This is a genomic window from Geomonas edaphica (assembly GCF_004917075.1).
GTDB lineage: Bacteria > Desulfobacterota > Desulfuromonadia > Geobacterales > Geobacteraceae > Geomonas > Geomonas edaphica.
Genome location: NZ_SSYB01000006.1, coordinates 115,344 through 173,014, shown reverse-complemented (window position 1 = coordinate 173,014; position 57,671 = coordinate 115,344). Strand labels below are relative to the sequence as shown.

Annotated in this window: 46 protein-coding genes and 1 tRNA gene; 22 read left to right on the top strand and 25 right to left on the bottom strand. The window is 60.2% G+C overall.

What is annotated here, in order from left to right:
* Positions 1-222: 222 nt before the first annotated feature.
* Together E8K79_RS19210 and E8K79_RS19205 are read right to left on the bottom strand one after the other, a co-directional pair.
* Positions 223-1,308 carry a hypothetical protein gene (locus E8K79_RS19210; RefSeq protein ID WP_136516166.1) on the bottom strand — a complete coding sequence of 362 codons (1,086 nt, stop codon included), beginning with the start codon at positions 1,306-1,308 and terminating at the stop codon, positions 223-225.
* A 77-nt stretch (positions 1,309-1,385) separates the two neighbouring features.
* Positions 1,386-1,727, bottom strand: coding sequence for a PilZ domain-containing protein (locus tag E8K79_RS19205; RefSeq protein WP_136516165.1), 342 nt, complete (start codon positions 1,725-1,727; stop codon positions 1,386-1,388).
* A gap of 378 nt (positions 1,728-2,105) precedes the next feature.
* Between E8K79_RS19205 and gltB the strand changes: the two genes are divergently transcribed.
* On the top strand, positions 2,106-6,689 hold the full coding sequence (gene gltB, locus E8K79_RS19200; RefSeq protein ID WP_136516164.1) for a glutamate synthase large subunit: 4,584 nt from the start codon (positions 2,106-2,108) through the stop codon (positions 6,687-6,689).
* 39 nt (positions 6,690-6,728) lie between these two features.
* Positions 6,729-8,210: a glutamate synthase subunit beta gene (locus E8K79_RS19195; protein ID WP_136516163.1), complete on the top strand. Its 1,482-nt coding sequence runs from the start codon at positions 6,729-6,731 to the stop codon at positions 8,208-8,210.
* Between the two features lie 209 nt (positions 8,211-8,419).
* Here E8K79_RS19195 and katG read toward each other — a convergent pair whose 3' ends face one another.
* The 4 genes from katG to E8K79_RS19175 form a co-directional block, all read right to left on the bottom strand.
* Positions 8,420-10,621: a catalase/peroxidase HPI gene (gene katG / locus E8K79_RS19190; protein WP_136516162.1), complete on the bottom strand. Its 2,202-nt coding sequence runs from the start codon at positions 10,619-10,621 to the stop codon at positions 8,420-8,422.
* A 245-nt stretch (positions 10,622-10,866) separates the two neighbouring features.
* Positions 10,867-11,187, bottom strand: a complete 321-nt coding sequence (locus tag E8K79_RS19185) for an MGMT family protein (protein WP_136516161.1) — start codon at positions 11,185-11,187, stop codon at positions 10,867-10,869.
* Between the two features lie 32 nt (positions 11,188-11,219).
* Entirely contained in the window at positions 11,220-11,882 is a 663-nt protein-coding gene (locus E8K79_RS19180; RefSeq protein WP_136516160.1) for a response regulator, read from the bottom strand.
* 1 nt (position 11,883) lies between these two features.
* Positions 11,884-13,617, bottom strand: coding sequence for a sensor histidine kinase (locus E8K79_RS19175; RefSeq protein WP_136516159.1), 1,734 nt, complete (start codon positions 13,615-13,617; stop codon positions 11,884-11,886).
* A gap of 582 nt (positions 13,618-14,199) precedes the next feature.
* Between E8K79_RS19175 and E8K79_RS19170 the strand changes: the two genes are divergently transcribed.
* From E8K79_RS19170 to E8K79_RS19135, 8 genes are all read left to right on the top strand, one after another.
* Entirely contained in the window at positions 14,200-14,862 is a 663-nt protein-coding gene (locus E8K79_RS19170; RefSeq protein ID WP_246043887.1) for a thiol:disulfide interchange protein DsbA/DsbL, read from the top strand.
* A gap of 11 nt (positions 14,863-14,873) precedes the next feature.
* Positions 14,874-15,581, top strand: coding sequence for a protein-disulfide oxidoreductase DsbI (gene dsbI / locus E8K79_RS19165; RefSeq protein WP_136516157.1), 708 nt, complete (start codon positions 14,874-14,876; stop codon positions 15,579-15,581).
* Between the two features lie 59 nt (positions 15,582-15,640).
* Complete coding sequence (locus tag E8K79_RS19160; protein ID WP_136516156.1) at positions 15,641-17,521, top strand: aryl-sulfate sulfotransferase; 1,881 nt, start codon at positions 15,641-15,643, stop codon at positions 17,519-17,521.
* A 96-nt stretch (positions 17,522-17,617) separates the two neighbouring features.
* Positions 17,618-18,121: a TlpA family protein disulfide reductase gene (locus E8K79_RS19155; protein WP_136516155.1), complete on the top strand. Its 504-nt coding sequence runs from the start codon at positions 17,618-17,620 to the stop codon at positions 18,119-18,121.
* 13 nt (positions 18,122-18,134) lie between these two features.
* A complete protein-coding gene (locus E8K79_RS19150; RefSeq protein ID WP_136516154.1) occupies positions 18,135-18,887 on the top strand; it encodes a cytochrome c biogenesis CcdA family protein in 753 nt (250 codons plus the stop codon).
* A gap of 26 nt (positions 18,888-18,913) precedes the next feature.
* Positions 18,914-19,351: a rhodanese-like domain-containing protein gene (locus E8K79_RS19145; protein ID WP_136516153.1), complete on the top strand. Its 438-nt coding sequence runs from the start codon at positions 18,914-18,916 to the stop codon at positions 19,349-19,351.
* 34 nt (positions 19,352-19,385) lie between these two features.
* The gene (locus E8K79_RS19140; protein ID WP_136516152.1) at positions 19,386-20,300 is read left to right on the top strand and encodes a transporter; all 915 of its coding nucleotides are present in this window, start codon (positions 19,386-19,388) and stop codon (positions 20,298-20,300) included.
* A 62-nt stretch (positions 20,301-20,362) separates the two neighbouring features.
* Positions 20,363-20,869, top strand: coding sequence for a hypothetical protein (locus E8K79_RS19135; protein WP_136516151.1), 507 nt, complete (start codon positions 20,363-20,365; stop codon positions 20,867-20,869).
* A gap of 107 nt (positions 20,870-20,976) precedes the next feature.
* Here E8K79_RS19135 and E8K79_RS19130 read toward each other — a convergent pair whose 3' ends face one another.
* The 3 genes from E8K79_RS19130 to E8K79_RS19120 all read right to left on the bottom strand — a co-directional run bounded on the left by E8K79_RS19130 (position 20,977) and on the right by E8K79_RS19120 (position 23,179).
* Positions 20,977-21,630 (bottom strand): DUF6448 family protein, encoded by a 654-nt coding sequence (locus E8K79_RS19130; RefSeq protein ID WP_136516150.1) that lies wholly within the window; start codon positions 21,628-21,630, stop codon positions 20,977-20,979.
* A gap of 570 nt (positions 21,631-22,200) precedes the next feature.
* A tRNA-Met gene (locus tag E8K79_RS19125) sits at positions 22,201-22,277 on the bottom strand.
* A 167-nt stretch (positions 22,278-22,444) separates the two neighbouring features.
* Positions 22,445-23,179, bottom strand: coding sequence for a hypothetical protein (locus E8K79_RS19120; RefSeq protein ID WP_136516149.1), 735 nt, complete (start codon positions 23,177-23,179; stop codon positions 22,445-22,447).
* Between the two features lie 473 nt (positions 23,180-23,652).
* Here E8K79_RS19120 and E8K79_RS19115 point away from each other — a divergent pair, with 473 nt between their 5' ends.
* Both E8K79_RS19115 and E8K79_RS21395 read left to right on the top strand, forming a co-directional pair.
* Entirely contained in the window at positions 23,653-24,489 is an 837-nt protein-coding gene (locus E8K79_RS19115; RefSeq protein ID WP_136516148.1) for a sulfite exporter TauE/SafE family protein, read from the top strand.
* Positions 24,480-24,797, top strand: coding sequence for a DUF1634 domain-containing protein (locus E8K79_RS21395; RefSeq protein ID WP_136516147.1), 318 nt, complete (start codon positions 24,480-24,482; stop codon positions 24,795-24,797). The genes E8K79_RS19115 and E8K79_RS21395 overlap by 10 nt, the downstream gene beginning before the upstream one ends.
* On the opposite strand, the gene E8K79_RS19105 is transcribed toward E8K79_RS21395, so the two are convergent.
* Positions 24,794-24,997: a hypothetical protein gene (locus tag E8K79_RS19105; protein WP_136516146.1), complete on the bottom strand. Its 204-nt coding sequence runs from the start codon at positions 24,995-24,997 to the stop codon at positions 24,794-24,796. The genes E8K79_RS21395 and E8K79_RS19105 overlap by 4 nt on opposite strands.
* Before the next feature lie 205 nt (positions 24,998-25,202).
* Here E8K79_RS19105 and E8K79_RS19100 point away from each other — a divergent pair, with 205 nt between their 5' ends.
* Positions 25,203-25,892 (top strand): carbonic anhydrase, encoded by a 690-nt coding sequence (locus E8K79_RS19100; protein WP_136516145.1) that lies wholly within the window; start codon positions 25,203-25,205, stop codon positions 25,890-25,892.
* A gap of 69 nt (positions 25,893-25,961) precedes the next feature.
* Here the strand turns inward: E8K79_RS19100 and E8K79_RS19095 are convergent, their stop codons facing one another.
* The 4 genes from E8K79_RS19095 to E8K79_RS19080 all read right to left on the bottom strand — a co-directional run bounded on the left by E8K79_RS19095 (position 25,962) and on the right by E8K79_RS19080 (position 29,628).
* The gene (locus tag E8K79_RS19095) at positions 25,962-26,363 is read right to left on the bottom strand and encodes a DUF309 domain-containing protein (RefSeq protein ID WP_136516144.1); all 402 of its coding nucleotides are present in this window, start codon (positions 26,361-26,363) and stop codon (positions 25,962-25,964) included.
* Between the two features lie 28 nt (positions 26,364-26,391).
* Positions 26,392-27,549, bottom strand: a complete 1,158-nt coding sequence (locus tag E8K79_RS19090) for a pilus assembly protein TadG-related protein (protein ID WP_136516143.1) — start codon at positions 27,547-27,549, stop codon at positions 26,392-26,394.
* Between the two features lie 146 nt (positions 27,550-27,695).
* The gene (locus E8K79_RS19085; protein ID WP_136516142.1) at positions 27,696-28,997 is read right to left on the bottom strand and encodes an L-lactate MFS transporter; all 1,302 of its coding nucleotides are present in this window, start codon (positions 28,995-28,997) and stop codon (positions 27,696-27,698) included.
* 427 nt (positions 28,998-29,424) lie between these two features.
* Positions 29,425-29,628 carry a GSU3473 family protein gene (locus tag E8K79_RS19080; RefSeq protein WP_136516141.1) on the bottom strand — a complete coding sequence of 68 codons (204 nt, stop codon included), beginning with the start codon at positions 29,626-29,628 and terminating at the stop codon, positions 29,425-29,427.
* 268 nt (positions 29,629-29,896) lie between these two features.
* Here E8K79_RS19080 and E8K79_RS19075 point away from each other — a divergent pair, with 268 nt between their 5' ends.
* From E8K79_RS19075 to E8K79_RS19065, 3 genes are all read left to right on the top strand, one after another.
* Positions 29,897-30,388, top strand: coding sequence for a Spy/CpxP family protein refolding chaperone (locus tag E8K79_RS19075; protein ID WP_136516140.1), 492 nt, complete (start codon positions 29,897-29,899; stop codon positions 30,386-30,388).
* Positions 30,389-30,557: 169 nt separating this feature from the next.
* On the top strand, positions 30,558-31,022 hold the full coding sequence (locus tag E8K79_RS19070; RefSeq protein WP_136516139.1) for a hypothetical protein: 465 nt from the start codon (positions 30,558-30,560) through the stop codon (positions 31,020-31,022).
* A gap of 49 nt (positions 31,023-31,071) precedes the next feature.
* Positions 31,072-32,634 carry a sensor histidine kinase gene (locus E8K79_RS19065; protein WP_136516138.1) on the top strand — a complete coding sequence of 521 codons (1,563 nt, stop codon included), beginning with the start codon at positions 31,072-31,074 and terminating at the stop codon, positions 32,632-32,634.
* A gap of 18 nt (positions 32,635-32,652) precedes the next feature.
* Here E8K79_RS19065 and E8K79_RS21635 read toward each other — a convergent pair whose 3' ends face one another.
* Complete coding sequence (locus E8K79_RS21635) at positions 32,653-32,787, bottom strand: hypothetical protein (protein WP_281276112.1); 135 nt, start codon at positions 32,785-32,787, stop codon at positions 32,653-32,655.
* A 232-nt stretch (positions 32,788-33,019) separates the two neighbouring features.
* Here E8K79_RS21635 and E8K79_RS19060 point away from each other — a divergent pair, with 232 nt between their 5' ends.
* The 3 genes from E8K79_RS19060 to E8K79_RS19050 all read left to right on the top strand — a co-directional run bounded on the left by E8K79_RS19060 (position 33,020) and on the right by E8K79_RS19050 (position 36,174).
* Complete coding sequence (locus E8K79_RS19060; RefSeq protein ID WP_136516137.1) at positions 33,020-34,192, top strand: glycosyltransferase family 4 protein; 1,173 nt, start codon at positions 33,020-33,022, stop codon at positions 34,190-34,192.
* Between the two features lie 204 nt (positions 34,193-34,396).
* Entirely contained in the window at positions 34,397-34,756 is a 360-nt protein-coding gene (locus E8K79_RS19055) for a hypothetical protein (RefSeq protein WP_136516136.1), read from the top strand.
* A gap of 62 nt (positions 34,757-34,818) precedes the next feature.
* Positions 34,819-36,174, top strand: a complete 1,356-nt coding sequence (locus E8K79_RS19050; RefSeq protein WP_136516135.1) for an OmpA family protein — start codon at positions 34,819-34,821, stop codon at positions 36,172-36,174.
* 55 nt (positions 36,175-36,229) lie between these two features.
* Here the strand turns inward: E8K79_RS19050 and E8K79_RS19045 are convergent, their stop codons facing one another.
* Positions 36,230-36,862, bottom strand: a complete 633-nt coding sequence (locus E8K79_RS19045; RefSeq protein WP_136516134.1) for a cytochrome c3 family protein — start codon at positions 36,860-36,862, stop codon at positions 36,230-36,232.
* Between the two features lie 642 nt (positions 36,863-37,504).
* Between E8K79_RS19045 and E8K79_RS19040 the strand changes: the two genes are divergently transcribed.
* Positions 37,505-38,275, top strand: a complete 771-nt coding sequence (locus tag E8K79_RS19040) for a hypothetical protein (protein WP_136516133.1) — start codon at positions 37,505-37,507, stop codon at positions 38,273-38,275.
* Between the two features lie 347 nt (positions 38,276-38,622).
* On the opposite strand, the gene E8K79_RS19035 is transcribed toward E8K79_RS19040, so the two are convergent.
* From E8K79_RS19035 to E8K79_RS19005, 7 genes are all read right to left on the bottom strand, one after another.
* Complete coding sequence (locus E8K79_RS19035; RefSeq protein WP_136516132.1) at positions 38,623-39,792, bottom strand: hypothetical protein; 1,170 nt, start codon at positions 39,790-39,792, stop codon at positions 38,623-38,625.
* Between the two features lie 31 nt (positions 39,793-39,823).
* Complete coding sequence (locus E8K79_RS19030; RefSeq protein WP_136516131.1) at positions 39,824-42,538, bottom strand: beta strand repeat-containing protein; 2,715 nt, start codon at positions 42,536-42,538, stop codon at positions 39,824-39,826.
* 46 nt (positions 42,539-42,584) lie between these two features.
* Positions 42,585-43,325, bottom strand: coding sequence for a cohesin domain-containing protein (locus tag E8K79_RS19025; RefSeq protein ID WP_136516130.1), 741 nt, complete (start codon positions 43,323-43,325; stop codon positions 42,585-42,587).
* Between the two features lie 25 nt (positions 43,326-43,350).
* Positions 43,351-46,233, bottom strand: a complete 2,883-nt coding sequence (locus tag E8K79_RS19020) for an MSCRAMM family protein (RefSeq protein ID WP_162604721.1) — start codon at positions 46,231-46,233, stop codon at positions 43,351-43,353.
* A gap of 528 nt (positions 46,234-46,761) precedes the next feature.
* Positions 46,762-49,389, bottom strand: a complete 2,628-nt coding sequence (locus tag E8K79_RS19015) for a cytochrome c family protein (protein WP_136516128.1) — start codon at positions 49,387-49,389, stop codon at positions 46,762-46,764.
* Positions 49,390-50,518: 1,129 nt separating this feature from the next.
* The gene (locus tag E8K79_RS19010) at positions 50,519-51,478 is read right to left on the bottom strand and encodes a hypothetical protein (RefSeq protein ID WP_136516127.1); all 960 of its coding nucleotides are present in this window, start codon (positions 51,476-51,478) and stop codon (positions 50,519-50,521) included.
* Positions 51,479-51,576: 98 nt separating this feature from the next.
* A complete protein-coding gene (locus tag E8K79_RS19005) occupies positions 51,577-53,229 on the bottom strand; it encodes a fibronectin type III domain-containing protein (protein WP_162604720.1) in 1,653 nt (550 codons plus the stop codon).
* Positions 53,230-53,594: 365 nt separating this feature from the next.
* Between E8K79_RS19005 and E8K79_RS19000 the strand changes: the two genes are divergently transcribed.
* Complete coding sequence (locus E8K79_RS19000; protein WP_136516125.1) at positions 53,595-54,284, top strand: hypothetical protein; 690 nt, start codon at positions 53,595-53,597, stop codon at positions 54,282-54,284.
* Between the two features lie 245 nt (positions 54,285-54,529).
* On the opposite strand, the gene E8K79_RS18995 is transcribed toward E8K79_RS19000, so the two are convergent.
* A complete protein-coding gene (locus E8K79_RS18995; RefSeq protein ID WP_136516124.1) occupies positions 54,530-54,907 on the bottom strand; it encodes a DUF2304 domain-containing protein in 378 nt (125 codons plus the stop codon).
* Positions 54,908-54,910: 3 nt separating this feature from the next.
* The gene (locus E8K79_RS18990) at positions 54,911-55,612 is read right to left on the bottom strand and encodes a glycosyltransferase family 2 protein (protein WP_136516123.1); all 702 of its coding nucleotides are present in this window, start codon (positions 55,610-55,612) and stop codon (positions 54,911-54,913) included.
* A gap of 530 nt (positions 55,613-56,142) precedes the next feature.
* On the opposite strand from E8K79_RS18990, the gene E8K79_RS18985 reads away from it, so the two are divergent.
* The gene (locus tag E8K79_RS18985) at positions 56,143-57,159 is read left to right on the top strand and encodes a glycosyltransferase family 2 protein (protein WP_136516122.1); all 1,017 of its coding nucleotides are present in this window, start codon (positions 56,143-56,145) and stop codon (positions 57,157-57,159) included.
* The last annotated feature ends 512 nt before the right edge of the window (positions 57,160-57,671 follow it).

Sequence of the window (57,671 nt, the reverse complement as noted above, 5' to 3'; positions counted from 1 at the left end):
CACTAACAGTGTTACATTTTATTGTATTCTCTTCGGAATCATCGCCCCCTTCTTTAGCGCGTTATCGAGGTGCCGCGTATTTTTCTTACTCATCGGTACAGAAAATGTTAGTGGGATGACCCTGAGTGGTTGATGGGAGAGCCTCTTCGCGGCGACACGAAGAGGCAAAAGGGGGCCGGAAAATTCCGGCCCCCTTTGTGATTGCGGCTGATGCGGCGGTGGTTACTTCTTGTACCCTTTCGCGCCGGAGGTGCAGGTGTGCACCTTGCCGTTGGCCTCGGTGACTGTGCCGAGGACACTCATGAGCTGATTGGCATCCCCGCAGGTGGTGGCGATGCCGGCCGGTACCGTGTTGCCCTTCCCGGCCCAGTCCATGTGGTAATTGGCCCAGAGGGTCCAACCGGCGGGAACAGTAACGTTGTCGATGGAGCCGTCGGAGCCCCCCGGAATGGCATCGTTTACCATCTGAAAGTTTTCCGGAGTAACACCAGAGAGGGACGGTGCGAAGGCATAGGCGTGGAGAGCATTGGCCCCTTTGGCGACCCCGCCGGCTGCGGACAACGAGACGTTTACCACCTGGTCTTCGCCGGTCGTGTTGGTCCAGAGGATGTTGTAGTAGAACTGCCCCGGGTCGGACGCGGTCACGCTGTTTTTCTGTCTGTTGACGTTTACGGAGAAGCGGCCGTCGTCGCTGCCGGATGTGGTGACCGCGGTACCGTCACACTTGGCAAGGAGGTTGCCGTCACCGTCGGTGGTAAAGCAGGTGGTGTCGTTCAGGACCGGTTTGATCTCGAAGAAGATGTGGATGTTGGGGAAGTTATTGTTGATGTTGATGTCGTTAGGGTCCTTGCCCTCCGGCTTGACGTTGATGTTGGTCTCCCGAACATCCGCCTTGGTGGAATCGGCCAGTACAAGCGGCTCGGTATCGATTTTTATCTCAGTCTTTTTGCAGACGTTGAGATCGGTCGGGGTGATCATCGTGTTGCCCGGAACGGAAACCCCAAAGGTGCTCCCGTTGGGGTCACTGAAGTTGACGTAGAAAACCGACCACGTGCCGGTGGAGGTATTTAGGCACATCGTTACCGGAATGGTGTCGGTGATTTTCCCGCCGTCGTTCACGGAATACTTGTAGAAATAGCTGTTGGCTGGCTCTGCCGGGTGCTCCGGAATGACGTTCAACGCGGTCACTCCCGGGGTCACGATCAGTTCCGCGGCGTTTTTGACGACCGCAGCCGCTTGCGCGCTTACCGCGGTGGCAAAACCTGCGGCCGTGATGGCCAGAGCCGACAATAAGGTTTTCATCTTCATTTCACTTCCTCCTTTGATCTCCATGCATTTAAATTAAAAGCGGACAGGACGGTAATCGTTCAAAAGATATGCACAGCTCAGGCGTGCCCGCAGGCTCCGCCATCCATGCGCGGCGGTTCGACGTCCTCGGTCACCAGCTCGAAGCGGCACCCCTCGACGGCCACCGCCACCCCCAGCAACTCGTCACACGGCTCAACTCTCACCACATCGCTCATGCAGTGCAGTCTGACCCGCTGGCCGATGTGCTGATAGTCAAGCAGCATCACCACTTCGAGGCGTTCATCCAGTGCTACCGGCTGATCAGTGACAAAGTAGATACCGCTTGTACTGAAGTTCCTGGTAAGCCCCATCCCCTGTTTGACCTCCACCGGGATCTGGCCCTGGTAACGTACCGATTTTCTGTTAATGTAATCACGCATCTATCATCACATCCCTGTAAGAGGTGCTCTGTTACACTGCACCAAACAGACAGCGCCAGAAATTTCCCTACAAACTAACTGAAGGAAGGATGACATTGAATAAGGCATTGGGTACATTTTCCTATATCTTTCGATCTATCTCCTCCGCACCATCGCACCATGCCGAACAAAATCAGAGTACACTCTTGAGTAGCTAGAGTAGTCACTTCGTATTACAACCCGCTGCCGCCACATCTGCAGCGGCCCGGAAGGGATGGCGCAAAAGCCGCCACTTACACCGTAAACATTTTTTCCGTGCGCGTTTCTGTCGAGTTGGCATAGTAACTGCTCCCTTTCGCAGACGCAGCGCACGATCACTACCTCGCAAAAGGTTGCATCATGAAAACAATCGGATTACCCAAGAAGCAAGGGATGTACGATCCCCAGTTCGAGCACGACGCCTGCGGCGTCGGCTTCGTCACCAACATCAAGGGAAAGAAATCCCACGAGATCGTCAAGCAGGCGATAACCGTCCTGGAAAACCTCGACCACCGCGGCGCGGTGGGGAGCGAGCACAACACCGGTGACGGTGCCGGGATTCTAATCCAGATCCCCGACGCCTTTTTCCGCAAGGCCTGCCCCGAGCTCGGCTTCGAGCTGCCGGCCGCCGGCGAGTACGGCGTCGCCATGCTCTTCACCTCCCCCGAGGCGACCGAAAGAAGCGCGGCGAAGCACGTCTTCCAGCGCATTATAAGAGAGGAAGGGGTCGAGGTGATCGGCTGGCGCGAAGTGCCGACGGACAACTCGTCCTTGGGCGACACCGCCAAGGCGGGCGAGCCGCTCGTGCGCCAGATCTTCTTCAAGCGCGACGCTTCGTGCGCCGACGAGGACGCCTTCAACAGGAAGCTCTACCTCGTGAACCAGCGCGCGATCCACGAGATCCGCGACGAGGAGGTCGACCCGTACTGGTACGTCGCCAGCATCTCGACCCGCACCATCGTCTACAAAGGGATGCTGATGCCGGCCCAGTTGGACCAGTACTTCCCCGAGCTGCGCGACGAGGCGGTCGAAAGTGCCATCGCGGTGGTGCACTCCCGCTTCTCCACGAACACCTTCCCTTCCTGGGACCGCGCGCACCCTTACCACTACCTCGCCCACAACGGCGAAATCAACACCCTGCGCGGCAACGTGAACTGGATGCACGCTCGCCAGTCCATGTTCAACAGCGAGCTCTTCGGCGACGACATCAAGAAGCTCCTGCCGGTGATCAACACCAACGGCTCTGACTCGGCGATGTTCGACAACTGTCTCGAGCTCCTGCTCATGACCGGACGTTCGCTCCCCCACGCCGTCATGATGATGGTGCCGGAGCCGTGGGAGAACCACGAGACCATGAGCCGTGAGAAGCGTGCCTTCTACGAGTACCACTCCTGCCTCATGGAGCCGTGGGACGGCCCCGCCGCCCTCACCTTCACCGACGGCCGCATCATTGGCGCGGTGCTGGACAGAAACGGCCTGCGCCCCTGCCGCTACTACCTGACCGACGACGACCTGGTCATCATGGCAAGCGAGGCGGGTGTTCTGCCGGTATCCCCCGCGAAGGTGATCAAGAAGGGTCGCCTCCAGCCTGGCAAGATGTTCCTCATCGACACGGTGCAGGGTCGCATCATCCCGGACGAGGAGATCAAGAACGACCTCGCCACCGCGAAGCCTTACGCCGACTGGGTCAAGGTGAACCACCACCTGCTGGCCGACCTCCCGAAAGCTGCGAAGACGCAGGCCGAGGAGGAATCCCCCCTCGTGCAGCGTCAGAAGGCCTTCGGCTATACCTTCGAGGACCAGGAGACCATCATCGGCCCCATGGCGACCTCCGGCGTGCAGCCGCTTGGCTCCATGGGCACCGACACCCCGCTCGCGGTCCTCTCCGAGAAGCCGCAGCTTCTTTACAGCTACTTCAAGCAGCTCTTCGCCCAGGTGACCAACCCGCCGATCGACCCGATCCGCGAGGAGATCATCACCGCGACCGCGGTAAGGATCGGCTCCGAGTCGAACCTCTTGAAGCCGTCGGCAACGAGCGCACGCGTCATCCGCCTCGAGCACCCGATCCTCACCAACGAGGACATGGAGAAGATCAGGAGCCTCGACCGCCCCGGCTTCAAGACCGCCACCCTGTCCCTGCTCTTCAAGGCCTCCGACGGCGCCGAGGGGATGGAGAAGTCGCTCGAGAGCCTCTTCTCCAGCGCGATCCGCCACATCGAGATGGGGACCACCGTCCTCATCCTCTCCGACCGCGGCGTGAACGAGGAGTACGCGGCGCTGCCGGCGCTGCTCGCCGTGGCCGGCCTGCACCACCACCTGATCCGTACCGCGACGAGGACCCACGCCTCCATCATCCTCGAGTCGGGCGAGCCGCGCGAGGTGCACCACTTCGCCGTGCTCCTGGGCTACGGCGTGACCGCCATCAACCCCTACCTCGCCTTCGAGTCCATCGACGACATGATCAAAGAGGGGATGCTCACCGGCATCGACTACAAGACCGGCGTCAAGAACTTCATCAAGGCCTCCATCAAGGGGATCGTGAAGACCATGGCGAAGATGGGTATCTCCACCATCCAGAGCTACCGCGGCGCCCAGATCTGCGAGGCGGTCGGCCTGCACCAGTCGCTGATCGACAAGTACTTCACCTGGACCCCGTCCAGGATCGGCGGCATCGACCTCTCCGGCATCGCCCAGGAGCTTTTGCAGCGCCACAAGAAGGCGTACCCGCACCGGGTGCCCGCCGACCCGACCCTGGACCCCGGCGGCCAGTACCAGTGGCGCAAGGAGGGTGAGGAACACCTCTTCAACCCGCTCACCATCCAGGCGCTGCAGAAGGCTACCAGGACCAACGACTACAAGGAGTTCAAGGTCTTCTCGCAGCTGATCGACGAGCAGAACGAGCGCCTCTACACCTTGAGGGGCCTTCTCGACTTCAACACCGAGATCCGTATCCCGGTCCCCATCGAGGAGGTCGAGTCGGTCGAGGAGATCATGAAGCGCTTCAAGACCGGCGCCATGTCCTACGGCTCCATCAGCCAGGAAGCGCACGAAGCGCTCGCCATCGCCATGAATAGGATCGGCGGCCGCTCCAACACCGGCGAAGGCGGCGAGGATCCGGAGCGCTTCACCTGGACCAACGCTGAGGGCGACTCGAAGAACAGCGCCATCAAACAGGTGGCCTCGGGTCGCTTCGGCGTCACCAGCAACTACCTGACCAACGCGAGCGAGCTGCAGATCAAGATGGCGCAGGGTGCTAAGCCGGGCGAAGGCGGCGAGCTTCCGGGACATAAGGTGTACCCGTGGGTTGCTAAGACCCGCCACACCACCCCGGGCGTCGGCCTCGTGTCGCCTCCGCCGCACCACGACATCTACTCCATCGAGGACCTGGCGGAGCTGATCCACGACCTGAAGAACGCGAACCGCCGCGCGAGGATCAGCGTCAAGCTGGTCTCCGAGGTCGGCGTCGGCACCATCGCGGCCGGTGTGGCCAAGGCGCACGCCGACGTGGTACTCGTCTCGGGCTACGACGGCGGCACCGGCGCATCCCCGCTCTCCTCGATCAAGCACGCGGGGCTCCCTTGGGAGCTCGGTCTTGCCGAAACGCACCAGACGCTGGTTCTCAACAACCTGAGAAGCCGCATCATCGTCGAGGTCGACGGCCAGCTTAAGACCGGCCGTGACGTTGCTATCGCGGCACTTCTGGGCGCCGAGGAATTCGGCTTCGCCACCGCACCGCTTGTCACCTTGGGTTGCGTCATGATGCGCGTCTGCCACAGCAACACCTGCCCGGCCGGCGTCGCGACGCAGGACCCGGAGCTCAGGAAGAACTTCTCGGGCAAGCCCGAGTACGTGGTCAACTACATGAGCTTCATCGCGCAGGAAGTGCGCGAGATCATGGCCGAACTCGGCTTCCGCACCTTCAACGACATGGTCGGCCGCGCAAACCGCCTGGAGCCCAAACGGGCCATCGCCCATTGGAAGGCCCAGGGACTCGACTTCAGCAACGTGCTGTACCAGCCGCAGATGGGTATCAATGGAAGCCGCTACTGCACCGAGAGCCAGGACCACGGCCTCGACAAGTCCCTCGACATGACCAAACTCCTCGATATCTGCAAACCGGCCATCGAGAAGGGCGAGAAGGTGAGCGCCGAGGTCACCATCACCAACGTCGACCGCGTGGTCGGCACCATCGTCGGCAACGAGGTCACCCGTACCTACGGCGCGGAAGGGCTCCCCGACGACACCATCAGGCTCAAGTTCCACGGCTCTGCTGGCCAGAGCTTCGGCGCCTTCGTTCCGAAAGGGATGACCCTCGAGCTTGCCGGCGACGCGAACGACTACGTCGGCAAGGGGCTTAGCGGCGGCACCATCGTCGTCTACCCGCCGGACGGCTCGCCGTTCAAGGCCGAGGAGAACATCATCGCCGGCAACGTCGCCCTCTACGGCGCCACGAGCGGCACCGCCTACATAAGCGGCATCGCCGGGGAACGCTTCTGCGTCAGGAACTCGGGCGTGAACGCGGTGGTGGAAGGGGTCGGCGACCACGGCTGCGAGTACATGACCGGCGGCACCGTCGTGGTGTTAGGCGAGACCGGAAGGAACTTCGCGGCGGGGATGAGCGGCGGAGTCGCCTACGTCCTCGACAGCGCAGGGGACTTCAAGGAGCGCTGCAACACCGAGATGGTGAAGCTTGAGCAGCCCGACGAGCAGGACCAGGAGACCCTCAAGGAGATGATCTCCCAGCATGCGAAAAGGACCGGCAGTGCACGCGCCACCCGCATCCTGCACGACTGGAAAACCCACGCTCACAAGTTCGTCAAGGTGATGCCGACGGACTACAAGCGGGTGCTCCAGGCCATCGAGCGTGCCAAGGCGGCCGGGCTTACCGGCGACGACGCACTCTCCGCGGCCTTTGAAGAGAACGCACGCCAGGCGGCGCACTAGAAAAGAAGATCGACTGATTTCTTCAGATAGGAAATAGCTATGGGAAAACCTACCGGATTCATGGAATACAAACGCGAGCTCCCGGCCGACCGCGAGCCGCTTGAGAGGCTCAAGGACTGGAACGAGTTCCATCTGCATCTGCCTGAGGATCACCTCCGCACCCAGGGGGCGCGCTGCATGGACTGCGGCATACCCTTCTGCCACACCGGGATGCTGGTGAGCGGCATGGCCTGCGGCTGTCCCATCAACAACCTGATCCCCGAGTGGAACGACCTCGTCTACCGCGGCCTGTGGAAGCAGGCTCTCACGAGGCTTTTGAGGACCAACAACTTCCCCGAGTTCACCGGCCGGGTATGCCCCGCCCCGTGCGAGGGGTCGTGCACCCTGGGCTCCATCGACCCCGCGGTCACCATCAAGAACATCGAGGTGAGCATCATCGACCGCGCCTGGGCCGAGGGGTGGATCGCCCCGAACCCGCCGCAGGTGAGAACCGGCAAGAAGGTCGCTGTGGTCGGTTCCGGCCCGGCAGGCCTCTCCGCCGCCGCCCAGCTCAACAAGGCAGGGCACCAGGTGACCGTCTTCGAGCGCGCTGACCTCCCCGGCGGCCTTCTCATGTACGGCATCCCCAACATGAAGCTCGACAAACGCGAAGTCGTGCTGCGCCGCGTGAAGCTCATGGAGCAGGAGGGGGTCAACTTCGTCTGCAACACCGCCATCGGCGGCGCCGAGTACCCGGTCGAGAAGCTGAAGCAGGAGTTCGACGCCGTCATCCTCGCCACCGGCGCCACCCTCCCCCGCGACCTCCCGATCGAGGGGCGCAAGTTGAAGGGGATCCACTTCGCCATGGACTTCCTCACCGCCAACACCAAGGCGGTCTTAAACGAGGGGGCCGAATTCATCTCGGCGAAAGGCAAAGACGTCATCATCATCGGCGGCGGCGACACCGGCACCGACTGCGTCGGGACCTCGCTGCGCCACGGCTGCAACTCGGTCACCCAGCTCGAGATCATGCCCCGCTTCCCCGACACCCGTGCCGCCGACAACCCGTGGCCGGAGTGGCCGAAGGTCCACAAGATCGATTACGGCCAGGAGGAGGCCGCCGCGAAGTTCGGCGCCGATCCCCGCGTGTTCCTCACCACCGCCACCAAGTTCGAGGGTGACGCCGACGGCAACGTGAAGGCGGTGCACACCGTCGAGGTGGAATGGAAGCAGAACGAGAAGGGACAGTACATCCCGGTCCCGGTGCCCGGCACCGAGAAGGTCCGTCCCGCGAGCCTCGTGCTTCTTGCCATGGGCTTTCTGGGCCCCGAGCAGGAGCTTCCCGAAGCGCTCGGCCTCGATCGTGACGGCCGCAGCAACATCAAGGCCGAGTTCAACCGCTACAACACCAGCGTCGAGGGCGTTTTCGCCGCCGGCGACTGCCGTCGCGGCCAGAGCCTCGTCGTCTGGGCCTTCAACGAAGGGCGCGGCGCCGCACGCGAGTGCGACCGCTTCCTCATGGGAGAGACCGAGCTGCCGTAGCGGCCCTTTCCGATAAAACGACAAAAGGCACTTGGGACTTTCCCAAGTGCCTTTTCTTTTGTCCTCCAGAGAATTCCTGGGAGCGCGGTGTGTGTTCTCACGAAGCGCCGCAAGTGAACTTGCGCTCCCCCCTTTGCGAAGGGGGGACGGGGGGGATTTGCCTTTTCTCCGGTCCGGGGGGACGGAACCAGCCCCTTCCCTGCGGCCAATCAGGACCGGGCAAGGTCGAAGCGGTCGAGGTGCATGACCTTTTGCCATGCCGCCACGAAATCGTGTACGAACTTCTCCTGCGCATCGGCGCTGCCGTACACCTCGGCGATGGCCCGCAGTTGCGCATTCGAGCCGAAGATGAGATCGACGCGGGTGCCGGTCCACTTCAACGCGCCGGTCGCCCGGTCGCGCCCCTCGAAGACCTCGTCGTCCCCCGGCACCGCACTCCATGCCGTTCCCATATCCAGCAGGTTCACGAAGAAGTCGTTGCTGAGCACCCCGGTCCGCTTCGTGAACACCCCGTGCAGCGCTTGTCCCACGTTGGCTCCGAGGACGCGCATCCCCCCTACCAGTACGGTCATCTCCGGTGCGGTCAGGGTCAGCAGTTGCGCACGGTCCACCAGGAGCTCCTCTGACGGAACCGCGTACTTCTTCCTTAAGTAGTTGCGGAAGCCGTCGGCGACCGGCTCGAGCACGGCGAAGGAAGCCGGGTCAGTCTGCTCCTGCGCGGCGTCGGTGCGCCCCGGGATGAAGGGGACAGCGACTTTGCAGCCGGCGCTCTTCGCCGCCTCCTCGACCGCCGCGCAGCCCCCCAGGACGATCAGGTCGGCCAGGGAAACCTGCTTTCCGCCCGACTGGGCGCCGTTGAACTGCGTCCGGATCCCTTCCAGGGCCTGCAGCACGACGGCGAGCTGGGCAGGTTGGTTCACCTCCCAATCCTTCTGCGGTACGAGCCGGATGCGCGCCCCGTTCGCCCCGCCACGCTTGTCGGAGCCGCGGAAGGTGGCGGCCGAGGCCCAGGCGGTCGCTACCAGTTGCGCTACGGAAAGCCCCGAGGCGAGGATCCTTCCCTTGAGGGACACGATGTCGTCGGCATCGATCAGCGGATAGGTGCGCTCGGGAACGGGGTCCTGCCAGATCAGCTCTTCGGAGGGAACGAGCGGGCCGAGATAGCGCGAACGCGGTCCCATGTCGCGGTGCGTCAGCTTGAACCAGGCCCTGGCGAAGGCATCGGCGAACTGGTCGGGATGCTCGTGGAAGCGCTTTGCGATCGGCCCGTAGATGGGATCCACCTTCAGGGCAAGGTCGGTGGTGAGCATCATGGGCGCGTGCCGCTTCGCGGGGTCGTGGGCGTCCGGGACCGTGCTTCGCGCCGCCGGGTCCTTGGGGACCCACTGGTGGGCGCCCGCAGGGCTCTTCACGAGTTCGAAGTCGTAGCCGAGGAGTACGTCGAAATAGCCGTTGTCCCACTTGATCGGGTCCGGGGTCCACGCGCCTTCCAGGCCGCTCGTGATCGCGTGCGGCCCTTTCCCGGTGCCGAAGCTGTTCTTCCACCCCAGCCCCTGCTCTTCGATACCCGCAGCCTCCGGCTCGGGCCCGACGTGCGAGGCGGGACCCGCGCCGTGGCACTTGCCGAAGGTGTGGCCGCCGGCGATCAACGCGACGGTCTCTTCGTCGTTCATGGCCATCCGCGCAAAGGTTTCGCGTATGTCCCTGGCCGCGGCGACCGGGTCAGGATTGCCGTTTGGCCCTTCTGGATTAACGTAGATGAGCCCCATCTGGACCGCGGCGAGGGGATTTTCAAGCTCCCGCTCCCCGGAGTAGCGCTTGTCCCCAAGCCAGGTCTCCTCCATCCCCCAATAGATGTCCTCCGGCGCCTCCCAGACATCCTCGCGCCCACCGGCAAACCCGAAGGTCCTGAATCCCATCGATTCGAGGGCGCAGTTCCCGGCAAGGATGATGAGGTCCGCCCAGGAGATCTTCCTGCCGTACTTCTGCTTTATGGGCCACAAGAGCCTGCGCGCCTTGTCGAGGCTCGCGTTGTCGGGCCAACTGTTGAGCGGGGCGAAGCGCTGCGCCCCCATCCCGGCACCGCCGCGGCCGTCACCGATGCGGTAGGTGCCCGCGCTGTGCCACGCCATGCGGATGAAGAGCGGGCCGTAATGACCGTAGTCCGCCGGCCACCACTGCTGCGAATCGGCCATCAGTTCGAACAGATCTTTCTTCACGGCATCGAGATCGAGAGTCTTGAACTCCTCTGCGTAGTTGAAGGTTTTGTCCATCGGATTCGACAGGCTTGAGTGCTGGTGCAGGACCTTGAGGTCGAGCTGGTTTGGCCACCAATCCCGGTTCGACGCGCCGCGGGAGGCGGCAGGCCTGCCGATCTTACCCGTTACCGGGCACTTCTCTTGCGTACTCATGACATTGGCTCCTTTCACCAGGGAATTTACTGTCATAGAAATATAGCGTCGAGGTATGTGCCTGTCTAACGGCAGAAATTGAATGTATCGCAAGCGGGCCAGCGGAAGGCATAGGGGGATGAGATATTGTAGTAAAGGTAACGCTACTGTCATTGCCGGTGAAAAGATTCCGCATCCTGCCGGCCGGCCGGACAGTTAAAGCGCGATGGTTTAGAGCACGTGCGAGAATCGAGACGGGGTGAGCATCATGGCCGCCAGCGGTAACGCTTAAGATCGATGCGCCCGCCCCGGTCGAAAACAACGCCCTCCGCCTCAAGACGCAACCGCTGCACACGGTCACCCTCGCTTCCGCCGGTGCGCAGGCTGATCTCTCCCTTGGCGTTCACCACGCGATGCCAGGGAAGCGACGGGTCGGCAAGTGCATGCAGGGCGTAGCCCACCTGGCGCGCCCGCCCCGGCAGGCCGGCCAAAAGCGCCACCTGGCCGTAGGTTGCCACCGTCCCCTTCGGGATCGCGGCAACCACGGCGTAGATGTGGTTGTAGGTCGGAGAAACGGTGTCATTCATATGAGGGTGACCGGGAAGGTGCTGGTTAAAGCTCAGTCGGCGAGTTCCTCCATGTTCATACGGTACGTGCCGTATTTGAGCCGGGTCAGCACCTTCTTTTCCAGCATGATCTGGAAGGTAGCCACTACGGTCGGCTTGCTGGCACTCAGCGCCTCCGCAACCTCGTCGTAGGTGCCGTGGAACAGGTTCTCCTCGTCGAGATGATTGATGACGTACTCCATGATCTCGGCGCGTCTTCCACCGAGGGTATCGAGAATTCTGAGTACGAACTCCTTCTTTTCTGGGCCGCTGCCGGAGTCCCTGCCAGCGGCTACCTTCTCTGTCGCTATGTCGGAAAGCAGTTCGAGCAGGTCGTGGAAATTGAAAGGTTTCAGCAGGTAGCCGTCCGCCTTATAGCGAAATGCGTCCAGCAGGTACTCTGACTCCGAATGGGCCGATACCATGACTACGGCAACCGCCGAATCTTTCTGCTTTATCGCATTCAGGAGTTCTAAGCCGGACAAGCCGGGCATGCGGATGTCGGTGAGTACGATATCCGGGTGATGCTCCTCCAGCACAGCCAAGGCCTGGTCGGCACTCCCCACGCAGATCGTGTTTTTGCAAAAACTGCTCAGGACCATCTTCATCTGCTCCCGTGCAGTCTCCTCGTCATCAACAAAGAGCACCGTCATCTGTTGCAAGGCGGTGACGTTCATACTATTTACCTCCCTCAGTTGTTCTGGCGAACTGCAGGCAGATGCAGGCGCCATAGCGCGTTTCACCATGCAGTTCAAAGGACCTGTTTTCCGCCCAGACCTTTCCCTGGTCGAGATTCTCGACGATCTGGTGGCACAGATACAGTCCCAGGCCTGTGCCGTCGGCCTTGTCCTTTGTAGTGACATAGGGCTCGAAAATGCGTTTCAGCAGATGGTCGGGGATCCCGCCACCGTTGTCCTGAAAGGTGACCGTCACCAACCCTTCTGCCTCCTCGCTTGAGGAAAGTAGGATGAAGCGGTCCCCTTGCAGCATAGAGAGCTGGTCGCGCGCATTCAACAGCACGTTAATGGTCAGCTGAACCAGGTCGTTCACGAAGCCCATGGTGTACACCGGCGCCGTGATACGGTTCTCGATGGTGACCCGGCTCTGCTCCATGACCGGTGCAACCATAGCAATGGCACGCTCGACGGAACTTTGCAGCTCGATCAAGGTCCGGCTGCTGCCTGACATAAGCAGCGAACGCCAGTCGTCGATTATGTTCGACATGTACTCGATGTTCTGATTCGCCTGGGTGATCTGCTTGTTGAGCATGGCGTCATCCAGTTTACCGAACTGGTTCTGCAGCCCGATGTTCTGAACGATGAGAGACAGGTTGTATAGAGGCTGCCGCCATTGGTGACCTATGTGTCCCAGCATTTCGCCGAGTGCACACTGCTTCGAGCGCTGGGACAGCATCTTACTCTGATCCGTGATGATACGCTCATACTTTCTGAAGCCGACCAGGTTGATACAGAGCATGACGCAGGCGGTGATGGCGAAGAACAGCAGCCATGCGTAGAAATAGCCCCAGTGCCGGTTCCGCAGTTCCGTCATGTCGTAGGCGACAAGATACTTGCCGACTTCACGCCCTGCGTTGTCTCTCAGGACCTGGGAGGTGCTCACCAGATAGTACTTGTTCCCGATCTGAATATCGTTTTTCGTCCATCGGAAATCAATCTGTTTTTTGATCTGGTTGAAGAACGCGGCGTCGTTGGCTTTTAGTCTTTTGTAATAGTCATAGACGTATTCTGCGGAATCCGTTTTGTACCCGGTGTCAACTTCAAGGAATTTTCCGTCGGAGAAGATGGCCGTCTTCACGTCGTGCAAAAACCATTTCAGGTTGTAGTGAAAAAACGACAGGTCCACACCGATCTCGATCGTACCCACCACTTCCGAGCGAGCGTCCCGCACCGGAAGAACGGTGCAGAAGTAGAGGGGAACGAGGTTGGTTTCATAGCCGTAGGTGTATTTTTTAGTGGCGAAGACATCCTTGCTCACATTGGGTCGTAAGCTTTCAGGATCATGTTCTATGGATGGCGGGGTCATGTGGTATTTGAGTTTACCGTTGCCGTCATAGATCAGAACCGAGATGACCGGAACGTAGCGTTTCCCGAAATCGTAGAAAACCGGTTCTGCCGCCTTCTCCAGGGCTTTCGCATCGCCTGCCTTCAGCAGTTCGGCGAAGTGTTTCTCTTTTGCGATGGTGCTTACGTAGTTGACCAGGCGCGAGCAGAGGTACTCGGCTTCACTGTCATGCGCATGCTGGATGAAACTATTGATCTTATTGGCGAAGTAGGCGTAGTCGGAAGTCCTCTTGTGCAGATCCATCAGGGAAAAGAAGCAGAACATGCAGAAGAGCAGCACATAGGTGACGATAACGATACGGCTTTTGCTCGATTCGAGAAATTGCTTCATAGGGCACCCTCGTCAAAACTGTTCGCTGGTTCGTGAAACGGCATGTCCGGCTTGCACAAAAGCTTCCGCATCCACAGCTGACTGCGCCGGAAAGCCGATTTAGTTTACTTCAATATAACAAATGATGTAAACCGAAAAGTCCTAATCCCCTTCAAGCCTCCCCCATCATCACGCGACTGCACTTACCAACCAGCTTTACACACAGCTCAATTTCCCCGTACCCCCTCAGTTTAGCTGACTTACCAACCTCTCGCTCGCGGACCAGCAGAGCACGGAAATGCTTCTGCAGGAAGCGGCAGCGGCGGCAGCAAAAAAAACGTAAAAAAATGCTTGACGACCAGCTTTTGGTTTTGTTAAATAAACCAAAAAGCAAAATATGACATCAAAAGAAACCAGCAAGGCCAGCTAACCGCACAAATCAGCAGTCCGGTTCACAACAACAGTATAAACACGGCAAACACTATCACCAAACCGGCACCAGGAGGAAAGGAGGGAGACACCGCAACCGCATGTCAAACGATACCGAACGAGGCCAGGAACAGCATTAACAACCATACGTCACAGTCACAAAGGAGAGAGATCATGTTCAAATTCGTCAAAAAAATCGCCGCAAGTTTTGCCATCGTAGCCCTTTTCGCCGCAACCAGCTTCGCCTTCACCGAAGGGACCGACTACGTGAAACTCGCCAAACCGATCCCGAACGCCCAGGGCACCCTGATCAAGGTGTTCAGCTACGACTGCCCCTTCTGCTACAAGTACGACAAAAAGATCACTCCGAACCTGGTGCCCAAGCTGCCGAGCGATCTCAAGTTCCGCCCCTTCCATCTGAAGACCAAGGGTAAATACGGCGTTCAGGGTAGCGAGCTCTTCGCAGTACTGCTCCTGAAAGACCAGAAGGCCGGCCTCTCCGACCGCGATCTTTACACCGAAAAATCCCTGCTGAAAAAAGCGAAGATGGCCTACTACACCGCCTACCACGACAAGAAAGAGCGCTGGGATGCGGGCCCCGACTCCTACCTTAAGACCGGTCTCGACGCAGTCGGCATGAGCAAGGCCGAGTTCGACAAGGCAAAAGCGGATCCCAAGGTCAAGGCGCTTTTGAAAGAGTGGGACCAGTCCTACGACGTCGCCAAGGTCCAGGGCGTCCCCGGCTTCGTCGTCAACGGCAAGTACCTCATCATGACCAAGAACATCACCTCCATAGACGGCATGCTGAAGCTTATCAACGAGCTGAAGACCAAATAAGGAGACGCGTCGTGAAACTCTCAGAAATGATCGGCAACTTCAGGTCGGACCCGGTAGGTACCATCAGCAATTGGCAGGACAAGCGGTTTCTCTGGATCTTCATGGCGGGGCTCAGCCTCTTCATGGTTATCCTGGCCCACTCGGTGTTCCAGATCTGGCTCTACATGAGGCCCTGCGAGCAGTGCGTCTACATAAGGCTCGCCTTCTTCGCCATGGCCTTCGGCGGCATCCTCGCCGCCATCAAGCCTTCGAACACCGGCTTGAAGATCGCCGGCTACCTGTTCGCCATCTGGGGAAGCTTCAAGGGTGTTCTCTACAGCATAAAGCTCAACAAGATCCACCACGCAGCCCACAGCGACGACCTCTTCGGCGTGCAGGGGTGCTCCCCGGAGCCCACCTTCCCGTTCCACCTGCCGCTCGACAAGTGGTCTCCGGAATGGTTCAAGCCGACGGGCGACTGCGGCTACGACAACCCGATCATCCCCGACGGCGCGCAACTGAGCCCCATGCAGAAGGCCATCACCGACTTCTACTCCGAAGGGTGGTACCTCTGGCCGCCCGCACACTTCATGAACATGGCGCAGTGCACCGTCATCACCTTCGGCGTCATCCTCCTGGCCCTTCTGGTAGCGGCAGCCTGCTGGGTCGTCACCCTGGTACGCAAGCGCCAAGCCGCAGCACACGTAGAAACTTCCAGCTACACCGGCAAGTTGGCATAACGACAATCTCGGCGCGAGGGGCGGCATGTCCGCCCCCGACAACAAAAAAGGAGATCAGTATGAACTGTCGAAAAGCAGCATTGGTGAAAACCGGAAGAGTGGCGCGGCTCGTGTTGTGCTCCGCCATGCTCGGAGCGGCGGTACCGACCATGGCGCTCGCCATCGGCGGTGCGAGCGGCCCGCATGTCGACTACCAGGTTCAGGGTAAACTCGGCGAGGTCGTCATGAACCCCTATGATCTCGCCCCCCTGACCGCGATCATCAAAAACGGCGGGTACGTCCTCAAGGACGTCACGGTACGGATCGTCCCGAAGGCGGACGGGCAGGAAATCAAATACCGCGTCGCCAACAAGCATCTTCTGACCCACGGCGGCATCCCGGTCTTCGGTCTTTATGCGGACTACGTCAATACGGTCGAGGTCGAGTACTCGAAGCTCTTCAACGGCAAGTGGGAGCAGGCGAAGGAAAGCTACACCCTCTACGCCCCCCCGGTGTATTCCGAGCCGAACGCCACCAAGACGCTGAAGGCCGCCCTCTTCTCCGGGGCTAACGTCAAAAAGGTGGACAAGAAGTTCGGCGACCGACTTTATTTCGTGAACAACTTCCTGCACAAGGCGGGCAAAGGGACCAGGGCGGTCTGGAACAACCCGACCGGCGGCGCACTTGAGTGGAACTACTACCCGCAGAACTTCATCGTCGACACCAAGGGCGAAGTCCGCTGGTACATGAAACCCGACACCATCTACGATCTGAAGTCGATCTACAACGCGGGCGTCATGATGGGCTTCAAGCAGAACAACGACGGTGCCATGAGCTGGGGCTTCGGCCAGCGCTACGTGAAGTACGACATCATGGGCAAGGAAGTCTTCAACCGCGAGCTTCCCGCCGGTTACAACGACTTCTCCCACTCCATGGACAACTCACCCAACGGCAACTACTTCCTCCGCGTGGCGAGCTCCAACCTGAAGCGGGCCGACGGCAGAAACGTGCGCACCGTACGCGACGTGATCATCGAGGTCGAGCCTGACACCGGCCTCGTCAAGGACGAGTGGCGCCTCTTCGACATTCTCGACCCGTATCGCGACGTCAACATGAAGGTGCTCGACCAGGGTGCCGTGTGCCTCAACATCGACGCCAGCAAGGCAGGCCACACCATGAGCGCCGAGGAACTCGCCAAGCAGGACGCGAGCGACAAGTTCGGCGACATCGTCGGCGTCGGACCGGGCAGGAACTGGGCGCACGTGAACAGCGTCGACCATGACGCCGAGGACGATTCCATCATCATCAGCTCCCGCCACCAGTCGGCGGTCGTCAAGATCGGCCGTGACAAGCAGGTGAAGTGGATCATGGGCAGCCCCGAGGGGTGGAAGAAGGAATACCAGGGCAAGTTCCTGACCCCTGTCGATTCCAAGGGTAACAAGATCGTATGCGAGGCAGGCGGCTCCAAGTGCCCCGGTTACGAGAACGAAGAGGGCGGTTTCGACTGGACCTGGACGCAGCACACCGCGTTCAAGATCGACAGCAAGTCCAAGGGCGACATCATCTACGTGAGCGTCTTCGACAACGGCGACAGTCGCGGCATGGAGCAGCCCGCCCTGCCGAGCATGAAGTACTCCCGCGCCGTCATCTACAAGATCGACCAGAAGAAGATGACCGTCGAGCAGATCTGGGAGTTCGGCAAAGAGCGCGGCAACGGCTGGTACAGCCCGGTGACCTCACTCACCGAATACCAGGCCGACAAGGACTCCGTGTTCGTCTACTCGGCAACCGCCGGCGCCGACTTCGACATCACCACCGGCGCGTTCAAGACCGACCCGAACCCGTACATCATGGAGTTCAACTACGGCGAGAAAGAGCCGGCGGTCGAGATCCAGCTGAAAGACACCACCGGCTACCAAGCCATGCCGTTCAGCGTGGATAAAGCCTTCACCAACAAGTAACCATCCGGCAAAACACCTCAGGTTGAAGGATCTCCTTCAGCCTGAGGCACCGCACGATTCCACCACCCCGGAAACCGCATTAGAGAGGTTGTCACCATGAAACGATTGGTCCGCTACATCTGCGCCTGCCTCATGACCCTGACGGTGCTTGCCGTGTCGGCACCGGGCAAAGCCCAGGATGACGCTTCGGTCCGGATCGGCGCGCCGGCCCCGGACTTCAGGCTCCCCGGCATCGCCGGCGAAGGCAAAAGCCTCGCCCAGTACCGCGGCAAGATCGTCCTCGTGAACTTCTGGGCTTCCTGGTGCCCCTACTGCCGCGACGAGATGCCCTCCATGGACCGGCTGGTAAAGGCCTTCCCCAAGGGGGACCTCGTGATCCTCGCGGTCAACGTCGAGAAAAAGATCCCGGAAAGGTTTCGCAAGCTCCCCTTCGCCTTCGATTTTCTCAGCGACGCGAGCGGGTTCGTGCAGCAGCGCTACGGCGCGAACCGCCTGCCCGACACCTTCATCGTCGACCGCAAGGGAGTGCTGCGGCAACGGGTGACCGGCGGGATCCCGTGGGATTCTTCCCAGGTCGTAAGCTACCTGAAGTCGCTGTAGCGGAGGGATAGCCATGACTTTTTTCGGCTCGGACATCACCTTCTGGATCGCATTCTCAGCGGGCTTTCTCTCCTTCTTTTCCCCATGCGTGCTGCCGCTGATCCCCTCCTACATCACCTACATAACGGGACTCTCTTTCGGGCAACTGCAGGAAGCCCACCCGGCCAGGAAGGTGCGCCTGACCGTCCTCCTCCACTCGGTCACCTTCGTCCTCGGCTTCTCCGCGGTCTTCATCGGCATGGGGGCTATCGCCGGGGTCGCCTCCACCACCTTCCAGTCGGTCATGAAGGACGGGCTCGTCTGGCTGCAGCGCGCCGGCGGATTGCTGATCTTCCTCTTCGGGGTCCACATGTCAGGGCTGTTCCATTTCGGAGTCCTCCTCGGGGACAAAAGGATCCAGCTGCAGAGAAAGCCGGGCGGACTCGCGGGCACCTTCCTCGTCGGGATCGCCTTCGCGGCGGGCTGGACCCCGTGCATCGGCCCGATCCTCGGCGCCATCCTCGCCATGGCCGCGGGCACTTCCGGTTCGGCGGGAAAGAGCATGTTCCTTTTGGGGAGCTACGCGGCGGGGCTCGGCATCCCGTTCATCGTCTCGGGCCTGCTCTTCCACGGCTTTCTCGATTTCTTCAAACGCTTCAGGGTTCATATCAGGAAGATGGAGTTCTTCACCGGTCTGCTGCTCATGATCGTGGGGATCCTGCTCTTCTTCGGCCTCTTCAACACCATGAGCACCGTGCTGTACCAGTTGCTCCCGGCCGGCGTCTGAATCCATCCGCAAAGAGGCATATCACCATGAGAATTTTGATCATTACCGTCTCAATCCTGATCCTCAGCAGCCTTGCCGCCCTGGCCGGGAGCCAGGTGCGCTACGCCCCCCTGACTCCCGAGCTTCTCTCGTCGGGAGTGAAAATCATCGACATCCGTACGGAAAAAGAATGGCGGGAAACCGGCGTCGTGAAGGGCGCTCTCGGCCTTACCTTCTTCCGGGAGGACAAGAGCTACGACGCCGAGGCCTTTCTGGCCAAGCTGAAGCGCTACGTCACCCCCAACGATAGGATCGCCATCATCTGCAGGACAGGGAACCGTTCCGACAAGGTCAGCCGGTACCTCGCGCATCACGGTTTCACCTCGGTAACGAACGTCGACGGCGGGGTGACCAAGGCGAAAGAGGCAGGCGTCAGGTTAGTGCCTTATCCGCAGGACAACGCTTCATTCACCGCAGTTCGGTAAGCAACCGACGCGACACAGATCAAAGGAGTAAGTCATGAAATTCAGCAAGCGCATCATCCCGCTTTCCCTCGTGGCACTTTGCACCTGCGCCGGCCTATCCTGGGGCGCCGATGCCCCCGCCGCCCCCCGCCCCTTCGGGCCGACCATCTCGGCCTTTGGTCCCGCCGGCACCGGGTTCCCGGTGGGGAAGCTCGGCGTCCTTCTCAATTACCAGTACTGTGAGACTGACGGCATCCGCAAGGGCAGCAATGAAGTGAACGAAAACGTGAAGCTGACCAAGAATGTCGGGGTGGTGAAACTGCGCTACGGCATTATCGAAGGTCTCGACGTCCGCACGGCAACCCCCCTTTACGATGTCTATAAGAAGAACAACGTGACCGGCAAAGGTGAGCACTTGGGGTGGATAGGTGACACCGCGATCGCCCTGCACAAGGTGCTTATGAACCAATCCAAAGGGTCGCTTTTCGACCTGGCGGTCGACGTAGGTCTCGTCGTTCCGACGACTGGCGTCAGCGACAAAAGCGTCGACTTTGTCGGCAACGCTGCCTGGGGCACCGGCGGCGCCGTGGGCCTCACCTACTCGACCGGGTCGCACCGCCTCGACCAGGAGATCCACGTCTACACCTTCACCGAAGGCTCCCACTCCTACCGCAAGCCTACCTACATAAGGAGCACCAGCGCCTGGGGCTATGCCGTGAACGAGTATTTCGACATGGGGGCTGAATCGCAGTTCGACTGGAACGCCAGCAGCGAGAAGGACGGCAAGAGTCAGAACGACTCCAAGAACGAGTGGTATGCCGGGCCCAAGGTGGCGTTCAAGTACAAGCCCGGCGGCTTCGCGGCGGGACTGGCGGCCATGTTCCCCTTCGCCCGCTGGTATGAAGCCAATACTCCGTCCGAGGGGTACCGCATCGAGTTGAAACTGAGCAAGACCTTCGACCTTTTGTAAAGCATCAGGGCGGGACGACGTACCTGGCGAATGTCGGGAAATACTATGGAGACGGGAAAGTCATGGAACAGCAGCTGCAGCTACGCGATAACCTCGGGTACGGATACGACAGCAGATACGCCAATATCCTCGAAGTCATGGACGACGTCATCTTCGATGCAGAGCACGGTTGTGCGGAAAGGTCGGGAAAGAGGCTCCAGCGTCTACTGAGCAACACCATGGACCACGCCCGCGCCGAAAATGCGGCCATGCTGGCTACCTACTATCCTGAGAGGACGAGACATGAACTTGATCATATGGTGATCTGCAAAACCATCGCCGCTCTTTGCTGGCGGTGGTCCCGCTCCCAGCAGAGGATGGACGATCTTTATGAGTTGCACGAAGTCGTCTTGCACCACATCGAAACCCACGACAAGGCTTTCGAGCGGTTTCTGATGGGGAGGATGTCCACTCCAGCCTTGCACGGCTCGACTGTCCACCGACAACTATCCTCTTCACTGCACCTCGAGGAATTCCGCTCGAGGGGTGCTAATCGTTGCGGGTTCACCGAGCTGGCGCAGGCTCATTGAGCACAGGCCAGGGCTGAGATGGTCATACACAAAAAAGTGCCAGTTGCGGCGATCGCAACTGGCACTTCCTTTTTCATCTCAGGCTGGCCGCCTCTTTCGTCTAAACGTCAATGTTTGTCGGCGCCGTGCTCGGCATGTCCGCCGTGCAGTTTGCCATGTTCCTTATGCTCCTTATGTTCGCCATGGGCACCTTTGCCGGTAGCGTCCATATGGAGTTTTTCTACGTAATGCGTGAACTCAACATACGTCTCGACGAACTCGCGCCCCTTGGCAACGCTTTCATCCTTGTGTTTGTACGCCTCAGCTGCACGCTCATAGCGCTTCTTGATGCCCGCCGTAACATCATCGGTAACAAGCTTCACGAGGGCGTCAGCCGAACCGCCGGCAAGAGCCTTGTCCGCCTCCGCTACCGCAGGCTCCACCTCACCGGCAGGTTTCAATCCGGTGAAAGGGGCGCCCTCCCCCGCACGATGGATCTTCACGAGAGTGGCGAAGAATTTGTGGTGGGCGGCTTCACTGTGAGCGCCTTTCGCTGCCAGCGCCTTGTTGAAGGCAGCCTTGACCGCCTTTTCATCTTTCGCTTTTACCCATTTGAGAACCGGGGTGATGTCTTTCGCCTCCAACGCCTTGTGCGCGTCCTGAATGACGGGGCCGTCAAGCGTGTCACAGTGGGCCGCCGCATCACGGGGCACTCCGAAAGAAAGAGCCACGACCGCGGCAACTCCAGTCAAAGTCATCTTCAGTATGTGCATGATTTTCATGTCGAATATCTCCTGTTGTTGTGCGTGTTAGTTAAAGCCTTTGAGATAGGAAATTAACTGCAACAACCGGATTGTCGGGGTGGCTTATATATCCTTCGGGCGTAACCGTCAAGTTGCCTGCAGTAGAAAGGGGAGGAAAGCGTGCCGGTCACGGCGGGGGTCACAAGGCCCAGGGAAGATGGCAGGAGGTAAGGGGAATCAAGTTCGCAGCAGCGGATATCGGACTGATGATCGCCGGTCGAGCCGTGATCGGCGCTGCTGTCCGCATCATGACACAGGTCGGCATGCGCCGTTTGCGCTGCAGGCATTTCCAGAGTATAGGCACGAACAGTGGCAGGCACAGTCAGAACAAGCATCAGGAGAATGATGGCAACGTTCCGTATGGTCATGCGAATGACGCTCATGATTACAGGAATAGCACGCTGACAGTCACGTTTCCTTGATCTGCATCAATAAAACAGACTCATGTGGTGCATGATGCTTACCTGTGGGCAGCAATTCCATGCTGCGACTGGTACACGCTGAACGCAAAAAAGGGGTTAGCCTATTCGGCTAACCCCTTGTAGCATTTGGTTGCGGGGACAGGATTTGAACCTGTGACCTTCGGGTTATGAGCCCGACGAGCTACCAGACTGCTCCACCCCGCGTCATTGAGTCCCAACTTGTAACACAGCCTTCACAGCCGAGTCAACCCTTTTGTCGAAAAAAGTTTCGATGATGCAAAAACTACCAGTCGGGCACCTGCACAAAAAGCGACGGGGAAGATGCCACGGCACCTCCCCCGCCTATGCTACAGCCCTCCATGCCGCCCGGCTTAAGGGAAGTTGATGTCCAGCTGGGTGGTGAAGGTGTTCTTGCCGGCCATCGACTGGTCGTTGTAGATGTCGTAGCCGAAGATCACCGAGACGTTCTTGGTGAAGGCCCAGGAGGCACCGAAACTGAAGGCGCCTACCGTGTTATCGCCACCCTGGTAGTCGGCGGCAACCCAGAGCTTGTCCGAGATCTCGCTCATGGTGCGGTCCCAGGAGAGGAGCACGCCGTCGTTCTTGTCGCCGATCACCTTGTCGTTGCCGACGTAGTAGCCAGCGGAGAGGCGCCCCACCACCGGGAGGGTCTTCGCGGCGAGACCGTACACGATGTTGCTGTCGGTCAGGTCCTTCTTAGTGCCGAAGCCGTAACCGCCGAAGGCGAGCGCAGGGGAACCGGAGAAGAGGGAGTCTTCCGGAGTGCCGAGCTTGGCGTTGAAGGAGAGCGGGTTGCTGTCGAGGGTGTTGATCCCGTAGGTCATATAGTCCACGCCGACTTCGGCCTGAACCTTCTCGAAAGGGAGCACGCCGGCGGTGAGCCCAAGATCGTAGACATTGGGACGGAAATCGGAACCACCGGATGAGGTCCGGGTGTAGTTGTCGATACCAAGGTGCAGCGACTTGAAGGCCTGCACGTCGGTGGACGGAATCCAGATCTGGGTGGAGGGTGTCGCCATTGCGATCCCGGTGGTTGCGATGGTCAGCGCCGTTGCCATGATGAGACTTTTGATGATTCTTTTCATGTCGTTACTCCTTTGTAATTGTTTTTTGTTCTATCTTCTTTGCAACAAACTCTCTCAGACTTTCAGCCTTCCGACTGAACCTCCCCCTTTCACTGAATTTGCATAAAAAAAGGCGCCTCTCACCCGTAATGGAGAGGCGCCTTTGCCTGTCATTCTTTGGCCACGTGCACTACGCTGTGCTACGTACCTTGCGCTGTAATTAGCAGGAGCCGTGCCAGCTTCTATCCATGCACCTAAACCCCAGTAATCATTAGGCGCAGATGTGCCACCAGTGCCGGACGGAGGCAAAAAAGAGGCAGAGAAGCCTAATGTTTAAGCAGTCTCACCTGCGCACCGGCACGTATGAGGACCGGGGCTCCGACCGCGTAACATTGGTCTGCTGTTAGCCTTTTTTATTTGTAAAGGGTGTGCAGAAAAGGTAGATTGTGCCGGTTGCAACACGCCGGCGTTTGCCGGGCCGGAGGGGCTTAAAAGTGGTCATCACCTTCATACTCGTTTTTGTATTAGGAATCCTGGCCGGGGTGGTGGGGGCCATGCTCGGCCTCGGCGGTGGCATCATCATCGTTCCCGCCCTGACCCTCGGCTTCAACATGCCGATGCGCACCGCGGTGGCCGCCTCCACGGTCTGCATCATCGCCACCTCGACGGGAGCCGCCGTCGCCTTCCTGAGGGACCGCCTCACCAACACCCGGGTTGCCATATGGCTCGAAATGGGGACCGCCACGGGCGCCCTGACCGGCGCACTCTTGGCCGGCTGGGTGAACCAGCGCCTTTTGTTCATTCTCTTCGGAGTCCTCCTCGCCTACTCGGCGTACAACATGTTCCGCACCAGGAAGGAAGAGCATAAAAAGGAAGTGACTCCCGACGCCATCTCGCAGCGGCTGAGGCTCAAGGGTTCCTACTACGACAAGGCGCTCGGACGCCGGATCGACTACCAGGTGAGTCGCACTATCCCGGGGCTCATCATCATGTACTTCTCGGGAGCGGCCGCGGGACTCTTGGGGATCGGAGCGGGGATTTTCAAGGTGCCGGCCATGGACCAGGTGATGGGAATGCCGTTCAAGGCCTCGAGCGCCACCTCCAACTTCATGATCGGGGTTACCGCGGCATCGGGTGCGGTGGTTTACTTCGCGCGCGGCGACGTGAAGCCGCTGGTGGCGGGGCCGGTCGTTCTGGGAGTGCTGATCGGGGCGATCCTCGGCGCGCGCCTCATGGTGCACATGAAGGCAAGCAAGATCAGGCTCTTCTTCATGCCGATCCTGGCCTACACGGCGATTGAGATGATCTACAAGGGGGTGAAGTGGTGGTAGGAAACGGTCACGAGGCGGGCGCGGAGGTGCACCCGATCGAGTTGGTGCTGGCGCGGCTGTTGCGGCTTGGGTCGCTGATCGCCGCAGCACTTCTCACGGTGGGGATAGCTCTCATGACGATGGGGATGACCGTGCTCGCGCCGAAACTGATCACAGCCGGGCTCCTCGTGCTGCTGGGGACCCCGGTCATGCGCGTGGTGGCGGCAAGCATCATCTTCACGAAAGAGCGGGACTGGCACTTCGCCTTTTTCTCCATCGTGGTCCTCTGCGCCATGGCCGCCGGGATCTACTTCGGCAAGGGGGACTAGCCTTCCCTCTTTTCCTTCGAGGCGGCCAGCTTCTGCTTCGCCCGCTCGGCAATCTGCTTGCGGCGCGGCCCGCTCACGAGCTTCTCTTCCAAAAACGCGATGGCCGCGATGCCGACCGTCACCAGTATCCCGATACCCAACAGGTTCAACAGGAACATCCTCACCTCGCTGCGGTTATTTGCCGCCCCACTCTGCCCCAAAGCGCTCCCCCTTGTCAACCATCACGCCGCTTACCGAACATCGTGTGGCATCAGGTTCATTTAGAGCCGCCATATTGGAGTGGCATAATCCCTGGTTTCATGTAAAATGGGCCGCCCCTTTTTCCAATGGTCTGCAATTGCCCCGGTCCGCCGGCGGCTGAAATAGTTTCGGGGTCTCCCCGACACATCAAAAGGAGGAGTTCATATGAAAAGCAGCAAGGTAGCACGCAGGATCGCAATCGCGGCAACGGCTCTGGCGGCAATGGCCGGCATCGCCTTCGCCTCCAGCGAGGGAAGCGGCGTCACCGCCGACCAGGCCCTGCAGAAACTGATGGACGGCAATGCCCGCTACGTGGAAAGCAAGATGACCACCGGGACGCTGTGCGACGCTTCGGCGCGCGGCAAACTGGCGAAGAGCCAGCACCCCTACGCCATCATCCTCTCCTGCTCCGATTCCCGCGTCCCGCCCGAACTGATCTTCGACCAGTCCCTGGGCGAGGTTTTCGTGGTGCGCGTCGCCGGCAACGTGGCCGATCCGCTCGTGCTGGGGAGCGTCGAATACGCAGCCGAGCACCTCGGCAGCCCGCTCATCATGGTGCTCGGGCACGAGCGCTGCGGCGCCGTCACCGCGACCGTGGCCGGCGGCAAGCCGGAAGGAAACATCGGCGCCATCGTGAAGGAGATCGCTCCCGCCGCCAAGAAGGCGAAGGCGCAGTGCAAGGGTAAGGCGAAGGAGGAGATCATCGAGTGCGCCTCCGAGATCAACGCGAAGGCGGTCGCCGCACAGCTTCCCAAGCGCTCGAAGCTTCTCGCCAAGGAAGTAAAGGAAGGTAAGATCAAAATCGTCGCCGCCAAGTACGACCTCGACGACGGCAAGGTTACCCTGCTCAAGTAGCCCCGCAGGTTGGAAAATCAAAGAGCCGCCCCCTTTAAAGGTGGGCGGCTCTTTTGCGTCTTGCCTTGGTCAGGGCGCGTCCCCGGTACGGGGCGGCGGGTGCAGCGTCGGGACCAGGGCGGGATCGAGTTCGGCCATCCGCTCCGCCCCCAGGGAGACAAGCGCCGCGCGCATCCCCCCCGCGTCCTCCACAAGCCGCGCTACGTCCACCCCTTGGCATGCCGCGGAGACCCGGCGCAGCATGTCGCAGGCGCGCTCCAAAAGCCCCTCGGCTCCCTTGAAGTTGCCGTTACGCCAATGATGCAGCGCGACGGCTATCTGCAGCACCCCCTGGTAGAAGTCCCGCATCTCCCCCTTGGACCCCACCCAGAGTTCTTCGAGCGTCTCGTGGCACTCAAACCAGGCGCCGGAGTTGAACTCCTCAATCGCCTGCAGCAGTTCCTGCGGGGCCTCTTCCCGGCACTGATCCATGGGGCACCTCACGCCTTGGCAACCACTCCTAATCGACCAGCACCGGGCGCAATCCGGGGAGGAGGCGCTTTCCGGGATCGTTGCAGGCGACGCTGGAGATACGGTCGATGTACAGCCCTTCCCCGCCGGGAACGCAGGTATTGGCCGGTTGGTCCGCCTGTGCCTGTGCCTGCGCCTTGCCGCATCCCGGTGCACCCGTCGTGCAGATCCTGCTGATACGCACCAGCGCATACCGCGTCACGGTGTGCTGCTGATAGCTACCACCGGGCTCGAAGGCGGAGCAGTCGGTAGCGGGAACGATGAGCCACCACCCGACAAGCCTCCCGTTTTTGTCGTACTCCTTGTTGGAGCGGTCCACCTGCGGATCGTACATCATGGCCTTTATGTCACGCAGGATCGTGTCGTTGCCGCTTGCCGCGGTGAAGATCGGGAGACCGCACACCTCCTGGACCGGCATTTCCTGGCAGACGAGGTCGGACATGGTGTTGGTGAGGGTGACCGGGTGCAAAAGGGAGGTGTACAGGTAATGGCTCGCGAGGGCGCTTTTTCCCTGCGCGTCCCACGGAGCGTGGCTCATGCGCCGCTCCGGGATACTGCAGATCTCCGGAAAGGTGCAGGAGGCGGGGGTCGCCTCTGCGCAGATGGCGATGTTGGCGCGGGTGCCGGGGACGAGGGCAGCGGTGGCGACCGGCGTGGTGCCGAAGCTGTCGGTACCGCTGATCTTGGCGATGAAGGTCCCCAGGGAGCCAAGGCCCACCGAACTGCTCTCGGCGGTGCGCCTCGTTCTCACCTGCACGGCGTTCACAGGGGTGGCACCCGGGGTATAGCTGCGGCTACTCATGTTCCAGAAGCCGACCGTGATGTCGTTGTCGCCGGTGAGCGCGTTGCCGTTGTTGTTGAGGAGTCCCACCAGGGCGGCGGCGTCGTGCTTGCCGGTGACGAGATCGACCGCGGCGCTGCGCGCCTGCGCCTGCACCAGGTCGCTTGCGACCCCGGCAAGCAGCTTAGGGTCGGCCTGGGCCTGCTGGAGATAGCGCTGCTTGACGTTTTGGGCACCGGTCAACGCCGCCATCTCGGCGGAATGCTGCAAATCCTCTTCGCTTACGTACATGTAGCCGATGTCGATGGCAAGGCCTGTCACCACGAGGAAGACGACCAGCATGATGGTGACGTAGCTGGTATCCAAGGCTGAATCTTCTCCGGACACGGGGATCTCCAGATGGGGCGGTGTTTTGTTACAGCCGGGTGCGACATAATAGCATCATCACGCAAAGAAGGGCCATGCAGAAATCGCATGGCCCTTCTTTTTTACAACATCAGTTGAAAAGCATCCTAGGCGGAAACCTTGACGGCGACCTTCTCGCCTGCCACCTCGGCGGCCTCGACCTCGACCGCTTTCTTCTCACGCAGGAAGAAGGTGATCACGGTGCCGAGGGCCAGGCAGGAGCCGGCGAGGATGAAGGACTTGTTCAGGCCGCCCGGCTGTGCGTTCATCATCTCGGAAACGCGCCCCATGACGAAGCCCCCCACGCCCCAGGCGCTAAAGAGCACGCCGTAGTTGAGGCCGTAGTTCTTGAAGCCCCAGTAGTCCTTTGCGAAGGAGGGGAACAGGGTGAGGTTAGAGCCGTAGTTGAAGCCGATCAGGGAGGCGAGGACGACGAGCATCGCGGCGGAGCCGGAGCCGACCACGGGGACCGCGGCGAACATCAGGATGGCCTGGAAGCCGAGCATGATGGTCAGGGTGGCGCGGCGGCCGATCTTGTCGGAGAGAACACCGGCCACTACGCGGCCCGAGGCGTTGCCGATCGCCATGATGGCTACCGCCACGAAGGCCATGGGGCCCATACTTTTCTTGGCGAGACCGGCCACGGAACCGATCACCATGAGGCCTGCGCCGGCGCCGATGAAGAAGGTGGCCCAGAGCATGTAGAACTTCGGCGACTTGAGCATCTCGCTGACCGTCGCGTCGTACACGGATTTCTTGGCCGGAGCGGCCTTCTCCTCACCCTTCATTACCGGCTCGGCCGGGACGTACCCTTTCGGGGGGTTCACCAGGGCGAAGGAGAGACCGCAGACGATGACGGCGAAGCCCGTCGCCAGGATGTACATGGACTGCTGGATGCCGTAGGCGCCCAGGAGATAGCTGGAAAGCGGCGCGATGTAGACCGGCGCCAGGCCGAAGCCGGCAACCACGATGCCTGCGATGAGGCCGGTCTTCTTGGAGGAGAACCATTTGAGCGCGGGCGGTGTGGCGGCGGAATAGCCGAAGCCGAAACCGGAGCCGGCAAGGACGCCGAAGCCGGTGACCCAGGCGGCGTAGCTGTTCGAGTAACCCATGAGGGTGAAGCCCGCCCCAACGAGGATGCCGCCGATCAGCGCGGTCTTCGCGGGACCGATCTTGTCCTGGCATTTGCCCGCGACGATCATGGAGAAGGCAAAGGCGAGACAGCAGAGTGCGTAGGGATCATTGATGGAGCTTAAGCTCCACTGGAAGGCATCAGGGCCGCCCTTTTCGATGGACGACTTGATGGCCCCCTTGAAGATACTCCAGGCATACAACACCCCGAGCGCCAGGTTGATACCGGTTCCGGCGGAGACTACCTGCCAGCCCTTGTTAGATGATGCTTGTGCCATGCCTTTATACCTCCATAGTTGGATTTGCGACTCTTGCCAGAGACCTTAGCAACCTGCATACCAATGTTTTAAAGTTTTGTATATTTTTCACTTATGCCGTGTTTACGGCACGTTACGATGGAGCACATCATCCCGGAGCGATTTCCCATCGCGTCCCCTTTTCGCACAACGGCGAAAGCGGTTCGAGCCAGTTTCCGGTACCGTTTTCCCTGTATGATGCGTGATATCAGCAGCTTGGTCCGGAGAGATGGACCCGCCGAGGCGCTTCGCAAATATGCGAAAGGGGCGCACCATGTTTTGCAAAATTGAAAATATTGGCGGATTTGTATAACAGTCAAAGAGGTGTGTAGTGAGGATGGCGACTGCAGAAAAAGCAAAGGCCGGCTCCCGTGGGGGCCGGCCCGGCGCCTTGCGGACCTGAAAAAGCTCAGCAGAACAGCACGTTACCCCTGCGTTCGGGGCCGCGATAGACCCTACCCCCCATCCCCCGCACGCTGTCGACGCCGACCTGGACGCACTCGCCGTCACTACGCAGGAAGGAGACGATCGCCGCCTGTTCTATCAGCTTCTGGAGTTCCTCCGCCTTTACCAGTCCGCGTCTTTCATCCGCAAACACAACCGGAATCTTCATACCTATCCCTCCTTGAGATACTGTCCGTCGCGCAAGCATCGTTAAGATATTTTAGCAATGCCTAAGGCGATGGCAAGAACCCCACAGGCAAAAAAAATCGCCGTGAGTAAGAGTGTTGTCTTCTTTGAGCGTCGGACGCCTCCTGTGACCATTGCCGTGATTTCCTCACTTCTTCCACATTGTCTACACATTCGGGAGGTAGAGTCTTTCCATCTTCGGCAACAACAGAGAAATCACAACACAGAGCGAAATACAAAGGAGCGTCGACATGAAAAGACAAATGAAGCGCCTGATGCTGTTTGCCTGCATTACCGCTACCACCGTCCTCGGAAGCCAGAGCGCCTTTGCCGGCTATGGTGCCGGCGGAGATGGACGCATGGGCGGATGCGAACAGCAAAAACACAAGGGGCACGGCGGGATGTTCAGAAAGATGGCCCGCGAGCTCGGCCTGACCGACGCGCAGAAGCAGCAGGTGCGTACGCTCTTCGAGGCGGAGCGGCAGAAAAACAAACCGACTTTCGCGGCCCTCGGAACCGAGCGCCGCGCGCTTCGTGACCTCGTGCACTCAGGCAGTGCCGACGAGGGGGCGATCAGAGCCCAGTCTGCCAAGGTCGCTGGACTGCAGGCCGATCTCGCCGTGGCGCGTGCAGCGGTTGCGAAACAGGTCCTGGCCCTGCTGACGCCGGAGCAGGCAGCGAAGTTCAAGGAACTCAAGAGGGGGCGCGGCTTAGGCGGCATGTGCCTTGAGCAGGAGCGCTAGCCACGAACGAAGCTGCCGACTCGTGCAACTGCCGGGAGGGGACTCCTCTCCCGGCCTGTTACCATCACTCCCATCCCCCCCCTCTTTTGGCCTCTCATTTCCGCCCCCCCGCATTGTGCATTACCATCCCCTAGCGTAAAATAGGCACTGGTAAAAAGGAGGACAAATCATGAGAAGACCGACATTCATTCTTTTATTAGCAGCAACCCTTCTCACCGCCTGCGCGACTTATCCGCCCTCGAACCCACAGCAGCAGCGCCTGCAGTCCATGCCGCAGCGGTACAGCCAATTTGATGTTGTCATGGGATGGGAAGTTAAGCCTTCCGATGGTGGGACCGTCGTGCAGGGGGTAGTGAAAAACGTCCGTTATTACATCATGCGCGGCATGGAGATATGGGTGGCACCTCTTGATGCCTCCGGGAAGGAAATCACGCGCAGCGTGACATACATCATTCCGAACGACCTGATGCTTGACCAGGCCGCCGACTTCACCGTCAAGCTCCCCGTTCCCGTCACAGCAGGTGAACGGCTGCGCTTCACCTACAAATACTTTGGAAGCGACGGTGGCGAGGGTGCCAAGGGGGGCGGCATGGACTGGATGCAGAGCTTCGTCACGGTGGTCCCGGCAAGGTAGCAAAAGCCCGCGCGCACAGGCGGCGGCAAGGAACGGCGGGGCGGACGTCATGAAAGACAAAGATGACATGGAAATGAAAGCCGCTGGCTCACCACAGGCATCGTCGGCAGAAAGGGACCAGCTCTTCCGTCTGATGGCAGAGCAGGTAAGGGATTACGCCCTCATCCTTCTAGACGCCAAAGGGGAGATCGCATCCTGGAACAGTGGAGCGCAGCGGATCACCCGGTATCCCGCCGACGAGATACTAGGACGGCATTACTCCCTTATGCACCCGAAAGAGGAGGTCAAGTCCGGCGCACCGCAGCGCGAACTGACAGTAGCGGGGTCGTTAGGGAGCCTGGAGCTGCAGGGGTGGCGGCTTCGCAAGGACGGCAGCCGTTTCTGGGCCTCCATCGCGCTCACCGCGCTCAAGGACGATACCGGCGGCATTCTGGGCTACTCCCTCATCCTCCACGACAACACGGAGCGGCGCGCCTCGGAAGAGGCGGTGGCTAAGAGCCGCAACATGCTGGAGCGCCTCTTCGAGACGGCGCCGGACGCCGTCGTCGTCGTGGATGGCGGCGGGGTGATCCGCAAGGTGAACCAGCAGGCCGAGGTGATCTTTGGCTACATGCGCGAGGAGATGCTCGGGCAGCGCATCGAGATCCTCATTCCGAAGCGCTTCCACAAACGCCACCGACAGCACCTGCGCAACTACTTCGGCGACCCGCGAGCCCGCAAGATGGGGATAGGCCTCGAGCTCTACGGACGCCACAAAAACGGCGCGGAGATCCCAGTCGACATCATGCTGAACCCGATCGCGGCACAGGACGCCACCTGGGTCTTCGCCGTCATCCGCGACATCACGTTGCAAAAGCAGGGTGAGGCGAAGATCCTGGAACTGAACCTCACCCTCAGGAACCAGTTGGACCAGCTCGCCGCGACCAACCGGGAGCTGGAATCCTTCAGCTACTCGGTTTCCCATGACCTGCGCGCGCCTTTAAGGCACATCATCGGCTTCGTCGACCTGTTGAACGCGAAGGGGGGAACCAATCTCGACGACAAGAGCCGGCACTACCTTGAGGTGATCAGCGGTGCAGCCACGAGGATGGGGATGCTGATCGACGACCTGCTCGCCTTCTCCCGCATGGGGCGCAGCGACATGATGAAGGGGTGGGTGGACCTGGGTCTTTTGGTGCGGGAGATCGTGGCGGACCTGCAGACGGACGTGCAGGACAGAAAGATCGAATGGGACGTGACCGCCCTTCCGGTGGTGCTCGGCGACGCGGCGATGCTGCGGCAGGTGCTTATCAACCTAATCGGCAATGCCGTCAAGTTCACGCGTGGGAGAGAAGTGGCGAGAATCGCCGTTGGTTCGGTGGAACTGAAAGAGGAAACCGACATCTTCGTGAAGGACAACGGCGTCGGCTTCGACGAGGCCTACGCCAACAAGCTGTTCGGGCTGTTCCAGCGCCTGCACGCCAACGAGGAGTTCGAGGGCACCGGTGTCGGGCTCGCCATCGTCCAGCGCATCGTGCTGAGACACGGAGGACGCGTCTGGGCCGAGGGAACCGTGGACGGCGGCGCGAGCTTCTGGTTCTCGCTTCCGAAAACACTCCCGCCGTCCGCGTGACCCTCGCGAGGTGGCGCCCTACAGCTTGTTCCTGAGCGTCTCCTTGAGCTCTAGGATGGCAAGGGCCTGCATGTACTCTCCCAGGAAATCGATGTTCTTGAAGGCCACTCCCTCGCCGAAATAATCGTCGATCTCGTGGATCGCTTGCTTCATCAGCTTCTGTCCTGGGGTCAACCTTGTCAGATCCGGATTCATGTCTTGCTCCGCTTAGTTGTGACTTACCTGCACGATTAAACATTCTAAATGGAGAGCACAGAGTGTCAACAACTCCGACGCTCTCCCCTCGGAGATTTAGCTTTACCAATGCGCCGCAATCGGGTTACTCTGTTGCCCCAGAGAACATCACCCGGGCGTCCATGCGCCGCCCCGCGGAGCACGCCCCGCCATGAAGATCATGTTCGTTTCCCTGTTCCTACCGCAGCAAAACGCCTACCATGCCGGGGGACGCTACGTTAATGAGTTGCTGCGCCGACTCTCGGAGCGGCACGAGATCCACCTCGCCACCCGGTTTGAAGAGGGGGAGGAAGCATCCCTCGCCGAGCTTGCCCCCTACTGCGCCCGCATCCATCCCTTCAGCTACCCGCGTATCTCCCGCAGGGGAGTTTTCGGGTCACTGCGCCTTGTCGCCAACTACCTCGCCTTCAGCCGCTTCGCCGACCGGCTCATCCGCACCGGCAACTACGACATCGTACAGGTCGAATGGGTGGAGACCGCCCTCTTCATCCGGCGTGGGAAAACCGCAATGGTGCTCGATGCCCACGACGTCATCACCAAGCCGGCACGCCGCGCCTTCGAGCGCTCCAGCGGTGCGGCAAAACTTTGGCATGCCCTGCGCTGGCGCCTAGTGCGCGGCGTGGAACGCACCATCATGTCCCGTTTCGACCGGATCTTCACCATGTCCGAATTCGACCGGCGCTATCTGCTCGAACTCGCGCCGCGATTGGAGGTCTCTACCGTTCCCATTCCGGCCGGAATGGACATAACCGATGTCAGCTATCCGAGGATCCCCGAGCGCCTGCTCTTTCTCGCCTCCTACCGGTATCGGCCCGTGAACGTGGAGGCGGCGCTGTGGTTCCACTCCCGCGTACTGCCGCTTGTGCGCCGTGAGTTTCCCGGGGCGGAATTCGTCATCGCCGGCTATGGCCCCCCGGAAGAGCTTTTGCGGCTGGTAGAGACCGATCCCGGCACCAAGGTCACAGGGTTCGTCGAGGACACCGATCCGGTTTACAAGAGTGCCTCGGTATTCGTCGCCCCCATACTTACCGGCGGCGGCATCATCGTTAAGATCCTGGACGCCCTGGCCGCAGGCACTCCGGTGGTCACCACCAGCATCGGCAACGAGGGAATCAACGCCTCTCCGGGAGTGCATCTGTTGGTGGCGGACACCCCGGAGTCTTTCGCCGACGCGGTGATCGCACTGCTGCGGGACGAAGGGAAAAGGGCGCGTCTGGCTCAAGGCGGCCACGACTTTGTCACCGCCAACTTCAGCATGGAGGCGATTTTAGAGCGCATCGAGTCGGCCTACGCCGAGTTGCGGAAACGGCGTCCATCCCCTTAGCCGCATCACGGCAGCCCCCGCGACGAAAGCACCCGGCCAAAGCCCCTTCGAGGTCGACGCGACGCGCACGCCTTTCCTTTCTCCTGAGCAGAGACTGCTGCCGACGCAGATGCCTTGATCCTGTGGCGCCGGTGACCGAAAAACAGTTGCCCCAGCAAGGGTTTGCTTGCTATAGTGCCGGGGATTTTTCGCAAAGGAACACCTATGTCCGATATGGAAAACCAGATGGGGCTCTTCGAGTCCGCCCCGGCGCCGGTCCCTCCCCTTGCTCCGGCCATGCAAGCAGCGCAACCCGCTCCCAAAGCGCCCCAGGAAAGCCCTGCCTCCACGGTACGCGAGGCGCCCATAAAGTCCCGCCCCAGAAAGGGGGCCGCCCCCGGGCGGAAGAAGGCACCACTCTCGAAAGCGGCGCCGAAGGGGGTCTCGGGGCTAGTACCGGAGGGGGACGTGCGGCTTACCGCCAACATCCGACAGGACCTGCACCTGAAGCTTAAGATCGCCTCCGCCTACCGCAGAACCACCATCGGCGAGATCCTCGAGGAGCTCATCGAGAAATACGTGTGATATGGAGCGCGGGAACGCGCCTTGTACATTTTTTGCCGACAACCATCCACAGAGTGCAACCTATGCAAAAAACCGATAAAAAACCTGCATCAAAGATCAGGGGCGCGGTATGCACCCTGCTTTTCCTCACCGGGCTGGCCGCTACGTCCCAGGCTCTGGCTGCTGATACCCCGCACGACTACACCCTGAACGTCTCCGCCGGGGGCCTTAAGTTCTCCGGGCAGGATGACCTGCGCCACAGCCCAGTGTACGACATCAGGTTCGGCTACGACATCGTCGGCACCAGCATTGTGGACAGCCTTGGTATCGAGGGAGGTCTCTCCTACGCCTACGCCAAGTCCACGAAGGACAACACCTCGGCCCGCGCCTATTTGATGCGCGTCGATGCGATATACCCGTTTCTGCCGCGTAAACGCCTGGTGCCTTTTCTTGCGGTGGGCGCAGGCGGTATGGTTATCCAGCGGCCCACGAAGACTGACGGCGCACCACTTCTTGCTTACGGCGGTGGGATGAAATACTTCCTGACCGAGTACATGGCCCTGAGGCTCGATTTGCGCCAAAACATCCTCTTCAACGTGGGAAGTCGCAGCGATTTCCAGTATATGCTCGGTCTCAGCTTCCTTTTTGACCGCGACACGAAGATCAGGCGCCTGCCGCTGCCTCCCCCTCCGGCTGCCGAGAAGAAGGGACCCGCGGCCCCGGCCGTTCCGATCCTCGATTTCGACAAACAGCAGGAACCGGGTAAGAAAGAGCCAGAAAAGCCAGCCGAGTCGCAACCAGCGGTGCAGCTCCCGCTTCCGGCGGCCGTAGTTGCAGCACCGGTCGCAGCGGTCACTGGCCTGTTGAACCAACCGGAGCAGCCCAAGACCGAAGCGCCGCAGGAGACACTACCCGCAGCCAAACCGGTCAGCGAGGCGCCGCCCCAGACCGAGCCCGCTCCCCAGACGCGGGAGCCGTTAAAGGTCGAGCTCGCCGAGCCGTTCGCTGCGCCGCTTCCCGACGCGGCTTCCCAGGAGATGATCGAATCGATCCTCTGCCCCATCGATCCTCCTGCGACACAAAAACAGCGTGTCCTGAAGAAACCATCGGTGACCATCTTCTTCGACAACGGCAGCGCCGTAATAAAGCCGCAATTCATGCCCGAGATCAACAGGATCATCGCGTATGTCAAGAAGCACCCCGGAAGCGAGGTCCACATAGAAGGGCATACCGACCGCAACGGTACTTCGGATAGGAACGTCGACCTCTCCAGAGCGCGCATGAACAGCGTGAAGCAGACGCTCATCAAGAAGATCGGCCGAGTGAAGGTGAAGCTTACCGAGCAGGCCTTCGGATGCCGCCTTCCGATCGAAAGCAACAGAGAAGAAAAAGGAAGGTCGAAAAACAGAAGGGCCACCATCGAGGTGACCCCTCCCTAATACAGGAAGATTGGCAGTTCAATTGCGGCGCGGGAACCATCCCGCGCCGTTTTTTTTATTTGCTATGGCAGGTGAGGCAGAGAGCGCTGCCGCGGTCGCTCATGACGAGATGGCCGCGTTCCTGGTTGGCCGGATCATGGCAGGTAAGGCAGCCGACCTTACCGTCCACGAAGACCATCTTCGGGTTGCCGAACACCGGCTTGAAGTCGCGGGGGTTGGCGGCGTAGGCTGCGTAATCCATCCCGATGGCATGGTCCTTCGTAACACCGCGCATCTGCTGGCGGCGGAACGGGTCGTTCTTCAGGTTGATTGTGACGTCGCTGGCCCTAGAGCCGTCATGGCAACCGAGGCAGTCACGGCTTAAGGGGTCAACACCGATGTTCACGTTGAGGGACTCGTTATCGTCCGGGAAGAAGGAGGCGGGCTGGACGTTGTCGTACATATCCTCGACCGTGGCAACCCTAGGGGCCGCTCCGTCCTGGTACTGCGCTACCTTCTGCATGTAGCGTGCACGGAACTGCTTGTTCTGCAGCTGGATGCTAAGTGCGCACCTTTCGCCGTCGCCGCGGGAGGCGATGCCGATAGCCTGGAACGCGGCCGACTCATTCACCGGTGTAATAGCAGAGCAAAGGGTCATCGCAACAGCGGCCGTCAATACACTTTTGATTGTTCTCTTGTTAGCACGCATGTCCCGTTACCTCCTTGAGTATTTGCATTACCCATTACAAGGGAGATACCGGAACATTGCACGCGAGCAAAAAAGTTATAACAACCTAAAATAACACGTGTTTTATTTTTACATCTCAAGGTAAATGAATTTTACTTTCAAAAATACCCTGTTCAATAGCTGCACAGTTTTGCCTGACCTATTTTCGCCCCCCCCTGCTTACCCGCCCCAGGAGCCATGGGGCAAGCCCCTTTAAATACGGCCATCACCATGTCTAACTACCGTCTAGCGAGTCTCCGACGCCACGGCCACGAGCCCTGAACACGAGGCAACTCTGGTGCAGGCCTGGGACCGGTGACGAGGGGTGTGCAGCCTCATGGGCAGAGTGAGCAAAATCTGAACTGCACGAACCGTTAGCCTCAGTACCGCTAGGTCGCTGCATAATGGGGCTAGGAAATTGTCATAAAATTCTAGAAATGGATCTCTGTGACAGCAGCAACGGAGATCGAGGCTGCAGAAAGGCAGGAATCGGAAAAACGCCGGCGGCACAATAGTCTTTTAAAAATAGTGGAAATGGGGTAAAAATAGTGGGCGTGTCGCCGGTCACCCGTCACTTACGGTACTTCCGCCGGCCGGTTCCATTTAACCTAAGAGGAGCACTGAATGAAGAGAAATGCTATGAGAATCGCCGCAGGCCTTTTGGCCGTGGCTGCAATGACCGGCTGCGCAGGGACCTCTAAGAATGCGCGTTTGGCGCCTCAGCCGCAGACCACGCCAGCCGAAGCTCCCTTACCTGATCCAGTGCTGGAAGGCAAGGTGCTTGAGACGATGAATGTCGACTCCTACACCTATCTGCTCATCGAGAAGGACGGACGTAGTACCTGGTCCGCCATCCCCTTTGCGGACGTTAAGACGGGGGAGCAGATCGCCCTTGTTCCTGGGATCGACATAGTGAACTTCAAGAGCGCCATTCTCGGGCGGACCTTCCCTTACATCCACTTCTCTGCAGGGATCAAAGGGGGCAAGCCGTACGTAATTCCCCAACAAAAGGACACACCTGCTGGGCAGACCGCGGCTATGCCGTCCAATCATCCCGCCCTCACTCAGGCTGCAGGTGACGCTAAAGCGCCGGGAGCCGTACCGGCAAACCACCCGCCCATGGGGCAGCCCGCGCCGAACGCCAAGCCGGCTTACCAGCCCGTTCTTTCTGGAAAGGTAGTAGAGTCACTCGATTCCAACGGTTACACCTACGTCTGCCTGGAGAAGGACGGGCGTAAGACCTGGGCCGCCATTCCCGTCACTAAGCTTAAAAAAGGCGCCGAGGTATCCATCTACCCCGGCAACATCATGCCGGTCTTCACCAGCAAGAGCCTGAAGCGGACCTTTGAGAATATTGTGTTTTCCAGGGGACTGGTGCTCGACGAAGACCAGTAAAGACGCAATACATCACAGCAACACCAAGGAGGGGGTCCGACCAGGGTCCCCCTTTTTTTTGATCACCGTAATTCAGCGCATGCAGGTTTCTGCCCCTAGAAGGACTGGACAAGGCTCCCTCCCCTCCTTTACGACGGGGGAGCACGCTGAGGCTAAAGTAGAGCTTCGCTGGCATCTGCACTCCCAGGTCAGCGAGATTTCACGAACAACCTCCCCAAAGGGCTCACTCGGCTTTAGGCTAAGGGGGCTCTTCAGAACATTCACGAAAGAACCAATAAAAAAGGACCTTCCCGGCGGGAAGGTCCTTTTTTGTATCTGCGGCAGGGTCAGGCCCGAAGGCCACCTTGCTAGCGTTTAACGAGGGCGAGGTTTGCGGTGCTAACTACCGCACCATTTGCGTCCTTTAGCATGGTGTTTGCCTTGGTGAAAGCGGTAGCGGCGGGTGCGGCTACACCGGGAGCTACCAGAAACTTCACTGTGGCGATGTCCCCGGCGGGCATGGGCGTGGTGTCTGCTCGGTTGAAGATCACGCGCACGGTGCTCGCAGAGAGCTCACTACCAACGAGGGAGACGTTGGTTCCGCCGATCAGGTTGGTCAGCACGCCGGCAGCAAGAGCGCCGGTGTCGTCGGTCTCAACGCTCACGTTGGAGGGCATGGTGATATCGGTCTGAACGCTTTTCACGCCGGTTCCCGTAAGGACCATTGTCAGTGTCACCGTGGTCGCACCGATATCGGCCAACTCGCCAGGAAGCGTCGTAGTGGTGATCCCGGTCTTGTTGTTGGTGTTAGTGGGTGCCACGAAGGCGTCAAGCGCATCGGTTATGCTGGTCGCCACGGGATCAGTCATGACCCCGGAGGTGTTGATCCCGGCGGCCACGGTGTCAAGCGTCGTGGAGAGACCTGTACTGTTGATCACCCCTACCTGTGAAAGCGCGGCGAGCACCAGGGTGTAGTTCTTCTGGTCCGCGGTCCCGGTGAGCGGTGCGCTAGCGTCGAGCGGCTGGGTGGCGATAATGTCGCTCACCTTGAACAGATCCGAGATCTGAGCATTGGCGGTGCCGATGTTGGCGGCAGTGACCTTCTTGCCGGTGCCACCGGAAAGGGTGACCGCCTGCCGCGCGGCGAGCTCGGTGAGCGGCGTGACGGCGACATCGACGGTCCCCGAAGTGGTGACCGCCATGGCGCGCAGCGGAGCGGTGGACGGGATGGTGGCGGTCTGGTTGGTCGCCTCATCGGTGTAGTTACCGAACACCTCGACGATTACCGGGCCGGTGTAGCTCCCGATGTTTACGGAGTAGACACCGGTGGTAGCATCTGTGGTTGCTGTGGCACCGAGCTGCTTCTTGTCAGCCCCGGTTGCGCTACTGTAAGGGGCGAAGACCTTCACGGTCCCCCCCTTGATGACGCCGGCGGCCGCGACCCCGGTGACCGTGGTGGATTTGCTTCCACCACCGCCACCGCAGGCTGCAGTTAGCATCAGAAGAGCTGCGACGAATAGTCCTTTCCAGATTTTCATAGGTTTCTCTCCTGTAAGTTATTGTGGCCTACTACCAGCTGACAGCACCGGTAATCTTCTCGAGGATTACCAGGGCGTCGCCAGCGTCAATCGCCCCGTCGGGAGCCGGTTTGCCGCTGACGAGCGGAGCTACGTCGACGTTGGTCTTCTGGTCTGCCGTTGCGGTCTCGAGTCCGAGGGCGAACTTGAGCACGTTCTGAACATCGGTGATGGTCGGGGTCGAAACGCCGTCGGTCAGGTTACCACTCGGGTTCTTCCTGATCACGGTGCGGGTTATCGTCGAGATGTTGCCCGGCTTGTCGGTGGCGGTCACCACGACGGAGTAGGTTTTCACGGTCGGCAGGTCGATGGTGACGCTGAACGCGCCGTTGGTCACCACGGGCTGAGTGGCGAGGTCCACATTGTCGACCTTCACGGCCACGGTCGCGGCGGTGAGAGTATCTTCAACGGTGCCGGCGAGGACTACGGTCGACTTAGCGGTAGCAAAAGCGTCGACCGGTGCGGAGACCGCGAGTACCGGCGCATCCGGATCGTAGGTGACATCGATGGACTGGTTGTGGTCACCGTTAACCGAGTCGGCAGCAGTTACCAAGATGGTATTGACACCTTTGACCAGTGTCAGTTGGTAAGTGAAGCTGTTGCCGCCGTTGAGCGCGACGGTCTGGGCCGCAGCGCCATTCAGGGCGATGGTGAGCGTGGTGGTCTGGGGCGCACCGACCGTGCCGGTCACGTCGACGAGCGAGCTTTTTACGGAGCTGTTCGGCAGCGGCGTGGCCACCGTGAGGTCGGAGGCGTTAGGGTTGTAGGTGATGCTTCTCGTTACACTGGTCTTGTTGCTGTTCGCATCGGTAGCGGTGACAACGACGGTATTCGCGCCCTCGGCGAGGGTAACCGCGGTCGAGAAGGCACCGGTGTTCTGGTCGTAGGTTATTCCCTGCTCCGCACCGGTCCCCACCTTGACGGTGAGGCTCGAGAGGGCGGTGCCGTTGCCGCTCACGGTGCCGGCTACGGTCAGGGCCACGTTCTTCGTAATGGCACCGTCGGCGAGCATGCCGGTCAGGGTGAGGGTCGGGCCGGAGAGGGTGATGGCGACGGAGCCGCTCTTGGAAAGCGACACGTTACCGGCTGCGTCCTTCGCCCAGGCGTAGAGGGTCTTGTTGCTGAGCCCCTGCTGCAGGTTCTGGAAGGCGTAGTTGGTCGGGGCGTTTGCGGTCCAGCCGGTCGCGTCGGCCGCGGGTGCCGTTGCGCTCTCGGTGATCAGGTATCCGGTGACGGCCACGTTGTCGGTCGCTACCACGGCCACGGTTACCGTCGCAGTGGTAGCGGTGGCGGGAACGGTGAAGGTGCCGACCACGGGCTTCGTGGTGTCGGGGAGGGTGATTGCGACCACGTCGCTCACAGCCGCGGAAACGTTGCCGACAGCATCCTTAGCCCAGCCGTACAGGGTTACGTTGGTGGCAACGCCTTGCGGCACGGTGCCGGTCACGGTGTAGCTGGTAGGTGCGGTGGTGGTCCAGCCGGTCGCCGTGGCGGCAGGCTTCGTGGAGCTCTGGGTTACCAGGTAGCCAGTCACTGCTTTGTTATCAGTAGCGGTGAAGGTGCTGACCGGGATGACAAGCGTGGTTGCAGTGGCAGGCACGGTGAATGCCGAGACCACCGGGGCTTCACTGTCCGGCAGGGTGATGGTGACAGTCTTCGTCAGCGCGTTGGAGACGTTGCCGGCCGCGTCCTTGGCCCAGGCGTAGAGGGTCTGAGTACCGGCAGCGGAGAAGGTGAAGCTGGTCCAACCGCTCCCTGTAGTTTTCCAGCCGGCGTCGGTTGCCAGCGGTTTCGTAGAAGCCTCGGTCAGCAGGTAGCCGGTGACCGCCACGTTGTCCGTCGCGGTGAAGCCGGAGACAGCCACGGTCAGAGAGGTTGCAGTGGGGGACACAGTGAGAGCGGAAACGGTCGGAGCGACGGTATCGGCGAGCGTAATGCTGACCGTAGCGGATTTGGAGGCAGAGACAAGCCCAGCGGCGTCCTTGGCCCATGCGTAGAGCGTGACGCTCTTAGCTACGCCGACCGAAAGGCTCGTGGTCACGGTGTAGCTGGTCGGAACGGTGGTGCTCCACCCTGTTGCGGTGGCGGACGGCTTGGTGCTCGACTCGTTCACGAGGTAACCGGTGACAGCGAGGTTATCGGTCGCGGTGAGTGCGGAGATGGTAATCGCCTTGGTGGTCGAGGTGGCCGGAATGGTGAAGGTGGAGACGGTCGGTGCGGTGGTGTCGGCGACAGTCACGCTGCCGTTCACCGCGGTTACGGTCACGGCAACCGTATTGGGATCGGAGATGTCCGGCGCGGCAGCAAAGATTACCGGCATAGTATAGCCGGTGGCGGTCCCGAGCGGGAACGTCATCGTTGCGATAATCCCGTCCCCCACCGTGGTGTCGCCGCCTGAGATGTTGAGCTTTACGATCCCCGTAGTCGCGTTGACGGTGCTGGAAAGCGCCTTGCCGGCGGCGGTGGCGGCAGCGCCTACAACAGTTGTCGGGTTTGCGGTCAGCTTCGTCGGATCGTACCCGATGCTGAGCGTAATGGTCGAGGCGGCCGGTGCGGCTCCGTTGTTGGCCAGGGTGATGTTGACCGTGGCGTTAGCACTCGCGGCCGAGGTGACCGTGCTGATGGTGAGGGAGGGCGTTGCCATTGCGAGGTGCGGCATCAGCACCAGCATCAGCAGGCTTAGCAAAAAGTACCATCTTCTTCTCATTGTGACCTCCGTCTATTGTTTTCCTGAATCAAAATCATCTGAACGATCAGGGAAGCACCCACCCGGCTTTCGAGATCAAGACGTTGATAAGCGTCTGTACATCCGCCGATGTGGTCCTGCCGTCCGGTGCGAGGTTGCCTGAAACGAAGTTCACGTCGCACAGGTTGTTGTAGGTGAAGCCGGGCTTCTGAATTACTACGTTAATTGCGTACTGCAAGTCGGCGGAAGAAACCGCTCCGCTTCCGTTGCAGTCTCCGATCTTGCCGATGGCCTGGTTACCGGCGGTCCCGCCTACCACACCGTTCACCGCTACGGAATTAGCCTGGGCATCGGCTGCGTCGGCTACTCCCGAGAGTGTGATGTCGGTCAGCGTGGACCCAGACGGGGTGAACGTCACCAAGGCCACTACCCCGTCGGGAAGCGCAGCGCTTGTCCCCGTTGATGCATCGTTAAGGCTCCCGCCTTTAGGATCGGTGGAGCTTTCCGTCATCCCCCCTGCGATAAGGAGACGGTACTTTCCTGCAGAAATCACGTTACCGTAAAGCGCCTTCCCCACCGAGGTCGCCGCGGCCCCCGCTGTTCCGACCGGGGCGCTGTAGAGCCCGGGGTCGTAGGCCAGGTCGAGCGACAGGATCGAGATGCTGCTACCGTTGTTGGCCAACATGACCGGTACGGTCACCGTGTTGTTGGCGGTGTAGTAGGGCTTGCCGACAGTCACCGTCGCCCCGAAAGCGAGGCTAGTACTGGCCAGCATGACCAGCGTGAACAGTAGGGTCTTAAGTTTCATGCACTCTCCTTATCGGGGAGGCTCCTTAGGGAAGAACCCACCCCGCTTTAGTAATCAGCACGTTGATTAGTGTCTGTACGTCAGCGGAACTGGTCTGGCCGTCTGGGACGAGTGTCCCGTTCGCTACGTTGAAGTTGACGTCGCAGAAGGTGCTGTAGTCGAAGCCAGGCTTACCGATCACGATGTTTATGGCGTACTGCAGGTCAGCGGAGGTGATCGCGCCACCGGAGTTGTTGCAGTCCCCGATCCTGCGCTCCACGATGAGGTTCCTGACTACGGTGCTAGTTCCGGCGGTGGAAGTTGCGGTCACGGTGACCGGGTAGGAGCCGCGCGCCGCGAAGCTGACATCCTGGCTAAAGCTCCCCGAGGTAACCTGCGGTGTGAAGGTCTTGCCGCCTGCGCTGACAGAAACGGTCGCCCCGCTTGAGACGGTTCCCGTTATCGTCTGGGTGCTCTTGTCGATCACCACATCCTGTACCGGCCCTGTAACGACAAGGTCGGGAAGCGTGGAAACGAGGGAGATGGTCCTCTTGCCGTAGTTCTTCTTGCCAGAGAGATCTGCTACCACCTCGATGGTGTTCACCCCGGCGACGATGGTCACGTTGGCGATCCAGTCGGTCCCGCTTACGATCGCCTGTACCGGGGCACCCCCGTTGACCGAAACGGACACGGTAGCGCCAGCAACAACTGTGCCTGACACCGTGGTGGAGGCCGTCGTGGTGACTTGGTTGTCGGCGGGTTGTGTGACCGAAAGGGCGGGCGCCGTAGCGTCGTAGGTGATGCTACGTGTGAAGGTGGTGGTCCCATTCGCCACAACCTCGACGGTGTTCGCTCCGGCGACTAGTTTGATCGGGAAGCTGAAGCTCCCATCTGCCGCGAGGTTAGCCGTCTGGCCATTTACCGTAAGGGTGGTAACACCGGTTGCCGCGGAGCCCGCAACGTTGAGCACCTGGTTCGCGGTCACCGCCTGGTCGGAAAGGGTGGAGAGGGTAACAGTGGGGGCGACGTAGGTTACCGTCACGCTGCGCGCGACGGAATCGGAGACGACGCCGGTTGCCCCTTTGGCCCACGCATATAGGGTGATATCACCCACCCCCGAAACAGTGTAGCTGGTGGGGGCGGTGGTTTTCCAGCGGGTGTCGGTATCTGACGGCTGGGTAGCGCTCTCGGTGATCATGTAGCCTGCGATGGTCCCGAAGGTCGGCTCACTGGCGGTGAAGGTGATGCCGCTCACGGTGAGCGACGTAGAAGTCGAAGGTACCGTGAACGCGGTAACGGTAGGCTTGCCCGAACCGAGCACCGCGTTCTTACCGGTGACCGGCGTGGTAGCCGACAGCACCGTCACGGTGTCTGCCGTCGCTACAGTGGCCTTCTGGTTGTAGTACTGCTTTGCGTACGAGGTGCCGGCGGTATCGAAGAACACCTTATAGCTGCCGACAGTGATGCCTGCAATGGCGTAGGTCCCGTTCGAGGCGGTCTGGGTGCCGTAGTAGTTTGAGACGTACGAACCGGAAGTGGTGAGCAGATACACCCCTATGCCGGCAACGGGCGCGCCATTCTGATCGGTCACCGTGCCGCTTATGTTGATCCGGTACAGCATGATGTTGCTCGGCAGGCTGTTCACCTGCCCCGCGGTCACCGTGAGCGAGTCACTGTAGAGGGTATCGGCGTACACACCGGCCGCGCCGATCGCCTTCACCTTGTAGGTGGCGGGGGGGAGCAGGTTGAACGAGAAGGTGCCGTCGCTCTTGGTGGTGGCGGTCGGGTAGCTAGTGGCGTTGCCGTTAGCGTCCAGAAGCTGAATGGTGACACCAGACATCGGCGAAGACGAGCTGTTCACCACCTTGCCGGTGATGGCACCCCACCCGCCGAGGACGGCATTGATGCCAGTCTGCAGCACCCCTGAGTTCACCGGGAGGAGGTCGGAGTCGTCCAGGCGGTTATTGTAATAGGTGGTCTGCTGCACGCCGTCGATCAGCTTCGTGAAGATGACCTTGTAACCGACCGTATTGGTGGTGAGCCCGCCGATCAGGTAGCTTCCGTCAGTACCCGTGGTGGTCGCAGCCACGTAGCCCCCCGTCGATGTACGAACCTGCACCGTGGCGTCCGCGATCGCGGCGCCGGAGAAGTCGGTCACCTTTCCGGAAAGGTTGGCGCCGATCATCACGGTGCCATCCTTTATCTCGGTACTGTTGCCGTTGGCGTCAAAGACGAACACCGACCAGTTATAGAGGGTGCCGGCGACGAGCGAGGTTGGGTAGCCCCCAGTCACGGAGGTATCTGCGGCAGTCGGCAGATACTGGCCCGAAAGCGTGCCGGAAGGGATCTGGGGGGAGAGCCACGCATCACCGTTTAACTCGTTGACACCATAGATGGCGAGGCGGTACGCGGCAACGCTCCCGCTTTGGGGTGCCGTCCAGTTGAAGGTCGGGTTGGTGGTTCCCCCTACCCCGCCCAGCGGCGAGACCGGAGCGGCGAAGGAGTCGAGCACGGCACTAACGTTGAGCTGTAGTGTTTCAGGCGCTATGGGGTTGGTCGGGTCAGCCGGATAGACGACGTCTACCGAGTAGGCATCTCCAACCTGGGGACGCGTCGCCACCGGTACGGTCACGCTGTAGGTAGTCCCGGCAGTGTCAGGAACGAGGGCAACCGGAGAGGAAACCTGCGCGCCGGAAAGAGTCATATCGGGCAGCCCCGCCAGGGTGTCCGGAACGGTGACCGTTGCTGTGATGGAATACCCCTCTGAACTCCCCTGCTTCCAGTGGTTCGTGGTCAATCCCTGCGGGGTCGCCACCGTAGCGAGCGCCGCATGCGGCGCCAGAAGGAGCGCGAGCGCGAGAAGCGCTCCCGCGAGCAACGTGCCTGCGGCGGATGTTACGTTAAATCGCTTGAAAATGTGGTACAGCATCCTGCCTCCTCTTTGTTTCCCACCCTGGCGCTTCAGCCTGGGTAGTTTGGCCTGTCTCCCATAAAGCCGCATCTGGTGCGGCTTTCGACCCGGCCTTGCCGGGACAACAGATGCTGTAGCAATAAGCGCTCCCAAAGAGGAACGCCGAAAAACATCTCAAAAGGACGGCACACTAACCAATAAAAACAAGCACTTAGCTTGATGTGCCGGCTATCATTGGGTGACACTCCGCCGCCGCTACGCCAATTGACGTAACCGCAACGCCTTTTGCCCACCAGCATGTACAACGACCTCCTCCCGTCCGAGGACAAGAGAATATGAGGCGAAGAGGTTGCTAGGAGCCAAAACGGCGCCTTATAATACGCCAGCTTAAGTCCCTTTGTCCAGATGAAAAAATATTGAAAATTGCAAAAAAGCCCTCCCCCAATGTGTAGAGGGGAGGGCTTTTCCACCTGTCGGCCGCTGGGCCTTCCTCGGGGCCCCAACCTGCCGTTATTTATCCATTATCCATCATCAGTCGTCCCTTGGTTACGGCCTCACCCCGACCCAGGAAATGGCACGCGCACGGTCCTCTTCGGTGAACAGGGTCGTCGCCAGGAGGTTCTGCAGCGTCACCGCGACAGTCGCGTTCAGCCTTCCGTCGTCGGCGAGGTCGATGGAGTCGTAGGTAAGCCTTTTCACGTAGTAGCTGTTGTGGGCATACCCACCCTTCTCACCGTCTAGAAGCTTCAGGTTGAAGGCTGCCCCCATGAGGTCACTGCCACTGTACCAGGGCGGGCTTCCAGCCACATAGAAAGCACGCCAGTTGCGATACGCGGTGGCCGCGCCCTGTGCCGCCTGGTCCCCCGTGGTGAAGAAATACGGGGAGAGCGCGGCGTTGTAGTAAATTCCCTTCCGCGCGAGGACCGCGGCGAGGGCCTTCAGTGCCGAGCCGTAATCCCGCCTTTTACCATCGAGTTGCGCCGGGTCGTTGAGCGGTATCGGTTTCACTGTCTGGTCGTGACAGCCACTGCAGGTCGGGGCAAAGGCGGTGATCTGCGTGATCATCCCGGAGGCGTCCTTCTGAACCGGAGAGAAGGAATGTTTATCCTCGGCCGACATGTGGCAGAAAATGCACGAGCCCGGATCGTCGCCGCCTAAGGCCCCATGGACCGCGAAGGTGCCGCTGTAGCTCTTGCCGAAGAACTCGTAACCATTCTTGCCATACAGAATCCCCGCCGCCGCCATGCCGTGCGGATCGATAAAGGGGGTGTTACTCCAGAAGGTGCCCGAACTTCCGTAGCGCTGCGCGAGTATCCTGAGCGTGCTTCCCGCAGTCCTACCGGTGTGGCATACGATGCAGTTGTTCGACTCACCGGTGTCCGCCGGCATGAGGACCGGGTTTAGCACCTTCGTCCCGGCCGTGCTGTAGTTGTAGTAGGCGGTCACGATTGGCACGTCGCGCCTACTGAAGGCGGGGATGTACGTGTAGGTGTCCCAGTCCACGATGTCGTAGGAGAGGAAAGGCGTCGGGGTGTGGCAGGCCGAGCAGACTATCATCTCGCGGGCCGGCCGATCTGCCGGGTCGTCGAACGCGGCGATATCCTGGAAGCCAGAATCAACGTACTTCACGTATCCCGTTGTCGTGTGGCACCGTACGCAGTCCGCCCCTGCCGAGTTTGCAGGTGTAGCGGGAAGCGCGGTCCCAAGCGTTTTGAAGTCGAAGGAGACGTAAGCAGCCGACTTACAGTCACCCTTGCCCGAGCGCCCCCACTGTCGGTTCGCGCTGTAGACGTTGAAGGTGCTTACTCCCGCCTCGTCGATGGTTCTGTGGCAGTTTTCACACCCGATACGGGAGGTTACGTAGCGCGCCGTGGAGAAGGAGTTGAAGTGCGGCGGCGGCGCCGTGATGGTGTAAGGGTTGTGGGTCAAGTGACAGCTGCCGCAGATTCCCTGGCTATCCCAGGGGTGAGGTTGTCCGTGGCAGTCGCTGCAGCGGTTGAAGGTCGAGGTCGCCGTGTGATCGTAGTGGCAGCCGATGCAACCGGTATTCAGATGCGGAGAGGCCGAAAAATCTGTCGCAATCTGCGGCGTAGCTGTGCTGTGGCATGGCAGACAGGAGCTTCCAGGCTGGGCAAGGTAGGGATGCCCGAGGCTACCGTCCGGGTTATGACACCCAGAACAGCTCACCGCGGCCGTCAGGTAGTGGGTGGATTGCTGGTATGCCGCGGCAATGGCCGGATCCCTGTTGCCGTGACAGGAGAGACACCCGGCAGAATCATACCCCGCCTGGGTGAGCACGGTGATAACGGGTGAGGTCGCCGTGGAGGTCGCGCCGCGCGTAGAGGTTACCGTCACCTGCACCAAGTAATCGCCGGGGAGCGATGCCTTGAAACTCGTCACTGCATCGGGTCCGGGGCCTGCCGGGGTGAGCGTCACCGCGGCGGGGTCGCCGGACACTACCTGGAAGCGGTAGGAAAGGGGTGCGTCGTTGCTAGTTGAACCGGAGGCATCAAGGGTAACCGGTGTATTGACCGGCGTGCGTGTCGTTGCTGTCGCAAGGCGCGCCGTAACCGTAGGGATACTGAGGAAGCTGGCCTGCGCAGTTACGCTGCTCGTCCCGACCGTATAGTCGTAATAGACCGCTGCCGGGTAACTGCCGCTCCAGACCTGGCTCCCCCCCACCGAGATCGAGGTGGCGCTGTATCCCGTATTGGGGGTCGCCGTGACGCGCACGACGTTTCCTGTACGCAGCCCGGTAAGCGTCGTCGTAGTAATGGACCCGCCGGTGGGACTTATGCGCTGCATGGAAAGCAGGCCTCCCGTCGTCTGGTTCGCCGTCATGGAGTAAGTCGCCGCGGTGAAGTATGCAATCAGTGTCCGCGCGGTTTTTCCCGCCTGCGGGATGGCAACGTCCCCTCCCGCCGCAGGAACGGAGATCACACTCCCGTCCAGGGTCACCATCGATACCGTGTACCCCGCGGTGGGGGTGACGGCGACGATGGTGTCACCCGTCGGAATGGTGAGATATCCGGTACCCGTGGTGACCACCTTGTAGGGCGAACCTCCGGCGATACTCCCCGAGGGGCTCCCGATTTTAGCGGTCAGGGTCCACCCGAGGGCGAGCGAGGGTAGACAGGTGAGGATGACGAGGAACAACAGTGCCTTCTTGATCATGCCGACCTCCATTACGGTGCCTTATATAAGATGGTGACGAGGAAGGTGACTATGGGTTAATTAGGCGAGAGGGGGCCTTAGGCTCATGAGATATTACTTGGCGTAGTCGAAAATGCAAGCAAGTGTAAGAAAAAATTGTAGGAGGATAAGCAAAAAACGTTCAAAGTTCAGCGTGCAACGTTCATTTAACGCAACCGTGCCGGCCATCTCCCCACGCGCCCCGCCCCCCCTTTGCGAAGCTTCTTCAGGGAATACCGGGGAAGCATGAGTGCGTTGGTCTCGAAGCCGCGAGCACGGCATCACGTCCTGTCCTTTGCGAAGGTTCATCCGGGAATTCCGGGGAAGAAGCCTTTCAGGTAACCCGTGTCCTCTCATGCTGAGAACGGTGGCCTTATAGCTCCCCCCTTTGCGAAGGGGGGACGGGGGGGATTTGCTTTTCATCCACTGGTTTTAGCCTGTTGAACGGAGTCGCTTTCCTCATGGACAAGTTGTTCGTCATCTGTCACTTGCTGTTGCAGCGTACGTGATTGCAGCGTCAGCAGGTGTTTGTATGGTCCGACCAAGGCAAATCCCCCCTGCCCCCCCTTCGCAAAGGTTCATCCGGGAATTCCGGGAAAGAGGCCTTTCAGAGAACCCGTGTCTTCTTTTGCTGAGAACGGTGGCCTCGCGCCCCCCCCCTTTGCGAAGGGGGGACGGGGGGGATTTGCTTTTATCTCACCGTTTCCATCTGTTAACCAAAGTTGCTTTCCTCATGGACTAATTTTGGCGCTTCTCACTTGCTGTTGCAGCGCGCGTGATCGCACCGTCAGCGGGTGCTTGTGTGGTCGGACAGAGGCAAATCCCCCCTGCCCCCCTTCGCAAAGGGGGGGACGTTAGGGCTCATGCAGTGCCTTGCAAGCGGCTGCACCTCGCGTTCCCCGGAATTTCCTGAAGAACCTTTGCAAAGGGGGGAACGTTTGGCCGGCTTACTGCTTCGAGGCAACACTCACGTGCTTCCCCGAAATTTCCTGTAGAACCTTTGCGAATGGGGAGCCTGGGGGATTTAGCCTTGGGTGATCCCCTCTTCCCGCAGATAACAAAAAAAGCCGGCGTGAGCCGGCTTTTTTCCTGCGGTATGGACGATGAGACACTACTGCGTGGTGTGCACGCGGAAGGTTATCGGAACGCCGTCGATGGTGAAAACCGTCGTGGCCACATCCCCGACCGTTGGGTTCGCGAAGTCCTGGAAATGGATGATCTGGCCGTTGGTGAAGGCGACCGCCTGCTCTTCCACCTGGTAGTCCCCGTCGGCGCCGTTTAACGAGTACGCGCCGAACCCCTGCGTGATGGCGATGTTGTAGGTGCCGGGAACAAGCTGCAGCGCAAGCTGCCCGGTGACAGTCGTATCCGCGGTGCCGTTCACGTCGATGGTTGCCGCGGCGACATTCCCTGTGGCGCTCGTGAAGCTCGCGCTGGTGCCGCCGATGGTGACCGTTGTCGCCACCGTAGTGCTGTTCAAGCCGTCAGCGGCGGTATGCTGCAGCTGCACCGTGTGGGTCCCCGCACCGATGGTGCCGGACGAGCTCGTGAAGGCGCTGCCGTCCACCGAGTATTCCCCGCCGGTCACGCTGATCTGCGCCGTGCCGCTCACGTTGACCGTCGCCGCATTCGAGGTTTGCGTCGACCCGGGAGTGACATTGAAGACTGCGGACGGGGAGAAGGAGAAGGCATCGGCACCGCCTGCCGTCGTACTCGAGAAGGTGGCGCGCTTATCACCGACGAGGAGCATGGTGGTCACGGTACTACCCGCGTTGCTCGAGGCGGTATGACGCACAGCCACCGTGTCGCCGTTTGCGACGGTACCGGCGGTGGAAGTAAAGGCGCCGCCATTCACCGAATATTCACCACCGCTTACGCTGATGTTCGCACTCGTGGTGTCCATGGAGAGCGTTACGGTGTTCGAGGTCTGGGTCGAGCCAGTGGCTACCCCGGTGACGGAATTGGGCGTAAAGGAGAACGCGGCAACCTGGGGAGGTGGCGGAAGCCACTCGACTCCGCAGCCCCCCAGAAAGAGTCCCGTCAGTACCGCCAACAGATAGAATACGCGCATCATACCCCCGCTCGTAGAAGTGTGTGATAGGTGAAAAGGGGGCCATTATAGCCACGCCTCGCCACTGATGTCAAACGGTAGCGTAGCGGCCGCCGCCCCTACTGGAGCGTGATCCGCCGCACCGTGTGGCTCACGAAGTCCGTGATGAAGAGCTGGTCGCCGTAGAGAGCTATCCCTCGTGGGGCGCGGAAGCGCGGCAAAGAGCCGGAACCGTCGGTCGTCCCACTAGCCCCCGCCTTGCCAGCCAAGGTCACCACGTTGGCTGTCGCTATGTTCACTTTCCGAATGGTGTAGTTGCTTGTGTCGCAGACGTATAGGCTGGTTCCGTCACTCAGGATCCCGTCCGGATAATAGAACCCGGCGTCCCCACCGGGACCGTCCGCGCTACCAGAGAACCCGGGCCTTCCCGCCAGGGTCGTCACCTGCATCGAAGCGATGACGATCTTCCTGATGGTGTGGTTGCAGGTGTCGGTTACGTAGAGGTTCGGACCGTCACAGGTGATCCCGTAGGGGTAGAAGAACGAGGCGCCGGGGCCCACACCGTCGTTGCTCCCTTTAATCTTGGTGCCGGCGATGGTGCTGACGGAGGCGTCGGCAATGGAGATCTTCCTGATGACGTTATTGTAGGTATCAGCGACGTAGAGGCTGCTCCCGTCGGAAGCGATGCCACGCGGCGCGTAGAAGCGCGCGACGGTGCCGATCCCGTCCAGAAAGCCCCTCGAGCCGAGGGTGCCGGCGAAGGTGGTTACCGCGCCGGATACCGGATCGAACTTGCGGATCGCGTTGTTGCCGCTGTCGGTCACGTAGAGGTTAGTCCCGTCAGTCGTGATGCCGCGCGGAGTGTCGAAGCGGGCGGCGGCCCCGATGCCGTCGGCGGCACCGAGAACTCCCGGCGTCCCCGCAACGGTACTCACCTGGCTCGTGGCGAGGTCGATGCGGCGGATAGTATGGTTGCCGCTGTCGGCAAGGTAGATGTACCCGCCCAGGCGAACCATGCCGTAGGGCTGGTAGAAAGTAGCCCAGCCGCCGAGCCCGTCGGCAGACCCCTGGTGCAAGGGGCTTCCCGCGAAAGTGATCACGGTGCTGGTAAGCGAGATACTGGTGCTCGCCGTGGTCGCCGAGACTGGCGCAGAAAGCGTGGATTCGGTGGAAACCGAGACGCTGTAGTAATAGGTGGTGGCCGGAGACAACTTAGTGTCGGTGAAGCTCCCCCCCTGCCCCGCCGCCGCGGTAGTGGTCCCGATCAGGGTGCCATTTCGATAGATCGAGTAAGTAAGCACGGCGCCAGGGACGGTGTAGTTGGACGCCTCCCAGTTGAGGGATACCGAATCGACAGTAGTCTGGGTCACGGTGACCCGGGTCGGCGGGTCGAGCGGTCCTGCGGGGAGGGTCGTGGCGATCACCGTGTTCGGTGAGGCAGTTTCTTTACCGAAGGTTGAGGAGGCGGCCACCGAGTAAACGTAGGTGGTGGCCGGGTTCAAGTTGTTGTCGCTGAAGACGGTGGGAGCGGCGCTCGCCGGACCGGCCTTGATGGTGGTGCCGACCTCGGTGCCGTCGCGGTAGATCTTGTAGGCGTAGACGTCGCCCGAGGCGGCGCTCCAGGTAAGCACGACCGAGGTGGAGGTTGTTTTTGCCACCGCGAGTTCGGTCGGCGGGCTCGCCGTCTCGTTCCCGGTGACTGAGGGGGCCGATATAGAGCCGCAAGAGACGAGAAAGAGCATCAATACCAATGAAAGAACGAGCTTGATCAAAACAGGAGCCTCCATCTCCGGCATACCGTTTAAGCAGGCAGGCGGAGTAAACACATAGCAACAGGCTCGACGCGGTGACGTCCTAAAAGTCGACCACCGGCCAGAGCAAGAATTTCATATACTAAAGATCTTCAGCAAATACAACCTTTTAAAACATCCGACTTCGCGTTCAGCTCAAAAGATTGCAAAAAAGTCATCCGAGCCACACGACGCCGCAACCTCCACACCCCACAGCACGTTCCAGATGTAAACCGAACCAATGCAGAATTTGCCTTTTATTGATGACCGAAACTGTAGTAGAATCTGCGGCACCTTGGGCAGCTTGTGCTGCCTCAACTTCATCGTAATGCAAAGGAGCTGGTTGTATGAAAAGAGCACGCAGCATCTTCGCCACAGCAATGACCATGGGCGTCGTCCTCGCCCTGCAGTCCGGTTGCGCCGCCCCCGCGAAAGTCGCGGAAGCCCCTGCGGCAGCCCCCCTTCCGGCCCCTATCACACCGTCTGAGGTAGAAGCCCTCTCCGGGAAGGTAGCCGAGGTTTTCCAGGCCGGAGGTTACACCTACGTGCGCCTGGAAAAGGACGGCAAGAGCAACTGGGCCGCCATGACCAGCAACAACAAAGCAACGGTAGGCGAAGAGCTGGCTTTGAGACCCGGGATGCTGATGACCAACTTCAAAAGCACCGCGCTGAACCGCACCTTCGACCGCATCATCTTCACCGACGGCCGTGCCGACGTTACGAAGAACGCGGCGCACGCTCAGCCCGCCCCGTCCTTAACGAGCGATCTCTCCGGCAAGGTGGTGGAAACCATGGACGCCGGCGGCTATACCTACGTGAACCTCGAGCGCGACGGGAAACAGGTTTGGGTCGCCCTTCCGGTCACCAAGGTGAAGGTAGGCGATGAGCTCGCCGCACAGCCCGGCATGCGCATGGACAAGTTCACCAGCAAGAGCCTGAACCGCACCTTTGACGTGATCTACTTCTCCTCCGGCGTTGCCAACGGCTCGGCCGCACCGGCAGCCGAAGGCGCCCTCCCCCCGGGTCATCCGAAGTAGCCGTCTCAGCCCCCCTGTTCCTCCTCTCGCAAACCCGGAGAACCATGCGTGTTTCCTCTTATAAGTAGGAAGCAGGGTCCCCCCCTTTGCGAAGGGGGGAGAGGGGGGATTTGCCTTCATGGGCCATGCAACCAAGGCCATAACAGCAAAAACTGCGCAAACAGACGCCAATGCTAAGCGACTGCAGGACGTGACGACAAAAAGCAAATCCCCCCCGCCCCCCTTCGCAAAGGGGGGAGAGGAACTCACACCTTCTCCGCCTTTTCCCTTTCCTTTTGTTCCCCGCCCAGATCTTCCAGTTTCTTTTTCAAAAGCGCCATCTCTTGGGCGAGGTTGTGATTGCTCTCCGAGAGCCTGGAGAGCGTGACCGACTGCCCGATCACCACCATGAGCAAAAACAAGACGCCTACCAGAAACAAAAGCGAGGGGGGGTAATAGATACCAACGGAAAGGGCCGCCACCTCGAGCACCCGCCGGGAAGCAGTCAGAAATATCACGAAGATTGAGGTACAAAGCCAGAGGATGGCGTACTTCTCACGCAGGCGCCGCTGCCGCACCAGCCATAAGACAAAGACGAAGATACCGATGCTGATGCCTAGTGAAGCGAGTTTAGTCAGGTCCACGAATTAAGGTTCCTCGATCAGTTCCCTACCGCGCATGGCATCAATCACCATGGCGAGGGTCACCTTCATCATGTAGTAGGCCGATTTTCGCCTGGTGATGGAGGAGTGCCCAGAGAGCCTGCCGCGCATCAGCACAGGGACCTCCATCACCTTGAGGCCGTTTCGGGCCGCGGTGATGATGCACTCAACCTCCGGGTAGTCGTCGGTATAGAAGCGGGAGAAAAGGGCGAGGGTTTTTCTGCCGTAGCAGCGAAAGCCCGAGGTGGGATCCTCGATCGCCTTACCGGCGAGAAAGCGGATGAGGCAATGGAAGATGCGCGAACCGATAAAGCGGGTGATCCCCATCTTGTAACCGCCAGGCAGGGTGCGCGAGCCGATGACAAGGTCCGCCTCCCCCCTTTGTACCGGATCAACGATCTTCGATATCTGATCGCCGCGGTGTTGCCCGTCGCCGTCGAACTGGATCGCCGCGTCGTAGCCGTTTTGGAAGGCGTACTTGATGCCGGTCTGCACCGTGCCGCCGATGCCGAGGTTAAACGGGTGCGAAACCACCAGGGCCCCCATACTTTGGGCGATGGCAGCGGTGGCGTCGGTCGAGCCGTCGTTGACGACGAGGATGTCGCCGCCAAATGACTTGAGGTCCTCGATCACGGCCTTGATGTTACCGGCCTCGTTATACGCCGGAATTATTGCCAGAATCTTCATATCCCCTCACAAAGCCAACGCCATATGGCGTAGCGAACCATCGCAAAACACGTTGACCGGTAGTGAATACAAGATCCGGACCAATTAATTCGCATCTCTCGATCTATGAGAGAGGAGAGGGGTTCCGTTTTTCCCTTGAAAGGCGCTCGATATTAATATAAATATCTCCGCGCAAGCAATTAAAAAAAACACAGACAAACACCGACAGGCGTGTCAGCGGGACAGTAAAAGTCACAGTACGGCACTGGGCGTCACGTCCCCCCCTTTGCTAAGGTTCTTCAGGGAATTCCGGGGAACACGAGGTGGAGCTGCCTGCTAAGCACTGCATGAGCCCTAACGTTCCCCCCTTTGCGAAGGGGGGCCAGGGGGGATTTGCCTGGAGGTCGAGGGACTGCTCAAAAACCAATTTAACAAGGATGAAGGGGATGAAAGGGATAAAGTCTTTTGCCTTTGTTGTTATCCCCATTATCCCATTCATCCCTGTTTGCTTATGTTTTGCTGCAAAGAACGATTTATACAGAGGAATGAGAATGCGCGTATCTATCATCATAGTGAACTGGAACGGGCTCATTCACCTGCCGGAGTGCCTTGACAGTCTGGCCACCCAGACCTTCAAGGATTTCGAGGTCATCGTCGTGGACAACGGCTCGAGCGACGGCTCGCTCGACTACCTCGAGGGTCGCCCCGAAGTCCGCCTGGTTAAACTCAGTGAAAACGCTGGCTTCGCCGACGGTAACAACACCGCCCTCCCCTTCGCCCGCGGCGCGTACCTGGTCACCCTCAACAACGACACGAAGGCCGAGCCGGACTGGCTGGAAAAGCTGGTAGCGGTAGCCGATGCACACCCCGAGGCAGGGATGGTCGGCTGCCGGATCCTTAGCTACCGGGAACCCGAAGTGGTCGACAGCCTCGGCATGGCGGTCTGCCTGGACGGCATGTCGCGCGGCGACAACAGGGGGAGGCGTTTCGCCGAAGTCGCGCCCGCAGCCGATCCCGAGATCCTTTTCCCCTCCGCCTGCGTGGCCCTTTACCGGCGCGCCATGATCGACGAGATCGGTTTTTTCGATGGCGACTTCTTCGCCTACTGCGAGGACACCGACTTAGGCTTAAGGGGGAGGCTTGCCGGGTGGCGCGCGGTGCTCGCGAGGGACGCCATCGTCTACCATAAATATTCCATGACCGGTGGAGCGCTCTCCCCCTTCAAGCTCTACCTGGTCGAGCGAAATCATTTTTATGCGGTCTTAAAAAATTTTCCTTTCCCGCTCATTTTGCTCCTGCCGGTGGCCACCCTGATGCGTTATTTCACGCAGGCACGCGTTGTCGTTGGGGCAAAAGGAACAGGTGGGGAGTTCCTGGTGAGCGGGAGCAAGAAGGAGTGCGTCCTGGCCGTACTGAGGGGTGTGTGCGATGCCGTGGCGGCCCTTCCGAAGCTGTTGGCAAAACGAGCCGACGTGATGCGACACCGGAAGGTTGGGACGATGGAGATGCTGCGGTTATTGCGGCGCCACCGTCTCACCTTCCACGAGCTCCTCGACGCAGGTGAATAAATCGATAAGGGGGCTGGCTCCACAGAGACAAGACAAGGAAACAGGTGCCCCAGCGTCCCCCCCGTTGCGAAGGTTCATCCGGGAATTCCGGGGACGGCAGAAAAGTGTTTCCACGAAGCGCCACAGTTGACCTCGCGCTCCCCCCTTTGCGAAGGGGGGACGGGGGGGATTTGCTTTTGTCCCACCGTTTCAGCATGTTGAACGAAGTTGCTTTCCTCATGGACAAGTTGTTCGTTATCTTTCAATTACTGTTGCACCGTGCGCGATCGCAGTGTCAGCAGGTGTTTGTATGGTCGGACCAAGTCAAATCCCCCCTGCCCCCCTTCGCAAAGGGGGGAACGTTAGGGCTCATGCAGCGCTTTGTAGGCAGTTGTGCTTCGTGTTCCCCGGAATTTCCTGAAGAACCTTCGCAAAGGGGGGAGCTCACACTCACACTCCCGCCTCCCGCCTCCCGCCTCCCGCCTCCCATCTCCCATCTCCCATCGTCAATCTTCCACTGTGCATTGCCCATC

What these genes read in the sequence shown, in the direction of transcription:
- E8K79_RS18985 (WP_136516122.1), top strand. Translation starts at nt 56,143, where the DNA reads ATGCGCGTATCTATCATCATAGTGAACTGGAACGGGCTCATTCACCTG.
- E8K79_RS19185 (WP_136516161.1), bottom strand. Translation starts at nt 11,187, where the DNA reads ATGAATGACACCGTTTCTCCGACCTACAACCACATCTACGCCGTGGTT.
- E8K79_RS19085 (WP_136516142.1), bottom strand. Translation starts at nt 28,997, where the DNA reads ATGGCACAAGCATCATCTAACAAGGGCTGGCAGGTAGTCTCCGCCGGA.
- E8K79_RS19040 (WP_136516133.1), top strand. Translation starts at nt 37,505, where the DNA reads ATGAAGAGAAATGCTATGAGAATCGCCGCAGGCCTTTTGGCCGTGGCT.
- E8K79_RS19210 (WP_136516166.1), bottom strand. Translation starts at nt 1,308, where the DNA reads ATGAAGATGAAAACCTTATTGTCGGCTCTGGCCATCACGGCCGCAGGT.
- E8K79_RS19120 (WP_136516149.1), bottom strand. Translation starts at nt 23,179, where the DNA reads ATGAAAAGAATCATCAAAAGTCTCATCATGGCAACGGCGCTGACCATC.
- gltB (WP_136516164.1), top strand. Translation starts at nt 2,106, where the DNA reads ATGAAAACAATCGGATTACCCAAGAAGCAAGGGATGTACGATCCCCAG.
- E8K79_RS19140 (WP_136516152.1), top strand. Translation starts at nt 19,386, where the DNA reads ATGAAATTCAGCAAGCGCATCATCCCGCTTTCCCTCGTGGCACTTTGC.
- E8K79_RS19130 (WP_136516150.1), bottom strand. Translation starts at nt 21,630, where the DNA reads ATGAAAATCATGCACATACTGAAGATGACTTTGACTGGAGTTGCCGCG.
- E8K79_RS19045 (WP_136516134.1), bottom strand. Translation starts at nt 36,862, where the DNA reads ATGCGTGCTAACAAGAGAACAATCAAAAGTGTATTGACGGCCGCTGTT.
- E8K79_RS19070 (WP_136516139.1), top strand. Translation starts at nt 30,558, where the DNA reads ATGAGAAGACCGACATTCATTCTTTTATTAGCAGCAACCCTTCTCACC.
- E8K79_RS19015 (WP_136516128.1), bottom strand. Translation starts at nt 49,389, where the DNA reads ATGATCAAGAAGGCACTGTTGTTCCTCGTCATCCTCACCTGTCTACCC.
- E8K79_RS19075 (WP_136516140.1), top strand. Translation starts at nt 29,897, where the DNA reads ATGAAAAGACAAATGAAGCGCCTGATGCTGTTTGCCTGCATTACCGCT.
- katG (WP_136516162.1), bottom strand. Translation starts at nt 10,621, where the DNA reads ATGAGTACGCAAGAGAAGTGCCCGGTAACGGGTAAGATCGGCAGGCCT.
- E8K79_RS19100 (WP_136516145.1), top strand. Translation starts at nt 25,203, where the DNA reads ATGAAAAGCAGCAAGGTAGCACGCAGGATCGCAATCGCGGCAACGGCT.
- E8K79_RS19060 (WP_136516137.1), top strand. Translation starts at nt 33,020, where the DNA reads ATGAAGATCATGTTCGTTTCCCTGTTCCTACCGCAGCAAAACGCCTAC.
- E8K79_RS19050 (WP_136516135.1), top strand. Translation starts at nt 34,819, where the DNA reads ATGCAAAAAACCGATAAAAAACCTGCATCAAAGATCAGGGGCGCGGTA.
- E8K79_RS19000 (WP_136516125.1), top strand. Translation starts at nt 53,595, where the DNA reads ATGAAAAGAGCACGCAGCATCTTCGCCACAGCAATGACCATGGGCGTC.
- E8K79_RS21635 (WP_281276112.1), bottom strand. Translation starts at nt 32,787, where the DNA reads ATGAAGCAAGCGATCCACGAGATCGACGATTATTTCGGCGAGGGAGTG.
- E8K79_RS19205 (WP_136516165.1), bottom strand. Translation starts at nt 1,727, where the DNA reads ATGCGTGATTACATTAACAGAAAATCGGTACGTTACCAGGGCCAGATC.
- E8K79_RS19020 (WP_162604721.1), bottom strand. Translation starts at nt 46,233, where the DNA reads ATGCTGTACCACATTTTCAAGCGATTTAACGTAACATCCGCCGCAGGC.
- E8K79_RS19170 (WP_246043887.1), top strand. Translation starts at nt 14,200, where the DNA reads ATGTTCAAATTCGTCAAAAAAATCGCCGCAAGTTTTGCCATCGTAGCC.
- E8K79_RS19080 (WP_136516141.1), bottom strand. Translation starts at nt 29,628, where the DNA reads ATGAAGATTCCGGTTGTGTTTGCGGATGAAAGACGCGGACTGGTAAAG.
- E8K79_RS19095 (WP_136516144.1), bottom strand. Translation starts at nt 26,363, where the DNA reads ATGGATCAGTGCCGGGAAGAGGCCCCGCAGGAACTGCTGCAGGCGATT.
- E8K79_RS19180 (WP_136516160.1), bottom strand. Translation starts at nt 11,882, where the DNA reads ATGAACGTCACCGCCTTGCAACAGATGACGGTGCTCTTTGTTGATGAC.
- E8K79_RS18990 (WP_136516123.1), bottom strand. Translation starts at nt 55,612, where the DNA reads ATGAAGATTCTGGCAATAATTCCGGCGTATAACGAGGCCGGTAACATC.
- E8K79_RS19175 (WP_136516159.1), bottom strand. Translation starts at nt 13,617, where the DNA reads ATGAAGCAATTTCTCGAATCGAGCAAAAGCCGTATCGTTATCGTCACC.
- E8K79_RS19030 (WP_136516131.1), bottom strand. Translation starts at nt 42,538, where the DNA reads ATGAGAAGAAGATGGTACTTTTTGCTAAGCCTGCTGATGCTGGTGCTG.
- E8K79_RS19195 (WP_136516163.1), top strand. Translation starts at nt 6,729, where the DNA reads ATGGGAAAACCTACCGGATTCATGGAATACAAACGCGAGCTCCCGGCC.
- E8K79_RS19150 (WP_136516154.1), top strand. Translation starts at nt 18,135, where the DNA reads ATGACTTTTTTCGGCTCGGACATCACCTTCTGGATCGCATTCTCAGCG.
- E8K79_RS19065 (WP_136516138.1), top strand. Translation starts at nt 31,072, where the DNA reads ATGAAAGACAAAGATGACATGGAAATGAAAGCCGCTGGCTCACCACAG.
- E8K79_RS19145 (WP_136516153.1), top strand. Translation starts at nt 18,914, where the DNA reads ATGAGAATTTTGATCATTACCGTCTCAATCCTGATCCTCAGCAGCCTT.
- E8K79_RS19055 (WP_136516136.1), top strand. Translation starts at nt 34,397, where the DNA reads ATGTCCGATATGGAAAACCAGATGGGGCTCTTCGAGTCCGCCCCGGCG.
- E8K79_RS19155 (WP_136516155.1), top strand. Translation starts at nt 17,618, where the DNA reads ATGAAACGATTGGTCCGCTACATCTGCGCCTGCCTCATGACCCTGACG.
- E8K79_RS19010 (WP_136516127.1), bottom strand. Translation starts at nt 51,478, where the DNA reads ATGCGCGTATTCTATCTGTTGGCGGTACTGACGGGACTCTTTCTGGGG.
- E8K79_RS19160 (WP_136516156.1), top strand. Translation starts at nt 15,641, where the DNA reads ATGAACTGTCGAAAAGCAGCATTGGTGAAAACCGGAAGAGTGGCGCGG.
- E8K79_RS19035 (WP_136516132.1), bottom strand. Translation starts at nt 39,792, where the DNA reads ATGAAAATCTGGAAAGGACTATTCGTCGCAGCTCTTCTGATGCTAACT.
- E8K79_RS19025 (WP_136516130.1), bottom strand. Translation starts at nt 43,325, where the DNA reads ATGAAACTTAAGACCCTACTGTTCACGCTGGTCATGCTGGCCAGTACT.
- E8K79_RS19135 (WP_136516151.1), top strand. Translation starts at nt 20,363, where the DNA reads ATGGAACAGCAGCTGCAGCTACGCGATAACCTCGGGTACGGATACGAC.